Below are 57671 nucleotides of genomic sequence, written 5' to 3'. Positions count from 1 at the left end.
AGCGTGGGTCTACCTGGACTAGGCATCTGCCGGTCTCGACATCATAGCCCTTTTCGTCGACTCCCTCACCACGCCATTCGAGCTCGACGCCGACATCTTCGAAAACCCATTCGACGAATTGGCGGACAGGGGTCGTTTTGCCCGTCGCCAGCACGTAATCATCCGGTTGATCCTGCTGCATCATCATCCACATACCACGCACGTACTCACGCGCATGGCCCCAATCGCGTTGGGCATCGAGATTGCCGAGATAAAGCTTGTCCTGCTTGCCGAGGTAGATAGCAGCGGCGGCGCGGGTGATCTTGCGCGTCACAAAAGTTTCGCCGCGCAGTGGGCTTTCATGATTGAAGAGAATGCCGTTGGAAGCATGGATACCATAGGCCTCGCGATAGTTGACCACGATCCAGTAGGCGTAGAGCTTGGCGGCGGCGTAAGGGCTGCGCGGATAAAAGGGCGTTGTTTCGTTCTGCGGTACGGATTGCACGAGGCCGTAGAGCTCTGAAGTCGAGGCCTGATAGAAGCGGGTCTTGTCCTTCAGACCGAGGAGGCGGATCGCCTCAAGAAGTCGCAATGTTCCGATACCGTCGGCGTTTGCTGTGTATTCCGGTGTTTCGAACGACACCTGGACATGGCTCTGAGCGGCCAAGTTGTAAATCTCGTCTGGCTGGGATTCCTGAACTACTCGGATGAGATTAGTCGCATCAGTGAGGTCACCGTAATGCAAAATTAGGCGCGGATCGGGATCGTGCGGGTCTTGGTAGATGTCTTCGATGCGACCCGTGTTGAAGGAAGAGGAACGTCGCTTAATCCCATGAACGATGTAGCCTTTTTCCAGCAGAAGACGGGTAAGATAGGCACCATCCTGTCCCGTTATGCCCGTAACCAGAGCAACTTTCCTGTTCTCGCCCATTTTCTTCCTGCTCTATTATAGTTGAAGTTTCGAATCTGGGCTCGCCACACCGCCAGCAAACTGCGGCCCGCCCCATACCCTATGGTAGGATTTCGACAGATGCGGTGCGGAGCTCGTCATTGATAGTGTCAGCCAGCGAGCACACCTGCTCCTGCTTCGAGGCATAGCAAAACAGAGTCTCGCCGCTAACCTGCCTAAGTCGCACATGCGGGCTGCTTTGCGCTAACCAGGTAATCTTTGCCTGCTTCAGCGTCTTCTAATGGAAATTGTTTTGATCAGTGAAATCGATTGTTTGGATGAGGTGCATCCATAAAATGGATTGTTTGACAGGGCAGCGCGGCACCATCGGCGGCACAACCGTGAGTGCTAGGTTCGCTCCGCGCGAAGACAAAGTTCGTGTCAGTGGGCGGCTTCGGGCGAACCGCACATCTGAGACGGCGGCGAAAAGCGCGGGTAGGGCATTACGTATTGACCTCCATGAATTTCGGGCGGCGAGCCGGAACGGTGGCTGGGCTTCAACGATGGGGGACGAAGCGACCATCAAACTGTGTTTCATACTGTAGGTGATTCGCAGTGCGGCGGATTTGAACGGCTGCCTTTGCCAGCCCTCGCCATCGCATCCGGCGAAGGTCGTAGCTTCGTTTCCAGGTACCGAAGATCTTCTCGATCCGACTACAAATTCTGTGGATCGGTTGGTTCCAGGCGTCGAGCTTTCGGCCTCGTCGCGCCCCCACATAGCGGTTGCGATGATGCGCGGCCTTCCACCCTTGGCGCGCACCGCGTCGCCGAGATGATTGCCTCGGTAGGCGCTGTCGGCAAACCCTTCGCCGGGATTGTCGGGCAGAGCATCAGGAACGGCGTTGCCGTCCTCGTGTGGGCGCCGTGACAGCGATCTCCTCGACAAGGGCCGTATCGGCGTAGGCACCGAAATGGGCTTTGAAGCAATGAAACGCTGGTCGGCCCTTGTGCTTGACCCAATGGCCCTCTTCATCGTCTTCGCTGGCCGAGGCGATGATCGCCGCATCGACAAGCGTGCCGATCTTCACCTGGATCGCTGATCTGGCGGGTGATCTCGGCGAACAACAGGGTCATGAACCTCAAGGGCCTTTCGAAAACGGACGAAAGCGGGTTCGCACAGGTGTCGGCTCCGACACCCAGAACCAGCAGAACCGTCGGAACGATCCTCCATTGGTTGCAGACGCCAAAATTCCTCTCTCGGCCGTCGTCGCACAGCATCGCGTGCCAGTCGCTCAGTCCTGCCGGATCGAAAGCTATCCGGCAGGAGTTGCGCCACGTTGGCGCACTTGAAAGCGTCAGAGGGCGCCGTGTCGCATCTTTCGATGGGACCGGACGCCATGATGGCCATAAATGACGTGGATGGCCTGCGCCTGACATTCGACGGCTGGCGGGTCCTGCACATCCGTCCTTCAGGAAACGCCCCGCAAATGCCATGTTACGTTGAGGCAGTTAAAGAATTGGACTTGAAAAAGGGACTTTGTGGACTGCCTCGACCGGCTGTTTCGCTTAGCAAGCGCGGCCCCACGTCAGCAGAGGCTCATCGTCAAGGAACGCCTTAGTATCCAACACATGGATGGGCCACATCCACGCAATCAATTTTACACATGTCGCCCGGCGCATTAGAGAACGCTGAATTTAAACCGGAAGCGAGTGTACCGGCGTCAAGATTTGCGAGCGTCACAGAGATAAGGATAGGCAGTGCTGAGGGAGCTCTCTGCCCCACGCCGCAGCCTCTACCAAATCGCCCGGCGTAACGGTCGACTAGTATCGATTAAGAGATCCCAAGCCAGATGCAACCTCGTCTCTGAAACGAGATTTCCGAAAATGCAGGTCAGTGGATTGGTAAAGCGCAGGTTCGTCGTCTCTCAGAGGCGTACGGGGTTCGGTGATTGTCTGTGGTCGCTGGCGGCCGCTTGGCGCTACGCTCAGCGGTCGGGACGAACGCTAGCCGTCGACTGGCGCGGGTCCTGCTATCTCGACCAACCCTTCACAAATGCCTTTCCGGTGTTCTTCCAACCGATCAATGACATCGCTGGCGTACCGGCTATTTGCGACGACCGGATCAACGACTTTTCCTTCCCGGGTCCATTCTTCCCGGAGTGGTGGAATAGGCCAGCGATCGACTGCCTTTACCGCCCAGATGAGCAGATTTTCCAAGAGCGCGACGAGTTGGGCGAGCTCTTTCAGGCCGAACACGATGTCGAAGCGAACACAGTAGTGTGTGACGCTTGCTTGATGTGGCGCTGCGATGAGGATGCCGAGCGGCAGGTCTTCCAGAGTGTCAAGCCTCGGTCTGAAATTCAAACACGCATAGATGCCATTTACCAAGAACGTTTTGAGGGGCACAGCATCATCGGGGTTCATGTTCGACATGGTAACGGTGAAGACATCATGGACCATGCGCCCTACTGGGCCGATCCGGAGTTCGCCGTTCGACAAGTGTGCACTGCGGTTGATAAGGCTAAAGCGTTGCCGCACCCCAAGCCTGTGCGGCTGTTCTTGTGCACGGACAGCGCGCAAATCCTGGATCATCTGTCGGCCAAGTTTCCCGATCTTCTCACCGTCCCCAAGCATTTCCGATCCGATCAAGACGGCCCCTTACACACTGCAGCACTTGGGATGGACGGCGCAATTTCCGCCCTCGTTGAGATGTATCTTCTCGGGCGCTGCGATACTGTAGTTCGGTTTCCTCCGACGAGCGCCTTTACACGATATGCACGCCTTTTCGTACCGCGGGTAATTGAGTTCGATCTGAAGGACCCAAGTCGTTTGATTTTGATAGAAGGCAGCCAAAGAGTCTCTCATCTTGATTAAGACCGCTACCTGGGCAATTCGGCAAATGGAACGAACAGGCATAGAGACATCGACCGCAATCCACGAGAGGCGGGCCATGGCATACGCTAAATGTCCCGCAGCTGCTCAGCTTGATCCGCAGGCTTGAGGATCCGGACACACTGCAGCAGTTCTTGGCTCCATTCGGGACTGTTGCCGACGTCGATGAAACCAACGGCCTTAGGGCACGAATACAGAATGACGAGATCATTCATCTGCGGCCGTCCCGGCAACGCGCCAGAACTTCGCTGTTACTCGGAGCGCCGCAAGACCATCCTAGAGCGACGGCGGTCGTGACGCTGACGCTAAGGGCGCGGGCAATGACGTCCAGAGACGAAATCGAGGTTGTTTAATGAAAGTGGTTCCCGTCATCATCAGCGGTGGAGCCGGATCGCGGCTATGGCCCGCTTCGAGGCAATCGCACCCCAAACCTTTCCTTAAAGTAGCAGATGGACATTCTCTCATTCAGCACACTGTGCTGCGCGTCGGTTCGATAAAGGGCGTAGTGGAACTCGTCGCCGTGACATCTGGGGAACACCTCTTCCTTACCAAGGACGAGTTCGACGAACTAGATTCCGTGGTCCTGCCACGCACCTTTTTGCTCGAGCCTGAAGGCCGGGATACGGCCGCAGCCGTTGCGGCAGCCGCCATCCATGCCAAGGCAACGCAAGGCCCTGACGCGATTCTATGCGTCTTCCCAGCCGATCACATGGTTGGCAACCTGCCTGCATTTTTAGACGTCATGTGCCGGGCCATCGAACATGCGAAGCTCGGGCGGATCGCCACATTGGGCATCACCCCAACCAGACCGGACACGGCATTCGGCTATATCGAAGCGGATGGTGAGAAAGTCGTCCGTTTCGTTGAAAAACCGGATCTGGACACAGCCAAAGCCTATGTCGCGTCCAAGCGCTTCTTCTGGAACGCCGGCATTTTCTGCTTTAGCGCACAAACCATGCTCGACGAGATGGCATCGCATTGCCCCGCGGTGATCCAGGCCGCCTCCGACAGCTACGAGAACGGGCGCTTCAGTCAAGGCGAAGGCTTTGCCAAAATCGAACTCGCGCCTGAGCATTTCGGCTCCGCCCCGCGAATCTCGCTCGACCACGCTGTCATGGAGAAGACGAACAAACTTGCCGTGGTTGCCTGCGACATGGATTGGAACGACATCGGATCCTGGAACGCAATGGCCGATTTGATCGCCCCCGACGAAAGCGGGAACAGGATACGCGGCGATGTGCATATGGTCGACACGACCGGCAGCTATGTGAGCTCCGACAAGCGCGTCATCGGCACGGTCGGTGTCAGCGATCTGGTGATCGTCGATTCCCCGGACGCTTTGCTTGTCGCATCCCGCGACCGCGTTCAGGACGTCAAGAAGCTGTTCGAGGGCCTCAAGGCTTCAGGACATGAAGCTCACCTGGTCCATAGCACGGTACACCGGCCGTGGGGTACCTACACGGTTCTTGAGGAAGGCGAGCGCTTCAAGATCAAACGCATCGAGGTGAAGCCCGGTCGGCGGCTGAGCCTGCAGATGCACTATCATCGTTCGGAGCACTGGGTCGTGGTCAGCGGCTCCGCGAAAATCGTCAATGGCGAGCAGGAGTTGTTCCTGGCGACAAACCAATCAGCCTACATCCCCTGCGGCCATAAGCATCGGCTGGAGAACCCAGGCAGAATTGACCTGGTGATCATTGAAGTGCAGAGCGGCGATTATCTCGGCGAGGATGATATCGTTCGCTTCGACGACGTATATGGTCGAACGTAGATTTCACCCGCATGACGAGAACGGTCAACGTGTCGCTGACTAATTACCACTAGGAAGGCCGTCTGCCCACTCAGGACCGGATGCTTGTGGAATCGGGAATTGACCAAGGCAGCGGCGAATGACCGCAATCGGCATCAGGGTGGGACAAATCAACCGGAAAAGACCGGAGAGCATAGTAACGCAACACAGTCCCACTGTCGAATAGCCTTTGATATTTCTGACTTTCCAAGCACCCTCAGGGCCCACCAAAATTATATCAATGGCTTATGGCCGACTTCGCTCTGAAGTGGGCCAAATCGACCTCGCTATCCCCGCAGCACTCAGTTCGATTGTTTTCTCATGAAAACGAGCAAGGACCGGGGGAGGGCGATCTTGTGCTGGCTTCTATGTCCAATCTTGCTCCTGTTCGTCGTCAGGTTGTGTGCAGCCACATAGCGCGGCTATCGCGAGGCTGGAAGGCCTCCGATCGATAGGTGCGGCGAACGGCGGCAACGAGGTGCGAATAGGATGGCTGAGCGTATGATCGAGAATACCGCAGTTGCGGTCTAGCGCGAAATGCAGCGTCTGTGACTCATCGGTCATTGCAGCGGGAAATCATGACCCTAAGCCGCCCTTCATCAGCCCACCAGCGCCCAGAAGAAGGCGAAGATCCGTCACAATGCCTACCTGTACCAAGGCTTCAAGCAGTTCACCGCGAATGTGAAGACCGCCAGCCATTGCTTCTTCATTTTCGGCCATTCGCTCGCTACGAATGACGACCACATCCTTAACCGCATAGCGCGTGGCAAGTTTCTGGCATCTATGGTGAACCAGCATCCGCGGATAACCAGCGGATCATGAACCACGCGAACGAGCTAGCGGTGCAGCGCAACGAAAAACCGCCGCTTGATGTCGTCTTTTATGATGCTGCTACAGTTCATGTCTGGGGTTTAGGCTTAGAAGCGGAATGACTGCCAACCAGGTCATCGAGCCGGAAACTGACCGGCCGGTCGGCCCAAAAATGACATTCAGTTGCCTCCAGCCTTTCGACACGAGCCACTTCACGATCTCGCGATTGCCAGCTAGCGGCTTGTTGCTCGAGCTGCGCGATCCTAGTCTGTGGTCGCTATGCCTCAGCAAGAAGAGTCCGGTTCCTAGCCGGGCGGAGGCGCAACGAGATAGCCAGCTCAGGACAAGGAGAGCAAGCCATGGTCGCTTTTACCCTCAATGGCGAGGCGCGAACACTCGACGTCGATCCAGAGATGCCGCTGCTCTGGGCGATCCGTGACGGCATCGGACTCACAGGAACGAAATTCGGTTGCGGCCTTGCCCAGTGCGGCGCTTGCACGGTTCACGTTAACGGCATGCCGACGCGCTCGTGCCAGACCGCAGTCGGCGACATCGAAGGAGCCTCGATCACCACCATTGAGGGCGTGTCGGGCAAGATCGGCGAAACGGTCCAGGCCGTGTGGGCCGAGTTCGACGTACCTCAATGCGGCTATTGCCAGTCTGGCCAGATCATGTCGGCCGTGGCCCTCCTGACCGAGACGCCGAAGCCGACGGACGATGATATTGATTCGGCGATGAGCGACAATCTCTGCCGCTGCGCCACCTATCATCGCATCCGCGCGGCCATCCACGAGACCGCCAACCGGCTGGAGACTTGAGGCATGTTGCAGTTTCTCCCGAAGCATAATGCCGTGGGGCCCACGCGCCGCCAGTTCCTCCTCGGCACGGCCGTCACCACCGCGGGCCTCGCCGTGGGCTACCGGCTAATGATGGCCGCGCCCGCCAACGCACAAACGACGCCTGCAGCGGTCCAGGCGAACCCCTTCCAAACCTATGTCGAGATCACACCGGAGAACCGAATCGTCATCCACTCGTCGCAGTTCGAGATGGGACAAGGCTCCTATTTCGGCATCGCCACCCTGGTTATGGAAGAGCTCGACGGCGCCTGGGCGCAGGTCCACGTGGTCGGCGGATATGGCAATACCGCGCTCTACGGCAATCTCGCCTGGGGCGGGGCCGCGCAGGGAACCGGTGGCTCCACGTCGATGAGCTCGTCGTGGGAGCGCTACCGCAAGGCGGGTGCTGCCGCACGGGCCATGCTGGTGGCGGCCGCGGCGCAGCGGTGGGACGTGCCAGCCGGCGAGATCACAGTGGCTTCCGGGGTCGTGTCGCACGCCTCAGGGATGCAGGCGCGCTTCGGTGACCTGGCTGAAGCCGCAGCGGGAATGCCGGTTCCCGACGACGTGCCGCTAAAGCCGCGCGACAAGTGGGCCCAGATCGGATCGGACAGCCTCAAGCGCTACGATTCCGCCGGCAAGACCAATGGCGCGCAGACCTACACGATCGACCTCAAGATGGATGGACTCAATACGGCCGTTATGATCCATCCGCCGAAGTTCGGCGCTGAGATCGAGAGCTTCGACGCCTCCAAGGCCAAGGCACTCGACGGCATTGTCGATGTCGTCCAGACGCCGCGCGGCATTGCAGTGGTCGGCAGGGACATGTGGACGGCGCTCAAGGGCCGCGATCTCGTGGAGGTGACCTGGAACGAAGAGAAGGCCGAAAGGCGCGGCACGGCCGAGATCATGGCCGAATACACTAAGGCAGCAGACGATCCGGGCGCGGCCACCGCGCGCGACGACGGTAACACTCCCGCAGCGTTGGCCAGTGCTGAGAAAGTCATCCAAGGGCACTACGAATTCCCCTATCTTGTCCATGCTTCGATCGAGCCACTCAACGCGGCCGCCCGAATCAACGAAGACGGCACCATCGACGTCTGGGGCGGACACCAGATGCCCGACCTTTATCAGGCGGCTGCCGCTCAAGTAGGCGGCACCACGCCGGACAAGGTGAGGCTGCACGTGATGAAGACCGGCGGCAGCTTCGGCCGCCGAGCGGTCTCGGACGCAGATCTCATTATCGAAGCTGTTTCCACAGCGCGTGCACTGGGACCCGGCAAGCCAGTGAAGGTGCAGTGGACCCGCGAGAACGACATGCGGGGTGGGCGGTACCGGCCGGCCTATGTGCACGCAGTCAAGGCGGGGCTCGACAAGGAAGGCAATGTCGTCGCTCTCCATGACCACATCGTGGGCCAATCGATCGCGGGCGGTTCGCCCTTTGCGGCGATGATCGAGAACGGCATCGATCCGACCTCCGTGGAGGGCGCCACCAACCTGCCCTATGCGATCCCGAACCTGAAGGTCGAGCTGACCACCACGGACGTGAACATCCCAGTGCTGTGGTGGCGTTCGGTAGGCTCCACCCACACCGCTTACGCAATGGAAACCCTGATTGATGAGCTCGCCGCCGCTGCGAACCGTGATCCGGTCGACTTCCGCTTGTCGATGCTCGGTCACCATTCACGGCATGCCGGCGTGCTGAAATTGGCTGCTGAGAAGGCAGGCTGGGACAAGCCTCTGCCGGAAGGCCATTTCCGCGGCGTGGCCCTGCATGAAAGCCTCTCGACCTATGTCGCCGAGGTGGTGGAGATCACCTTCAACGATGGAAATGATTTCAAAGTCGACCGCGTCGTCTGCGCGGTAGATTGCGGCACCGCGATAAATCCTGACCAGATCCGCGCTCAGATGGAGGGCGGTATCGGCTTCGGGCTAGGCGCGATCCTCCAGGAGGAGCTGACCCTGACGGGCGGTGTCGTAGACCAAGAGAACTACGACACCTATATGCCGCTCAGGATCGAGCAGATGCCGCGCGTCGAGGTGCACATTGTGCCGTCCGACGAGCCGCCCACGGGCGTTGGCGAGCCGGGTGTGCCGCCGATCGGCCCGGCCGTCGCCAACGCGCTACGGGCGGCGACGGGCAAGACGATCCGCAAGCTGCCGATCATAAAGAACTTGTCAGCATAGCCGGGAATGACACCATGAAAACGGCCGGATGAAGATCGCGGTCGTAGGTCGTTTTTGAACGCCTCCTGACAGGCGATCACCTCCATTCGCAATTTCCGGCGGCTGCCCGGTCCAATATCCGGTTTAGAGACGGTAACCCGTGTTCTGAACGACCGCAGACGGTCGTTGGTGCTGGTAGCACTAAAGAACCGCTTTCGAGACGCAAACGCCGCACGCAAATGTCTCGAAAGGGTCACGCTAGAGACTTTGTACCACCTAGTTGCATGTCTGCTATCGCTTTCTGGGCGCGAGAAGCGGCCGGTCCTCTGACGGCCCCATAACAGGACATTGATGTCTTCGCGCTGAGCGTCAGCAGTTGGCGCTACCGCGACCCTTCTCAGGAAGGCTGCACACCGACGCGATCTTCCTTTCGCCTTGCGCAAACCTCCCTTCCGAGTGAGGCGTTCAGTGCGTCGGCTTGGTGGACTGAGGCACTTCTGAGTGGGACAACAACATTGAAAAACATTGGAAAAGATTTGAATGCTCTGAAGTCCCACTGATCTCTTACCAATTGATTTTTATGGCTTTCTGAATACCCTCCGGGCCCACCATTGGCTTTTGTGGCCGTTGATTTAATTGGATTTTTTGGCCATTTTTGTCCCACCTCTTTCAACCCCCTCAGAAAGTGGGACAATTTTGTTCTCTTTTCGATCGATAACCAGCAGGTATTTCGCCGCTCTCGCTACCTTCCGGCGACGCGCTTTCTTGATGTAGTGGTCGGGCTGCTGGTACGTAGTCCACCCATATATCGCCTTCAGCTGCTCGTGCGTCGCGCCGTTCTCAGCGGCGATCGTCGCGCCGGCCTTGCGAATTCCATGAGCACTGCAGTGCGGCAGCTCAGCTTGATCACACCACTGGCGCATCTTGTTGCCCAGACCGTTCTCCGAGAACGGGCGACCATACTCATTGACCAGGAAGGTCATCTGGTCGGAGGGCGTGTGCTCAAGTTCCGCCTCTAGTTCGGGCAGAAGCGGGAGCTCCACCAACACCGCATCCTTGTTACGACTGGTCTTCCCAGGCTTAATTCTGATCCACTTCTCCCACTGCTCGGTCTCCTCGTTGTAGACGAGCGTGATGTGCTGTCGACCGAAGATCGCGACGTCGGACAACCGCAGGCCAGTAAACATGAAGATCGAGAGCGCACGTCTGGCTGCGGTACCCAGCGGATGCCGCTTCTCATATTGAACGATCTCCGACACGTCCCATGGGTGCCAGCCGTCGCCGCTCTTTAGCCGTCTGATGCCGCGGGCGGGATTGGAGTCGACGCCCGGAATCTCTGTGTCCTTTGCCCACTCAAACATCGCGCTGATGGCTTTTACGATATTGTTTGCCGCGCCAAGGGCGTCGAGCCTGGTGTCCCTGATCTCCTTAACATGAGACCGTTTCATACCGGCGAATGGCAGAGATCCCTTGGTGGGATACTGAGGATCCGGGTCACCTTCGAGGGGATGAGGTAATTCGCATACGCGCTCCAGAATTGCTCGTCGGCGCGCCATAGTGTCTTGGGTGATTTCCGTGCCGCCCCGACGGTAATACTCCTGGCAAAGCCACAGCAACGTGCCTTTCTTCGCTGGCTCGGAAGGCTTGGGGAGGCGCCGGCAAATCTCGGGAAGAGTGCCGGGCCGAACATAAGTGACCTCGGCGCGCGCGCACCGCAGTTCCTCGAGGAACTCGTCGCTGCCGGTCGGTTCACGGAGCCGGACCTTCTTCCGACCCGGTGCGCGAAAATAGTACCGATCATTGCCGTGGCGATCAGTGTCCTTCACTACGCCCTTAAGAGCGACCTTCACGGGCTCATCCGTCATGTTCGTGGTTTTCGATCCCAAGGATTGTCTAGTGGCGGCGAATCTTCGTCAAGCTTTGGTGCTCCTCCGATTTGGCGGTGAGGGAGCTTTCGAAACGCCAATACAAGTTCCTCGACGTCCCAAACAATGCGCCCCTTGCTCGGCATTCGTGGCTGCGGCATCCGGCCGTCCTGGACCATTTCATCAAAGGTCGTTGAGCTTACGCCGATGAACGTCGCAGCCTGCTCGCGATTGATTCCTACCGGCGGGAGCGAGGGCGGCAAGACGCTCGGGGTGCGCAGCATCGGTTTAGTGCGTTGAAAGCGCGTCTTTGGCGCCTGCCTGTCTTTCTATGCACCTGTCCGAATATTGCAGACGCTCAATCATGTCCTGGCCCTGTGCTTGCAGGCTCACCCTAGGTCTCCAGACCTAGGATCGCTCAAGACACCGGACTCTTTTCCAGCCTTTGTGTACGATGATGGGTATCTTAATGCGCTCGAGGCCAAGAACTGAATGGGCGGCGACTTGCAAGGGCAAAATGACCGCGGAACCACGTATCTGAGTCAGAGGCGCAATCCAACTGAGGAACGCATGGTTGTGTTTTCAGACGGTTATGACTTTCATGCATGCGTAACAACCAACAAGAATACCAACAAAATATTTCTGTGGATCACTTTCATTCCTCATGGAATGCGCGACTGATTTGGTCCGACAGCGGCTTCACAAAATAAGAAAGCGCCGTACGCTCGCCCGTCTGGATCATCGCTTCGGCCGGCATGCCGGGCACGAGCGTCAGGTCCTTGAGCTTCGTCAGTTCCGCATGCGGAACCGACAGACGCACCAGGTAATACGAGACGCCGTTTTTTTCGTCCGTCGCCAGATCGGCTGCGATCCGGCTGACATATCCGTTCAATACCGGCGTGGTCCTCAGATTGAAGGCTGACATCCGCAGCACGGCCTTGTGACCAAGCTGGATTTGGTCGATGTCCTTCGGGGTGATTCGTGCTTCAAGCGCAAGATCGTCGCCTTCCGGCACGATTAGCATAATCGGATCGGCGGGCGTGATCACTCCTCCGACCGTATGAACTGCGAGTTGTTGAATGGCGCCTGACTGCGGCGCGACAATATCGATCCGTCGCAGTTCCTGTTCAGCCGCCACCTTGCGCTCAACATACTCCCCAACCTGCGCCTGAACCTCTCTGAGCTCCTGGCCGACTTCCGTCTTGAAATCCGGATCGATCTGCAGGATCTGCAGGCGCGTTTCGGCTATGCGGGCTGCCGTCTGTGCCTGATGTGCAATCTTCTCACCGCGTTCGCCGCCGAAAGTGGCAACCTGCGTCTTCAGGCTGTTCAAGCGTTGGTCCGAGACAATGCCTTGGTCGCGCAGCCCACTCAGGGCAGCAATTTCCTTTTGGAGAATCTCGGTGCTTTTCTCACAAGCGATTTCCTGCGCCTTGAGCCCCTCGATCTCGTGCTCATATTGAGTGATGCGTTCCGCTAGCTGCGCCTGCCTTCCGTCGCGGGATTGTCTGCGGAATTCGAACAGCCGCGTCTCGCCATGTACTGCCGAAGCTACGTCCGGAACATCTCTGCGGGCGAGCAGCCAGTCCGGGAAGGCGATCTCCGCCAGATCGTCACGCTCAGCTTCGAGTCGTGCCAGGTTGGCGGCCAGCTCATCGAGCCGCTTGGTGACTACAGCGAGAGTGGCGCGCGTCTGGGTGGCGTCGAGCCGCATGAGGATGTCGCCGGCTTTTACTTTATCACCTTCGCTCACCAGGATTTCTCCCACCACCCCGCCGGTCGGGTGCTGCACCTTCTTCACATAGGAATCGACGACAAAGTGTCCGGACGCGACAACCGCACCGGAGAGATTCGTGAAGGCCGCCCAGGCTCCGGCTCCTCCAACAAAGATCACGCTCGCCAGAAGGCCCGCCACCAGGTGCCGGCGAATGGAGCTGGAAACGTCATTATTCTGATGAATGCCGGCCACCGGGATCCTCCATGTCAGCGCGCTCTCCCACGTTATCCTGTGTAGACTCGATGGCCTTGACGCCAGCGCCTGGTGCCATCGCTGCCCTCTTCAAGACTTTGGAAAGCGCTTCATCACGCGCACCGAATGCTCGCTGCCGTCCACCTTCCATGACCAACACAAAATCCACGGCGCGGATGGCGCTCGGCCGATGGGCGACGACAACCGCAATGCCCTTGCGCCCGCGCACGGAGGCGATCGCCTTGACGACCGCAGCCTCGCCTTCCGCATCGAGATTGGCATTGGGTTCATCCAGCACAACAAGGAAAGGGTCTCGATAAAGAGCACGGGCAAGACCGATACGCTGGCGCTGCCCGGCGGAAAGTGCCGATCCGGCCTCACCAATCGGAGTTTCGTAGCCGTGCTCAAATCGGAGGATCAGTTCGTGCGTGCCCGCTGCTTTCGCCGCGGTGACAATAGCCTCAGGGTCAGGATTATCTTCAAAACGAGCGATGTTTTCGGCAATGGTGCCGTCGAACAGTTCAACACCTTGCGGCAAATAGCCGATATGACGGCCTAGCGCTTCCCGGTCCCATTGATCGAGGCTTGCGCTGTCGATGCGAACCTTTCCGGCGACCGGCGTCCATGCGCCGACGATGGCGCGCGAGAGTGTCGACTTGCCCGAACCCGATGCACCGATGATCCCGAGTGCGCTTCCCGCCTGAACGGCAAACGCAAGGCCGGTCACGGTCGGCTTCCTTTCGCCGGGCGGAACGATTGTCACGCCTTCGAGGCGGAGTTCGCGTTCAGGTGCAGGCATTGGCATAACAGAAGCGGTTTCAGGAACCGTTCCCAGGAGGTCCTCCAGCCGCGCCCAACCCTGGCGCGCCATGAGGAAGGGTTTCCAGCTTGAAATGGCCAGATCGACCGGAGCCAGCGCACGCCCCATCATGATCGAACTGGCAATCATGACCCCGGCCGTAGCCTCCTGCCTGATGACAAGGTACGCGCCGACGGCAAGAATGGCCGATTGCAGCAGCACGCGCAACGACTTTGCAATGCCACCCAGCCCACCTGCCACGTCCCCAGCTTTCCGGTTGGCGGCCAGATACTCGGCATTGGCCTTGTGCCATCGGGCAGCGATCCGCTTTCCGAGACCGAGAGCTTGCACGACCTCGGCATTGCAACGCGCTGCTTGCAGTAGGCCATTGCGTACCATGTCGTGGGCAATGGTCTCGCGTATCGGCCGTTGCGAGAGAGTGTTGGTAAGAAGTGTCAGAGATGTGAGACCGATCGCCCCGATAAGTGCCGTCATGCCGATCCAGAAATGAAAGAGGAAGCAAATGGCAAGATAAAGCAGCATCCATGGCAGATCGAAGAACGCTGTCGGACCGTTTCCACCTAAGAATCCGCGAATATTGTCGAGATCGCGAAGCGGCTGCAAGCCGTCGCCCGGCATGCGCGTTAAAAGCGGAAGGCGAACGATCGCATCGTGAACGCGTCCGGAAAACTGTTCATCGAAACGCTCGCCAATCCGCAGCAGCACGCGGGCGCGCAAAACGTCGAGCAGGCATTGGAACGCATAAAGCCCTGCAGCAAGCACGACGAGCCCCACTAGCGTCGATACGCTGCCACTTGCCAGAACGCGGTCGTAGACCTGAAGCATGAACAGCGGCGAGATCAGCGCAAGCACGTTGACCACGCCGCTGATCAACAGAATTCCCCAAATAGCGGAAGTCAGAGGGAAAGGTCTCAAAGCTGAATCCTTCAAGGAATGGTTACTCACGTAGGTCTCCGTGAGGATCTGGCGACCCAGCTCCCTATATTGCTCCCCGAGCGGCGACCGACTGCATCCGCTCGCTGATTCAGGATCAGTGCTCCCGCCGAATATGTTTGGTTTGGCATCTAATGGAGCGGGTCAACAACAACACCGTCCGGCTGAAGGTTTGGAAGGGCAACGTCATCGTGGCCGGCCGCAAGGGCCCGAACAGGCTTCCGCCTCCACGCCTTCAGGGAGATTTCGGTGTACGACCAGCGCGACGTGCAGGGCTTCGTCAAGCTGTACACGCTGCGACTGCTCCCGGGCGCCCCGGCCCATCGCAAGTAGCGGAAACGGAAAGCGCCCGCCCAGGGGGGCGGGGCGCTGTTCCGTATGGGTTTTCTGGATCAAACGAAGGTGAAGTCCGACGCGGTCAGGCCTAGGTCGGCCACGGTGACCACACCGCCCAGGTGGACGAACTCATGCGCGCTGTTGTCGGCGGTGACATAGGCCAGAGTTGCGACTCTGTCGGTGTAGCTGCTTTGGTAGACAATGATGTCGCCGGCGTGCTCGCCGGAGATCGCACTCGCGGCTTCAGAAGCAGAGTTGAAAGATTCGCCAGTGATCACCACGACGTGTTCGCCGTTCGCACCCGAGGCCGCACCACTGTAGAAGCTGCTCACCGGGTAGCCGGACTGTATGCTGGCGTTGTTGACGAAGTTCGCGCCGAAACCGTCGTTGTAGAGGCCCACCGCATCGAAGGCGAACTTGTCCTCCGCCGGGTTGAAATCGGTGATAGTGGAAATGTCCGGCTTCGACCCGACACTCGGGACGACCCCAGGCACCGGATTGTGGAACTGGAACACGAACGTGTCACTGTCGGTGCCCCCGGTCAACGTGTCCTGGCCGTCACCCACGTAGACGACATCCTGGCCGGGACCGCCGCTGAGCCTGTCATTGTCCTCACCGGAGATGCGCGCGTTGAAGCGGCCGTTGTCGCCGGAGAGATCGTCCCAGCCATCTCCGCCGAAGATGCGGTCGTTACCCTCGCCGCCGAGGGCTCGGTCACTGCCCGCGCCAGCCGAGATCTCGTCGTTGCCGCCACGACCGTCAATCCAGTCATTGCCCCCGAAACCCTCCATCCAATCTTCAAGCTTGGTGCCGAGGAGTGTTTCGGAACCCGGGCCACCCTCGATAATGTTTGCCATCGAAAATACTCCTAATGATGCACCCTGCCTGACGCGTTTCATATTCCTCATCGGATAATTAGAGAAATCGATTGCTTGGATAGACACACATTTACGAAATGGATGCACTCACGTTCACTTCCTTCTGCTGAGCAGTTGCGGGCTCGCAGGCGGCGGGGACGCTGGTCGCCGATGCAATCGATGAAGATTCGACACTCAAACCGGGACTAGACTAGGACGAACTTCGTAACGGGGCCGTCCTGGTTGGGCCCCAAACTTCTCTCTGTTTGCTCGACGCCGGCATACCCGCACCGTGAGCGCTGGACGAGGACAAGTTCCGCTGGCGGAGAACGGCGTGATCGGCTTGCCGCGCCGAAACTGATGGCGCTCGTCGAAGGCATGGACTGGACGCGCGTTCGAGCCGAACGGCGACGGCGTCCGGCCGGAAGGCGGTGGCGAAGTGACTCAGGCGCAAAAGGCGGGCTTCAGGCCGTGTAAAACAAGCTCCTGTCGGCGTCATGACGAGAAGCGCTTCGGCCCGTCCCCACGAAATCGATCCGCTCAAGGCGATGTTCGTCGCCATGGCGGCGGAGAAGGCCGAACTGCAACAACTCCGGAGCGAAACACTCAAGGCCGAGATCGTCCGGATGGCGACACTCAACGAGCGTGCCCAGGAGAGGATCGCCGACCTTCATGGGATCGTCAAGCAGCTGGAGCGCGCCGCTTCGGTCGCAGCTCCGAGAAGCTCGAACGTGCCCAGCAGGCCTTCGCCTTCGAAATCCAGACCGGGCTCGGCGCGATTGAGTCCGAGCTCGAGGCCGCAAGACCGACAGGCGAGCCGCGACGTGCTGCGCGACCGCGCAAGGCGTTCCCGGCGCATCTGGAGCGGGTCGAGATCGTCATCCAGCCCGAGCCATGGGGGAAGAAGCGCTCCCGCAGCCAATCGTCCAGTCCGTCAAACGCGGTCGGCCGCACAGGCTTGCGAAACGGAACAGTCCCGCCCTCGCTTAGATACCGAGGCACCGTGTTGCGAGCGCACCCGAATTCGTTCGCCCGTCGGTTCCCCAGCCAAGCTCATGCAGCGGCAGCATCGCTGCCACCTCTTCAGGCTGAAGGATCTGCTCTCCCTGCATCGTTCTCGACAATGCAGGAATCGCCCAATCCCAATCGCCATCCATGCCTCCTCTCATAACCGAGGGGTCGTCGGCCGACAACTGAGACGTCCGGTGCTCTTAGGCGGGGTAATCATACGAGATGCCTCCTGCAACATCATTTCCCGCATCCATAGGCTTGCCGGATCATTATTGTGAAGCGCAGGCCATTGGACGGCCTCCGTGAATGCGGCAGGAAGTGGCGGCGGAAGTTCGACAATCCGCAGGGGTGTTAATTTTGCGAAATGCTGCGCCAGCCGTAAGGGCATTGTCCCGATGCGGTTGGTGCCTGATAGAAGGGGCGGGATCATGCTAAAGCCCTGTACGACGACCTCGATACGTCTCTCGAAACCGTTCTCGAGCAAATACCATTCCTCGATGGAGGGCTGCCGGGTGTCCCCGAATTTAAGCACAACCTGCCCCATCGACAAGTATCGGTCGAATGTAAGTGGCTCTGACAGCTGCTTGTTCGTGCCGCAGCCTACGCATACGAGTATATCTTCGAACAGGGCTGCGCGAGGATGTTTCGACATGAACACTTCCGGCATAATCAGAAAATCAACGTCGCCGCGCCGGAGAAGCTCCTCGGGGTCGTCGGAAATAAGCAGACATTCGAAGCGGACGGCGGGAGCTTCCCGCGCAGCACGCTTTACGATCTTCTTAAAAAATACGAGCGTGAGGTAATCGGAAAGGATGATGCGGAAGCGACGATCCGATCGGGCCGGGTTAAAGGCGTCCCAGGAAATAATCGACAGCTGGATGTGCAGCAATGCCTCCCGGACTGCTGTGGCGAGCCCCTCCGCGCGCGGTGTCAAAATGAGTTCGCGGCCGTTCATCGTAAATAGCTCATCGCTGAAATAGGCGCGTAACCGACCGACGGCGGCGCTCATGGCCGGCTGACTCAGGTTAATACTGCGGGCCGCGGCGGTGACTTTACGCTCCCTGATCAAAGCATCCAGCACAACCAGGAGATTTAGATCGAGTCCCTTAAAACGCATGTATTGACCTATCCGACGCGTGGATGGGTATCGCCCAAAGAAACAATTTTACGAATGGTGAGTAGCGTCAACGCATCAGCCGACGACGAAATAGAGCAACCGATAGGAAGAACGGCAAAACCGTGTATATGCAAAGCGCGCCGATATGCAGGCCCATGCTGCCGGCCGGACGGCCAAGCATCGCCGGACGAATGAGGTCAATTGCATGTGCGAGCGGCAACAAGGAGGCGACGTCCTGAAAAGCGCCGGGCAATTGGTTGACCGGAAACATCGCGCCGCAAAGGAACAGCATGGGTGTTATAACAAGCGTATTATAAAATATGAAATATTCATAACTGGGCGCAAGCGCCGTGACGACCATCGCTAGACTCGCGAAGGCGAGGCCACTGAGAGCGATGACTGGCAGCAAGCAGAGGATGGATGGCCACGATGTGTAGCCGAGCGTGGTGGCAACAATGGTGATTGCTGTGCCCGCCATCAGGGCCTTGGTGGCTGCCCACGCCAATTCGCCGAGTACGATATCGCCGAGCGTCAGCTGAGTGCATAGCATTCCTTCCCAGGTGCGCTGGTTGTCCATGCGTCCGAAACTCCCGTAAACCGTTTCAGCGGTCGCCGATGCCATCGCGCTTGTGGCAACCATGCCAGCCGCGAGAAACGCAATGTACGAAGTGCCCTCAACAGGACCTATCATTGTTCCGATGCCAAAGCCGAGACCGAACAGATAGATCATCGGATCGGCGAGGTTGCCGAGAACCGATGCAAGCCCGATTTTCTTCCATCCAAGATAGTTGCGGCGCCAAACCGCGACCCAATTCCACGCATTGGCGGGCATGCCCGCCGCATAACGTTCGCCCATTGTTCAGTCCTCCATCTCGCGCCCGGTTAGCCGCAAGAACACATCCTCGAGATTGGGGGGACGCTGCAGAAGGCGCAGACCCGCGCGCCCGCGTAGCTGCCCCAGCACCTGCTCCGGATCGGGTGCATAGCAAAAAAGCGTCTCACCGCTCACCTCGATGCGCTGTGCGTACGGCCGGATCAGCGCACCCAGTTCATGCGGATTGCCGCCGTAGACCTCGACCACGTCACAGCCGATCTGCTCGTCAATGAGTGCGGACGGGCGGCCTTCGGCGATCTTGCGCCCCTCCTCCATAACGCACAGCCGATCGCACAGCCGCTCGGCCTCTTCCATGAAATGGGTAGTCAAAAGAATAGTCTTGCCCCGCGCCAGCAGCGATCGCAGCCGTTCCCAGATCAGGTGGCGGGCCTGCGGATCGAGGCCGGTGGTCGGCTCGTCCATCACCAGCAAGTGCGGGTCATTGATCAGCGCACGCGCGAGCGTCAGGCGCCGCTTCATGCCGCCGGACAGTTCGGCGACGCGCGCATCCGCTTTGTTCTCGAGGCGGGCGAACTCAAGCAGCGACGGTATGACCGCTTCGATCTGGCGTCTGCTCATCCGGAAGTAGCGCCCGAACACCAACAGGTTCTCGCGTACAGTGAACGCGGTATCAAGATTGTCGAACTGCGGGACCACGCCGATGCGCATACGTGCCAAACGCGCGCGCGCCGGCACTGGAGCGCCGAGCACAGTAATCTTCCCCGCATCAGGCGATGTCATGCCGAGGACCATACGCGCAATCGTGCTTTTGCCCGCACCGTTCGGTCCCAAGAGCCCGAAGCATTCCCCCGCCGTAACGCGGAACGACAGTCTGTCGACAACGAGCTTGTCATAAGTTTTGCTTACGTCAGTAAGATCGATCGTTACCGTGGACATGGGTTCATTTTACCGAGAGCGTCGCCACGACTGGCGGTTGCTGTTGCCTGCCGGACCTGAAACTGTGACTCGTCTTCGCCATACCAGCCGTCGATAACGAACTGATCGACATCACAAGGATTTAGCCCCTGTTCCGCCAAAGCGGCGACAATTGCGTCGAGATTATCGATGGTTTGGTAACGCGGATTGTTGTGCCGCTTTTCCTGCTCTACGCAGAAGACGAGCCGTCCATCCTCGACAAGGGCGATCGCCCCATCATGGGTCAGCTTGGTACCACAGATGCGCATAGTGTCTCCACGTTAACGGCGATAGATTCGATTCATCAGGAAGCGGAAAGCGGGTTCCGGAAACGGACGAGCAAGCAGTCTTCGTTGACCGACTCGCCCCGACACTCAAGACGCTCTACCTCGATCAACGTTTCGTTCAGCATGGCGATGACCGGCTCAGCACCAGCGGCGTGACCCCAGCGACGGCAATTAGCATCCCTTGCCGATCCGAAGATCAGATGCCCGCCTGGCGCAAGCACCCGCACCAGGTTTTTGACGGCCGCGCGCATCTCGGCTATGTCTTCGAGGTAGTATAGGACCTCCGCCACAACGATCAGGTCAAACAACTCGTCGGTCGAAAACTGTTGAACATCGGAGACTATCCAGTTGATGCGCGACGGCTCCTTTATCCGTTGACGTGCTCGAGCAATCGCTTGCGCCACGACATCGATGACGGTGAGCCCTTGGCAGTAGGGGGCTAGTTTTTCCGTGAATGCGCCGGCAGCGCACCCGACTTCGAGGGCATTTGTAATGGAGCCTTGGGCAAGCGCCAGCTGGAGCATTTGCGTGTGGCGCTCCCGCTCGAACGGATTGCGGTCGAGGCGCCACGGATCGTCTGCGGCCAATTCCCGATCGAGCAACTGATGATTCATGTTCTGGGTCAAACTCGTCCACCTCTCGTCCACCTAGGTAATTAGCGATCACTCGTCGCCGCAAATGTTGCCCGAAAGCGCTAATCCCGAAGAATCCCGCCCAAGATTGAGCCTGCGAAGCGGAGCTGCATGCGGTGAGAATTCTGCCCTGCTTGATCCAGTGATCGGAGTTTGGGTGGGGGCCTGTTTTCCCCCAGTGTTCGATGTAGCGACAGCAGAGCTTCGCGACAGCCAATCGCTATTGCTCAATGTACACAGCGCGTAGGCCTTCAAGGGAAGTAAGAGAAAGATGTTGATGAACGTGTGCAGGGAAAAGCCCAGAAATCGAAACTGTCGAGCACGAACTGCTACCACGCTGCATCGGACCATGGTCATGGACACAATCATCAGTCCTGTCCACCAAGGCACAGTGCCTGTCAGTGCGAAATGTGCGAGGCCCGTTAGTACCGATAGGGCGAGGAGTAGCGCCCCGAGATTCTGTCCGACCACGTCCAACGTGAGATAGCTATTGAGGCCGGGCAGCAAGCGCAGCCCAAGCAGCGTGTCCCGGAATGTGCTTCGTGCCCAACGGAGTTGTTGGCGCAGATACGGTCCGAGTCTGTTCGGAACGACTGTGGCCGCGATGGCGCTCGGAACGTACTCGGTTCGAAAGCCTGCTTTCAGCATGAGGATAGTGAGATGGCGATCCTCACCGAAGTCGCTTGGCTTGCCCCGAAAAAATTGCGACTCGTACTGGTCCAGTAACAAAAGGAGCGCAGACCGGCGGTACATGGCACATGGGCCGCAACAGCACATAACGGCACCGAAGCGAGCCTGTGCCGCGCGCTCCTCGTTGCAAGCCAGCCAGTACTCCATGTCTATCAGCCTGGTCAGCCAGCTCTCGCTCCGGTTACTGGCCGTCAACTGACCCATGACTGCGCCGACCGCTGGATCTCGCATCTTCGGTACAAGCTTGGTAATGACGTCGGACGCGAGTATCGTGTCTGAATCAACGTTAAGCACCAAATCCCCGGATGAGCGGCGTATCGCGGCGATCTGTGCCTTGCGCTTTCCAACATTCTCGGGAAGCAAAATGATGTCGAACCTAGGGTCGCGCGCGTAGGTTTCGTGGACAGTTCCTACGGCTTCGCGATTTCCAGAACCGTCATCAACCACATAGACCCGAAGTCTTCCGGCGTATTCTTGGTCTGCAATGGAAGCCAGGCACTCTGAAAGCGTGCGCGGATCCTCGTTGAAGCAGGGGACGATGACATCCACGCTGGGCAGTTGATCGGAGCCGACGAGATCCTCCAACGCCGATGAGTCGTTTGTCGGCAGAGCATAAATCCCCTGCATGCTCTTATAAGCAGTCGAGAGCAGTGCATATAGCGAAATGGCCACAGTGCTGGTTGTACCAAGAAGAGTCATGGGATCTCGTTTGTTCAGTGATGTTGAGGAAGTGAGCGGATTACAAATCCGCGCTCATGAAGTGCTGGAATCAGCCGGGACAGCGCCGTGACCGTCTGGTCGCGCAGACCGGCGTGAGCGCCCTGGCTCAACTCGCCGGGAGGGCATCCGTCGTGTAAGAGTACGATTGCGCCCGGCCGGACAGAGGCGAGCACGGTATCGATAATCGCGTCGACCCCAGGGCGAGACCAATCTCGAGGGTCGACGGACCAATGGAGGGCCGTCAGCCCGGCGATCTTTGACGCTGTGAAGACTTCTTCGCTCCAGGCGCCGTAGGGCGCGCGAATGTAGCGCACCGAGGCCTGAGGGCACGCCCTCATGATGGCGCCGTTCGCTTCATAGATCTCACGTTGCACTTCGCCGAAGCCGCATTTGTACAGATCCGGATGAGTCATCGTGTGGTTGCCTAGCTCGTGCCCTTCTGCAAACATTCGTTGGATTAGATCCGGGTGCTCTAAGGCGTAGGCGCCGATGACGAAGAAAGTCGCCGGCACCCGCTGCTCTGCCAACACATCCAGAATCTCCGGTGTGAAAAGTGGATTGGGACCGTCGTCGAACGTCAGATAAACGCTGCGACGGCTGGTGCCGTCGGAGCACTCACGGCGCACTTCGTAGCAATCGGGACGGCTCATAGCTCTGGTCCGTTCCGATCGATCATTGCGCCGGTGGGCCATTCGCTGATCGGTCGTCCAACTGGCAGAACAATGACGAGTGCGTCATCGATGCGTGTGGGCGGCAGGTCGAGGCGCGCCTCTGGTCGGGTGGAGCGCACGCGAATTCCCGACAAAACAGCCAAAGGGCTGTATCGCCGCCCGAACCTCTCAACATGATTCCGCAGCGCGTCCCGGACGGTTCCGAAAGCGAATGGAACGCCAAGCTCCTGCAGTGTTGGAAGCATGACATGGATCGAATGGGCGATTCCGAGGCCCTCAAGATCCGGACGTACCCCGTACAGGCCCAGCTCAGCCACCAATAGATCGACCGCGTCAACCTTGACGAAACGGCGCAGTATGCCCATATGGGCCGCTACACCGCTCGAATCATAGGCGATTACGCGGAGTTCAGGCCTGGCTCCGGCCCAGCTTCGACTACCTTCGAACGGTTCTGCGTTGCACGCCCCAGTCGGCCCATAGGTATTTCGAAAGAACTTGGCGAGCTCGACATGGTCGGAGAGCTGCAACTCATTTTCCCAGCACAACTTCCACTGCACCTGCGAGCGCATTCAGGATCTCTCTTTCTTATTAGTTTCTTGCGGGCCGCATTACCCGGCCAAAGCGGCGGCGTTGTTTGACTGCACTCAACCGTTGTCGTTAGCGAAGGTGAGCCAGCCGGTCGGGCTCGCAAATGAGCTCTCTCGATGTTCCCGCCCGTGTCGCGGCGCCGTCGATTTGAGCTTGACGTCGGTCATTTACGTTCCTCTAATGCATGGTTCGTAAATTCGTAAAATTGATTGTTTAGATGATACCCATCCACACGCTGGATAGATCAGGACATGCGTTTTAAGGGGCTGGATCTAAATCTCCTCGTTGTGCTGGACGCTCTGATCAGGGAACGTAAAGTCACCGCGGCGGCCCGGAGTATTAACCTGAGCCAGCCGGCCATGAGCGCCGCCGTCGCTCGGTTACGCGCCTATTTCAGCGATGAGCTATTTGCGATGAACGGCCGCGAGCTCATTTTGACACCGCGCGCGGAGGGGCTCGCCCCAGCAGTCCGGGACGCATTGCTGCACATCCAGCTATCGATTATTTCCTGGGACGCCTTTAACCCAGCCCAATCGGATCGTCTCTTCCGAATCATGCTTTCCGATTACCTCACGCTCGTATTTTTTAAGAAGATCGTAGAGCGTGCTGCGCGGGAAGCTCCCGCCGTCCGCTTCGAATGTCTGCCTATTTCCGACGACCCCGAGGAGCTTCTCCGGCGCGGCGACGTTCATTTTCTGATTATGCCGGAAGTGTTCATGTCGAAACATCCTCGCGCAGCCCTGTTCGAAGATATGCTCGTATGCGTAGGCTGCGGCACGAACAAGCAGCTGTCAGAGCCACTTACATTCGAGCGATACTTGTCCATGGGGCATGTTGTGCTCAGATTCAGGCACACCCGGCAGCCCACCATGGAGGAATGGTATTTGCTCGAGCACGGTTTCGAGAGACGTATCGAGGTCGTCGTACAGGGCTTTAGCATGATCCCGCCCGTTGTATCAGGCACCAACCGCATCGGGACCATGCCCTTACGGCTGGCGCAGCATTTCGCAAAAACAACACCCCTGCGGATTGTCGGACTTCCGCCGCCACTTCCTCATCCCGCATTCACGGAGGCCGTCCAATGGCCTGCGCTTCACAATACTGATCCGGCAAGCCTGTGGATGCGGGAAATGATGTTGCAGGAGGCATCTCGCCTGGCGCCTTTGCTTGAAATTATTGAGCGTCTCGGGCACGCCGGATCCGACCTTGCCGTTGTTGGTACCGAATTGACTGCCGCCTCCGATTTCGCGTGCGAAGTCCCAGAAGAGATTTAGCCCCACTTAAACACCGGCTGTAAGAATAATGTCATTAATCAGCATGTTAGGCGCGCGCCGGCGCGTGTTACCACTACCTTTTTGGGGGTGATCTCAGGCGAGTTGTTTGTCGAGGTGTGTCGCAGAGCGATGCCAGCTGCCTTCAAGACGTTGCCCACTTTTGCCGTGACGTGGTGGTGACGACGCGACCATCCCTTTCGATGGTGGCTCCTGGAGGCGGTCGCGGAGGAGCGGTTGCCATTCGGGGCAGAGCGGCGCAGTTCCTTGCTGAGTACGAGGGCCAGGAACGAGCAGAACACATGCCCGGTTGGTGCTGAGTTGACTGCCGCCTCCGATTTCGCGTGCGAAGTCCCAGAAGATGTTTAGCCCCACTCAAATGCCAACTTTGCCGGCCTTGCCGCGGCTTTTCACGCGCGGCCAGGCGAGGAGATGGCGGTCGACGAGGTCGATCCCAATGGACTGTGCCGGCCTCGCTCGGCTACTGGCGTGAGGCATCCTTGACGACACCGCCCTGCACCGACAAAGTCGAGATGTTGGCAATGAAGCCGGTCGAGGTCGACGCTGCGGATGTAGGGAATTTACCTCGCGCTTCCGCCTGAACGCGCGGCCGATCCGTTCACTCAATCGGCGCTTTCATCCTGGGCCGCGGCTGAGGCCTGTGGGGTGCGGCTACCCCGCGTGGATCGGATCATCAATCAACTTTCTCTCATTTATGAAAGGAAACTCCCCGCTTACGATAGAATCCATCAGCTTCATATATTTTCCGGCAGATGGATGTCGAACGGCAGAAATGTCTGTCCTGGTGTTTCAGCAGTGCCGGTCTCGATAGCCCGCGTCATCAGCGTTATCAGCTCCTGGGAAAGCCGGCGCATTGGCGTGGCGACCGCCATCGTGATGATGTTATCTGCGAGTGCCGCCCGAGATTCCGGCGTGATTTCATTCACGATCGCGACGAGATCGCGACTTTTACCCTCTTCCCGGACCGCGGAGATGGCGCCCTCCATGCCGCCGCCGGCGACATAGAAGCCGACGAGCTCGGGTTCCCGCTGCATGAGATCAAGCGTTGCCTCGTAGGTGACCTGCCGTTTCTCCAGGTTCACAAGCGGATCGAGTACCTCGAACGTCGGCGCGTTCTCACGGCAATAGGAGCGAAAGCCGACGTCACGGAGCTCGTGCCCCTGGAAACGATGGCTGCCGACAAACACCGCCACCTTGCCGGGCCGTTTTGCGACCTTGGACACCATCCAAGCGGCCGTGCGCCCCACCTTGCGGTTGTTGAGGCCGATATAGCCCTGTCGCACGCCGGCGGCGAAGTCGGAAAGCAGCGAGAAAACCGGAATGCCTTTGGCCTTGAGGTCCTCAACCGCTGCTGTAATTTTCGGGTGGTCCGGTGCCACCATCGCGATCGCATGGCAGCGTGCGCCCAAATCCTTGAGCGGTGCGATTAGGTCGCTCGGCATATGTGACGGGGCGAATTGGATGAGCGGAATGCCGTGGAAGGACTGGGCCAAATTGACCGACGCTTCGACCTCGCGCGCAAAGTGTTGGTAGAAATGCTGGGCCGGTTTTCTCAAGATGAAGCCCAGACGGTAGCACGGTAGGTCTCGCCGCAAGCGCTGCTTGATGAGCCCGGCAGCATGATAGCCGATCGCGTGGGCGGCGTCGTGGACCCGCCGCGCGGTCTCCTCGCGCACCGGATGGCGGGCGTTCAGAACCCGATCGACCGTTGCTACGCTGACTCGGGCTTCGCGGGCGAGATCGGCAATTGTGGGGCGCTTGGTCATGGGTCCTATTCTGATTGGTTTTTGACGCAGGCTGGCTCTCTGTCACCTAGCGCGATTCGACAATGGTTTCGGGTGGGCAAAGTGAAGACGCCCGCATACTGAATGATCGACAGCGTATCGGACTACTCCAGACGTAGACCGGCCGGGTATAACGGAAGGTTCATTCGCTTAGGGCGGCGATGATTTGCACTCACACATTTAGCGCTTCTGATACATGGTCCGTGAGGCGCCGTTTAGAGCCTGCGAGTCGATCGTTCAGGTCATGTGACCAGCTTGGCGAAACCGGTCGCGGTGCGTCGCCCTTACTCGGCGGAGGGTAGCCGGTTTGATGCCTCGGCAAGCTGATGACCGCAGAAGGCGGCTTTCATCTGCGCTCGGTCCAATTCTCCTTCCCAGCGGGCAACGACGAGGGATGCCACTGCGTTGCCGACGCAATTCGTCAGCGCCCGGCATTCGGACATGAAGCGGTCGATGCCGAGTATCAGTGCCATCCCAGCAACGGGAACACTCGGAACTACGGCGAGCGTAGCAGCCAGGGTGATGAAGCCCGCACCTGTCACACCTGCAGCGCCCTTGGAGGAAAGCATCGCAACGAGCAGCAGCAGCACCTGATCGCCGATTGACAGATCCGTGTTCGTCGCCTGCGCGATGAAGAGGGCCGCCAGGGTCATGTAGATATTCGTGCCGTCCAGATTGAACGAATATCCGGCCGGGATGACGAGACCCACAACCGAACGCCTGGCGCCCGCCTTCTCCATCTTCTGCATGAGCGAGGGGAGCGCGGCCTCCGAGGAGGACGTTGCGAGGACAAGCAGCAGCTCTTCCTTGATGTAGCGAATAAGAGAACAGATCGAAAAGCCGTTGTAGCGGCAGACCGCGCCGAGAACCCCGAACACGAAGAGGAAGGCGGTGAAATAAAACGTCGCGACCAGCATCGCGAGGTTGACGACCGAACCGATGCCATATCTACCGATGGTGAAGGCCATTGCGCCGAAAGCGCCGATCGGCGCGGCTTTCATCAGAATGCCGACGAGCTTGAAGACAGGCGCGATGAGCGCCTGAAGGAAGGAAACGACAGGCTTGCCCGTCTCTCCGGCCATCGCGAGCGCCATGCCGAACAGAACCGAGAAGAACAGCACCTGCAGGATGTCGCCTTCCGCGAAGGCACCGACAATCGTTGGCGGGATGATGTTCATCAGGAAGCCGGTGACCGACTGCTCGTGGGCCTTTGCGGCATAGGTATTCACGGCCTGGACATCGAGCGAGGCCGGATCGATGTTGAGGCCGGCGCCAGGCTGGACGACATTGGCGACGATGAGGCCGACGATCAGCGCCAGCGTCGAGAAGGTGAGGAAATAGACCATTGCCTTGCCGGCGACCCGGCCGACCTTGTGAAGATCGTTCATGCCGGCAATGCCGGTCGCAATTGTCAGGAAGATGACAGGCGCGATGATCATCTTGACCAGCTTGATGAAGGCATCACCCAGCGGCTTCAGGCTCTCGCCGGTCCCCGGATAGAAATAGCCAATTGCGACGCCTAGGGCGATGGCGGCAAGCACCTGCGCGTAAAGCTTGGCATAGAAGGGTTTGCGGGGCGCGGGACTCGCGCCGCGGACTTGTGCAGCTGACACTGTTTCTCTCTCCCTGACCGGATCGAGGTGGCGTGACTTCTCCCGGGCTTCTCCCTATCGCGGCGCTCCGGTCGAACGCTGCACCAACGCCGCCGCAATACCCATGCCAAATGGATCCGCATGACCTGAACTGACGTTGGGCTCGCCAATGATGGGATGAATGCGGTGGCACAAGACGGGAATGACAAGGCCGCCGTCCAGCACGCGCTTGATGTTCTCCGGCAGATTGCCGGTCGATCTCTCTGGCTTGCGGTTTTGCTGCACATCGTGGCGGGCTCCTCGGTTTGCCGACTTTGGGAAGGGCCGCATCGCTGGCACCAGGGCGCAGAATTGCCGTGTTCTTTGCCGCGCTCCCGCTGCAGCGACAGCTTGAAAGCGACGTCGAGACGTAGGGATTGACGCCGCTGGTGCTGACCGCGACGATGCGGTTCAGAAGTTCCGAGCACCGCCGAGAAAGCCGCGCTCGACCGCCACCTTCGCGCCTTCACACGCGACGCCGCCGCCTTATCTGCGTCATCAATATCGAGGAAATGGCGGTTGCCGCGACCGACCAGTGTCGTCGGCAGTGATTATCGCTCCCGCCCCTGGTTCGCAGGCGCTGGTGACTGGCACGGCCCGGCAACTCGGCGCGGTCAGCCGCTCGGGCACCGCATCGCCGGCGCCGTATTTCTGTCGTTCAACATCGCCGACAAAAATTAGAACTGATGAATTCTATCATAGGCCGCGAGGTTTCCTTTCACGAATGAAAGAAAGCTCGATTGACTATCCCGCCTCGCTCCAGTCTTTTGAAAATCAACGTGTGGTTGCCCCCGTGCAAGCCGAGAACGTGGCCAAGCTTCGTGGAGGGAGAGCCAAGCGATGCGTCAGGGGTCGACCCGCTTTGCACTCGACCACACGGCGGTGGCACGAGTTCACGTCAGAGCATTTTCGCGCTTGCCCGCGACGTCGCGGGCGCACATGCCGCCGGCATGCATTTCATGGCGCGAGATCGAGGATCATATGCACCACAACATTCCCAAATCAGAACAAAATGCCAGCGAGTGCCGCATTTCGCTTCCGGATGCGAAAAGGGCTTACCCAAAGTCCGAGATGAACACCGCGGTCCCTTTTGTGCCATCGCACGAGCACGCGCTTACAGGCATCTTCGAAATATCGAAAGTACTCACCGACCCCGCCCGGCTCGAAGTCACGTTGGCCAAGGTCGTCGATCTCCTGCCCTCGTTTGTGCAGATGCGGCACGGCATCATCGCTCTCTTCGACGCTGAGGGCGTACTGGACATCACCGTAGTCACCGGCTGCGACGAGAACAGCGATGAGCGCTCCCGGATGCGCCTGCCGCGCAAGGCAATCGATCTGATTGTGACGACGGACACGCCGCTCGTCGCCGAGAACATAGCGGTGCATTCGGCCTTCACTGCCGCTGACATAGAGGTGCTTGGGGCCTCCGACACCGTGTCCTTCATCGGCGTTCCCATTCGTGTTGATGGGAACGCCGTAGGCACGCTGACTATCGACCGCGCCTTGGACAGCAGGTCAACGTATCGGCTCGATTATGATGTCCGGCTGCTCACCATGATAGCCAACATGGTGGGACAGACAGTCAAGTTGCACCGCTTCTCCGCGGGCGACCGCGAACGACCGACGGAGGTGGAAGATGGGCTGCAAACGCAATTCTCTGATGTCAAGCACCCTGCACCGCAGCGCAAGAAGGTTCACGTCAAGGGAATGATTGGCGATAGTCCGGCGCTAAGCGCGCTGCTCGAGAAGATCGCAGTTGTAGCTAAGGCAAAGACCACGGTTCTGTTGCGAGGCGAATCCGGTACCGGGAAGGAGCTGGTCGCCAAGGCAATTCACGAGTTGTCGCCGCGCGCCAAGCGGCCCTTCATCAAACTCAATTGTGCAGCGCTGCCAGAGACAGTCCTGGAATCCGAATTGTTCGGTCATGAGAAGGGTGCCTTCACAAGCGCGTTCAATTCCCGCAAGGGTCGCTTTGAGCTCGCCGACAAGGGGACGTTGTTTCTGGATGAGATCGGCGAGATCTCGGCCTCCTTCCAGGCAAAGCTACTGCGCGTGCTGCAGGAGCAGGAGTTTGAGCGCGTCGGCAGCAACCAGACCATCAAGGTCGACGTTCGCGTGATTGCCGCCACGAACAGGAACCTTGAAGAGGCGGTTGCAAGGAATGAGTTCCGCGCCGACCTATATTATCGCATCAACGTGGTTCCCTTGCTGGTGCCGGCGTTACGCCAAAGGCGCAGCGATATTCCGCTCCTCGCAGCTGAGTTTCTCAAGAATTTCAACGATGAGAACGGCCGTACGCTGACCTTCGACCCGCGTGCGATTGAAGTACTGATGAAATGTGAATTTCCCGGCAACATTCGCGAGCTTGAAAATTGCGTGCACCGGACCGCGATCCTGGCGGAGGGACGATCAATCGGGAGAAACGACTTTGCGTGCTCCCACGACCAATGCTTTGCCGAGGCGCTGCGGAAGAGCAGATCGGGCAAGGCCGCGCTGCAACCAGCGCCAATCCTGCCAGAGGCAGTGAATCCGGCCACGCCGCCGGATGCGGCCGCTCGTTCGGCCGCCACCACAGTCCCGCCTGCCGGAGCAACCCACTCATTGGGCGCGAGGACCACCGACGCCGAGCGCGTCATTGCTGCCATGGAAAGATGTGGCTGGGTGCAGGCAAAGGCGGCGCGCCTGCTTGGACTGACCCCGCGCCAGATTGGCTACGTGCTGAGGAAATACGGCATCGAGGTCAAGCGTCTGTGAAAGCATGACTCAGGCGGATTAGCTGAGACCGCTTAGCGGCTTGGCCCGCGCAGGGATGCAGATCCGCGTCCGCGTCAAGTCGATCCGACCGAGGACAGCCTGGCCGAATTCCCGTGGCAGCCGGCGTTGCGACCATCTTGTGAAAGGCGACGCTGCCATCGTCAATCCGTCCGCCATGTTGCTCTCGTTGCGAGCTCATACGGATGCCCCTGTGCGACTGAAACGGAGATAAAATATGTCCGATGCAAAACTGCAAGCTGTGCTTTCGTCTCTTCCGCAAGGGACGCGACAGTTAGATGCTCTGCCGTCCAACGGACCAGCGCCGGACAGAAGTTTTGTCAAGCTGAATACGAATGAGAACCCGTTTCCGTTGCCGCCAATCATAATGCAAAGTGCAGTGGCGGCCCTCCAGCGCCAGTATCTGTATCCGGACGACGATAACATCAGCTTGAGGGAAGCAGCGTCCAATACCTATGGCGTATCCACGGATCAGGTCATCGCAGGCAATGGGTCGTCTGAACTGCTCGGACTCATCTACAGAGCTTTCCTCGCCCCTGGCGACAAGGTGGCGATGATATCGCCAGGGTTTTCGTTCAACCGCAAACTTGCCATGTTGCATGGTGCTGAGTTTCTCGAGATCGGATGTCAAACTCGTTCGCTGCCAATGGAGCAATTGCTTTCCGGTCCGGCAAAAGACGCCAAGTTCATTCTGGTGGCCAATCCAAACAATCCGACCGGAACATTCCTCTCGATAAGCAATATCGAACGCCTCGTGGCACAATCGGATCGCCTGGTCGTCCTTGATGAGGCCTACGTCGACTTTGCACCCGATCACGGGCTGCGCCTCATCAACCGTTATTCGAACCTTCTGATCTTGAGAACATTTTCGAAGAGCTATGCCGCCGCCGGCATTCGCGTCGGTTTCGGTTTCGGTCACCCTGAGATTATTGGCAGGCTGCGCAACATCCAGAACGTCTTCAACATGAACGTGATCGGGCATGCGGTTGGTATCAGCGTGCTTGCGCATCGCGGCGCCTACGCAGAGAACCACAAGCACATCAGACATGAACGACAGCGAGTGACAGCCGCACTGTCGCAACTTGGATTTTCCGTAACGCCCTCCCACGCAAATTTCTTGCTAGCCCGTGTGCCAGCGGGACAGGACGGCTCATGGTGGCAAGCAGCCTTGGAAAGGCAAAAGATACTCGTTGCCTACTTTCCGGACAATGGTTTGGAACATTGCATCCGCGTCAGCATCGGCACAAAAGAGCAATTGGATGCATTTCTTGCTGCCGCTCGCGATATAGTTGGAAGCTTAAACATACCAAGCACCACGGGCAGGGGAGCGCCAGGCTCTTCTCGTTCGGTACGCTGACGCTAATCCGATATCACACATTGCTATCTTTAGACTTGCTTGGTCACCCAAGCACGACAACATTTTTCTTTAAAATCGGGGACAATATCGAGTCACAAACGTCTTTCCTTCAAACCTAGCCTTCGGCATCTTCGATCATCTGGACGAGGACGGCCGCGATATCGCCCGGCAGTACGAAGATCGCCTGATATTAGCAGAGGCGTGCGATCAGCTAGGGTTCTATGCCTATCATCTCGCAGAGCACCACTGTACCCCCCATGGGAGAGGTCCATCGCCGAATCTGTTCTTATCGAGCGTCGCCCAGCGCACCCGGCGCCTGCGTCTCGGACCCTTGGTGATGCTGCTTGCGCTTTATCATCCGCTGCGTGCGTTCGAAGAGATCTGTATGCTGGACCAGTTGAGCGGTGGCAGGCTCGAACTGGGCATAGGGCGCGGTGCTCTCCCGATCGAATTGGGTTACTTCGGGATTGGTGCGGACGCGGTGCCGGGCCGCTATGCGGAAGCCAGCGAAATTCTTGTTGAAATACTTGTTAATGCCATGAAGGTTGGCACGCTGTGCTATCAAGGCCGCCATTTTGAGCTCAATGACGTTCCTTTGACGCTAAGACCTCATCAGCGTCCACATCCGCCGACATGGGTCGCCGCCAATCGACCCGAGTCCGCAGCCTGGGCCGCTGCGAATGGAGCAAACATCGCGTGTGTAGGGCCTTCCTCTTCTGTTCGCAAAACTACAGATGCCTTCCGCGCCTATCGAGAGGACAACACTGACACGGGCGATCGAGCGCTATTTATTGGATTGCTCCGAATGGTGGTGATTGGGCGTTCTGAAACAGACGCGTATTCGATCGCGGCACCTGCTTACGAACGATGGCTCAAGAGCTTCCAATTCCTTTACGACCTTAATGCCATCCCGACTCCACCAAACCTGCCGCTGACCTTCAATGAGGCAGTAGAGCGTGAATTGTGCGTGGTAGGATCAGCAGAATCTGTGCGAAAAGCTCTGTTAGATCAGTTGGAAGAGGCAGGTGCCAACTACCTGCTTTGTCAACTGGCATTTGGAAATTTGCCGCTAGATGCTTCCCTGTACACCGCGACGACCATTCAATCCGAAATCATGGCTCGACTTGTCTGACCGTGAAATTCGCGGTCTGATCTGAAGGTTAAATCGTTGTAACAGCGCTCCCTCACATCCACGTGCTCGAGCGTGCACGTGGTGGGGCGGGCAATCGGGAGGGAGGCCAAACTGACCACGAGCCGGCGGCACAGATTACCAGGGGTTTGTGCGTTGGCTGGCGTCTGGGCCATCGTGTGAACCTGCACGATCCTAAGAAGATGATGGCCGAGCGCGTCACGATGCCGGCACGCGTCTGCTCGTCGCGCTCGCGCTAGTCGTTGCCCATAGCCCGCCGCAGAGGTTCTTCTCGACCGGGGCGGCGCCGGTGCGGCGCCCAGATCCAGCTTCATCAGTGGCTCGGCGGTAGCAAAGCCGTCACTCGCTACGGCGCTGTTGAGGGCGCGCTCGCGAGCGGCTTTGCTACGCCGAGCGACACCACCTGGAGCGAGTTCGCCCGATGTCGCGGGGTGCACCGCGGTCGGATAACGACGCTGGAGGAAATCGTTCGCAGCCGGTCTTCACGATCCGCGCGAGTGCTTTGCATGAATGCTGCCTGCTTCCTCGTCTGCGGCGGCCTGAGTGTCCGCCGGCACGCCCGAAGTCAATGCCAGTACCACAAGGCCGCCAAGACGTCAGGTCTGGGAGCCGGCTTGTACGGTCATATCGTGTTCGGGCATATCGTCAAAGGAGGCGTAGTTGAGATTGTAGAGTTTGGAATACAGGCCCCCCATGGCTATTAGCTGATCGTGGTTGCCAGTCGCAATAACTTGGCCATTCTGAAGCACGATGATGCGGTCGGCACCCCGGGTCGTGGCAAGACGGTGGGCGATGACGAGGCCAGTGCGGCCTTCAAGCAGCTTTATCAGAGCCTTCTGAATTTGCATTTCCGTGTAGCTGTCGATGTTGGCGGTAGCTTCGTCGAGCACGAGGATCTTGGCGTCGGCGACGAGGGCGCGGGCGAAACTGATAAGCTGGCGCTGGCCGAGAGATAAGTTGTCGCCGCGTTCGCCAAGTTGGGTCTCATACCCATCGGCGAGGCTCATGATGAAGTCGTGGGCGCCGACCGCCTTGGCCGCCTCAATCACCTTGTCTCGCGTGGCCTCTGTCTTGTGGTATCGAATGTTCTCGAAGACCGTCCCGGTGAACAGGAATGGCTCCTGCAGCACCATGGCGACCTGGCGGCCGAGCGATTCCTGGGTGAGATCGCGCACATCATATCCGCCGACCAGCACTTGGCCCTGCTGAACATCATAGAAGCGGTGGACCAGGGCCATCGCACTCGATTTGCCAGAACCGCTCGGCCCGACCAGTGCGACCGTCTCGCCGGGATTGACCCGGAAGGAGACATTTTTCAGCACCGAACGGTTCGGATTGTAGCCGAAGGTGACGTCCCTGAACTCGACCGAGCCGTCCATTTCGGGCGAAAGCACCTCGGCATTGGGTTTGTCCTGAACATCGATCTTGACGTCGAGCACATCGGTCAGGCGCTTGCCTGAGGCCATGGCGCGCTGCATGACCGAATATTGCAGGGTGAGTGAGCGGATCGGGTCAAAGAAGCGCTGGATGTAAAATAGGTAGGCAACCAATACGCCCACATCTATGCGGCCATTCATGACCATCGAGCCGCCGACCACAATAACGGCGGCCATGGCGAGGCCGGTGAGGCCATCGACGATAGGCACCATGACCAGTGCATATTTGGCAGCGATCAGGTGGGTCCTGAGGTTGGCATGGGCCTTGTCGTCAAAAAGGATGAAATTCACCTGCTGGCGGTCCATTGACTGGACGGTGCGCACGCCGTGAATGGCTTCGGCCAGCGCGCCGTTGACGACGGAATTAGTCTCGTGTGCGGCCATGAAGGCGTCGCGGGCACGCGGCAGCCAGACAATGCGGACGATCACCAGGACCGGCAGAACCGAGAGCGTCAGGAGGCCGAGGCGGAAGTCGAGCCACAGCATTACGAAAACGATGCCGAAGAGAAGCGCAACATCGCCTACGGAATATACCGAGGTTTCGAGGAATTCCTGTATGGAGTTGACGTCGCCTTGCAGGCGCGACATGAGGCGTCCGACCTCGGTCTTGTCCATGAAGGAGAGCGAAACCTTCTGCAGATGGCCAAACATGGCGCGGCGGATGTCGAACAGGACAGTTTCGGCCACTTTCCCAACCACGGTTTCCTGCATGTAGCCGGCAGCGAAATTGACCAAAATCGCCAAAACGAACGCGCCGACGGCCGCGAGCTGGGCTGAGCGATCGGTCCTTGCCGGGTTCATGCCCTGGTCGAGCGCGTAGCGGATGATCAACGGGATGAGAAGCTGCGTCCCGGTGAAGATCAGCATTGCTGCAATCGTGATGACTACCCTGGCCCGATAGGGACGGACGAAAGCCCAGATGCGCCGGAGGATGCTCTTGTCGAAAGCCCGGCCGAACATCTCCTCCTCGATGCGGTGCGAGCCGACAACCGCGCGCGGAGGGCGTCTGCCGTCGTCACGTTCGGCTTCGACTTCGCCGGCGCGGCCCTGCGCCATCAGCGGGCGCCCCCATACTGGGTCATATTGTCATCACCCGGGCGCGTCTGGAGATCGTAAAGGGCCCTGTAGCGTCCCCGCTTCGCCAAAAGCTCTTGATGCGTGCCGCGTTCTACGATTTCGCCGTTATCGACAAAAAGGATCTGATCGGCATGCACAAGCGCACTCAGCCGGTGCGCGATGATGATCGTCACCCGATCCTTGGCGAAGCGCCGCATCGCCGCGCGGATGCGCTGCTCGGTGCCGGCATCGATCGCGGCCGTTGAGTCGTCGAAAACGACGACGGAGGGGCGCAGCATCATGGTGCGAGCAATCGTGAGACGCTGGCGCTGGCCGCCAGAGAGAGAGACGCCGCGTTCGCCCACGACCGTCTCGTAGCCTGCTGGGAGCCCGAGGATGTAGTTGTGGAGCTGGGCGAATTCGCCAGCGCGTTCGATTCGCTGTCTCTTCGCCCAGGGATCGCCATAAGCGATGTTGTTCTCGATCGTAGTGGTGAATAGGAATGCATCCTGCTGTACGACGGCGACCGCCTTGCGAAGCGTCGCGAGGGTGACATTGCGTACGTCCTGGCCGTCCAGCGTGATGGCGCCACCGGTCACGTCGTAAAAGCGGGGGACCAGATGAGCCATCGTCGATTTGCCCGAACCCGGCGGACCGACGATCGCGATCGTCTCGCCTCTACGGGCCTCAAAGCTGAGGTTCTTCAAAATGGCGCGGTTTTCGGCGCTGGGGTACGCAAACGAGACATTGTGGAAGCGCAGAGTGCCGTCGCTTATCTCGAGCGGTCTGGCCTCGAGAGCATCCCTGATTGTGATCTCCTGGTCGAGGAGACCGAAAAGCCGCGAACCGCAGCTAGAAGCGCGGGCAAAGGCATTGACCATGAGGCCGATCTGGCGGACTGGCATTTGCAGGATTGTCATGAAGGTCAGGAAGGTCGCCACCGTTCCGACGCTGATCTCGCCAGCGACGAGCTTGCTGCCACCGATCCAGAGCACCAATCCCATTGCGAAAAAGAAGGACAAGGTCATCGCCGACGTGCTGGGCACGTAGATGTCAACGCGGTCGTGGGCGAGGTCGAGCGCGTTCTTGGAAGCGCCGTCGAACTTCAGCATCTCGTAGGCTTGAGCCGCAAAAGCGCGGACCACGCGGATGCCTGCGAGATTTTCCTCCATCACGCGGCTTAGTACCGAAAGCCGCTCATGCAGGTCGAGCCAGGTGGCGCGCAGCCTAAGCTGTGTGGCCGATGAGCGCCAGGCGACAAAAGGCACGAAGCTCAGCGCGACCAGGCCGAGCATGGGATCGGTCGAGATCATCATGTAGGCGCCGATCCCGATCAGCATGGTGAGCAGGAGCACGCGAACGAGCGCGGTGGAAAAATACATCCGCACGCCTTGGAGATCGAGCATTCCGATGGTGATCAGATCGCCTGAATGGACCCGGTCGTGAAAGGAAAAGCTGAGACGCTGGATCTTGTCGTAGTAGGCGAGCCGCAGTTCGTACGCGACATGATGCCCGACGGCTTCGGCAAAATAGTTCTGCGCCATCGTGAAAAGGCCGCGTAGCGCGCTGACGGCGAGCAGCAGGAGAGCCGGGGTCCAGAGCGCTTGTCCTGCCGCGGTCCCCGCGACACCGCCCCCGATGGCTGTCTGGGTCTGGTCGACGGCCCGGCCGAGAAGCTGGGGAATGAGCAACTGGAGGATTGCCGCCATGATCGTCGAGCCCATAGCGAAGGCGACCTGCCAGGGATGCCGCAAATTCATACGCGTGATGCGCAACAGCGTACTCAAATCCCTGCCCCAGCGCGCCGCTTCCACATGGGTCAACGAATTCAGAGCGTTCGTTGCGCTGCCGATAGCATCACTGCTCACGGGTGTATTCCCGACTGCATTTTGCGCCTTCGAGGCAAGCCGAAGGACCAATCATCAAAGGGGCCCGCCATTGTTAATCCTGTCCACCACCTGCAGCAGTGCCCGTTCCTATAAGCCGAGCCGCGGCTTCACTTACTGGCATGTCGATCACCGTGATTCCGCTTGCCGCAAGGAAACGCGCTTCGTTTCTGGTCAGCGTTTCCGCGTCCATTACCGCGCAATGTGGACCTCGGGAGCGCTTCATGATCTGCCTGGCGTAGGTGCGCAGCATCTGATCGTTGAAGCGGCAGCCAACGAAGAAAAATCCACGGGTGATGCGCCCTTCCTTCACCACGTCTGGGATCGGTGTCTGGATATCGATTTCGGTCAGGACTTCGACATAGTCGGAATCTGCGACGAGAAAGTTTTGCGCCGGCCTAATACTCCCGTGAGGTGTATAGAGAACCGTCTTTGCCCCCGATCGGGGGTCGAGTTCCCTCCCGGACAGATCGTAGGTTTTCGTCCAAATGTCCCGGATTTCGTTCGCCCGCGTGACGCCTTGTATCTCAACGACGTCCGTTCGGCCGGTCTCTACGAGAGCCGTGCGCATCGCGCCGTCGTACCAGCTGTCGACGATGAGGGAGAGCGGCAGCCTTGCGAGCCAGGCGTGGAGGAGGGTCGGCGCCACCGGCGCTGCGAATATGTCGGTCATCCAAGCTTGAAGCGTCCGGCGATGCCGGCGCTGTTCGATGAACTGCGCAACCGACCACATATTGGTGCGGATCCTGGAAGGGGCTGGCGCCCGTGCATTGAGTGCCGCGGCAACGACCTCGGGCGTATGCGGCACAGGCGGTTCCGCACAGTTGAACCCAAGAAGACCCGGACCGAGATAGGGGATCACCTGATCGGCGGCGAGCGCTTCCTTCGCCAGGTCAAGCAGCTTTTCGGCAAAACTGTCCCGCACGATGACCAGGTGGCCCGATGTCAGGATCGTGTTCATGCTCGTTTCCTCGCGACGCACCTTATGAACGGGCAGCATCAGTCCTCTTCGGAAACCTTCCTTGCCTCGACGGTGATCGGCAGACGCGTATCCCGTGGAAGATCGGGTAGGAGGAGCCGCCACCCGTTCCTGAGCGTCACAGTTCCGCCCCACAACTCTTCCTTCTCAAGCTTGATGATCGGCTCTTCGAGGTCCTTTTTGGGGACATACGCCGACAAGCCAGCATCGGTCCTGCGGATCATGACTTTCATCTGGCCGTCCCTTCATTGGTATTGTTTTCAGCACTGCAGGGCGCCTCGGCTTTGTCGAGGCTCATCAGTTCACGCGCTCGCATGCCGACGACGGTGCCACGGTCGATCCATTCGACCGCATAGATGAAGAACTGCTGGAGAAAGGTGCCAATGTCGCGCACATATCCCTCGTCGCCCTTCCGCACGAGATTTTCGCCGATCTCCCTGCCAGGATAGGTGCCGTCATTCTTTATGTGGCGAGTGGCACGTACCCGCTCTCCCGGTATGAATCGTGGAGGCCTGCGGATTTCGACCTCCTCTTCGCGTCCGAGCGACATGTCCGTTCCCTGATTTCTCTTGAGGCTGCAGATTGTGAACAAAGGCGTTCCAGGCGTCCTGCGAAGGCATCCCCGACCATGTCGGCAGCCCAATGTTCGTCACGCAGGAACGCAGGTCTTCGGCACCGGGCATACCGAGGCACATTGCTGCGCATCGAAGACCCCCTCGCACTCGGTGCACTTTTGCGGCTCGATCACATAGCTCTCGCCTTTGAACTTGATCGCGCCGGAGGGACACTCGAATTCGCAGGCGCCGCATTGGGTGCATTGGGACGCGATGATCTTGAAAGCCATTTTAACTCCTGGTCCGAATGGATGAGACGCGCTCAGGCCGTCGCCGCGAGTGCGGGGGTCCCAGACGCGGCCGCGTAAATCGCGCTGATTGCGGTCTCGATATAGTCGTGGGCATATGCGTCGGTGGCTTGGATTCCAGCGTCGGCGAGCTGATCCTGCGGGCAGTTTCCGATCTTGGCGCACAGCACGACATCTATGCCCTCAAGCGCAGCGATGACGCCATCGAGGGCGGCTTCTCCGCCCCAGCCGCCGAGACAATACTGCTCGACCTTGCGATGCCCGACAAAACTGATCCCTCTCGGCGAGGCTTGATAAACCTGGAATTCCTTCGCATGGCCGAAATGTTCATTGACGCGGCCGCCGCCCTTGGTCGCCACCGCGAAGAGAAGGGACTTGCGGGGGCTCGCTGCCTTGACCAATCCGATCGCTTCTCTCCTAGCCGCCACGTGATCACGGCGCTCCTCCGCGACCAGCTCCCGATAGGCCTTGCGATTGCTGGCATCGTAGGTGACCTCGCCGGGAATTCGGTCGACTGTGAATTCCTGGCCACGATCCTCTCCGAGCAGGCCGACGGCATCTGCCCGGCACTGCCGGCAGTGGCGCATCAACTGGGCGCCGCCTTCGACACGATCCTGAAGAGCCTTCATCTCCATTGCGTTTGGGCCGCGTTGCCCGCTCAGTCCGTAGTGCGTGCCGTGCGCCGGGTCCGAAATCAGCGGCATGAGGTTGTGCAGGAACGCGCCTCGCTCCTTGACCCATCTATTCACCTCGATCAGATGCTCATCGTTCACGCCGGGGATCATCACCGAATTGATTTTGGTGAGGATGCCGCGCGCGGTCAGCATCTCCAGGCCCAACATCTGCCGCTCGTGCAGGATCCGGGCGGCTTCGATGCCGACGTAGCGGCGATGGTCGTAAAAGATCCAAGGATAGATCTTTGCACCGACCTCAGGGTCGACCATGTTGATGGTGATCGTCACGTGATCGACATTCATGTCGGTAAGCTCATCGACATGGTCCGGCAGCGCGAGCCCATTCGTGGAGATGCAAAACTTGATGTCTGGGATTTCCCTGGCGACTCGTTCGAACGTTGCCTTCGTCTTCTTCCAGTCGTAACAGGCATCGCCAGGTCCGGCGATGCCGAGCACGGAAAGCTGCGGCACCTCGTTGGCGACCGCGATCACCTTGCGTAGCGCCTGGTCGGGCGTCAGCTTTTCGGAGACCACCCCAGGCCGGCTTTCGTTGGCGCAGTTATATTTGCGATTGCAGTAGTTGCACTGGATATTGCAGCCGGGCGCGACCGCGACGTGCATGCGCGCGAAATAGTGATGCGCCTCTTCTGAAAAGCAGGGGTGATCCTTGATCTTCTCCCAGATAGCCGGATCCGTGTCGTCCGGCTTTATCGACGAGCCGCAGGACGAAGACGCGCAGCCACCGGCTTTCACGGTGGCAAGCAACTGGTCACCGAATGTCGTGCTGAGGCTCTCAAGCGAAATTGCCGGTGCGGACATCGAACGGCTCCGTTGCTGGGTGAATGTCGCAGTTCAAACCGCAAGAGCTATGCCAGCTCAAAGAGCGGTTTTGGTTCACGAATTGGCTTTCGTGTCGGATTCCGTCGGATTACTCCGACACACCTTTGTCGGGCTTCCGACAGTGGACAAGCAAATCGGGTCGCGAAGGCTACCAGCCTTGGGCGCGAAGGGTGTGAGGGAGACTACTCCGGGCTTACGTTTGACGTCATCAAGACGTCTAGAATTTCTTCACCTCGATGCCATATCGGCGCAGCGCGTAGCCGATTTGCCGCGGCGTGAGGCCGAGGATACGAGCCGCCCTGGCCTGAACCCAACCGGCCTTGTCCATCGCGTCGATCAGCCGGTCGCGTTCCGTCAGACGCGGGGGACAAGCGGGATCGTTTGGATCGCCGGCCGCAAGGGGAGATACGTTGCCTGCGGAGGCACCGATGCGACTGGCCGGCAGCCGCAATCCGACCGGCACTGCGTTGACCCGTGCGAGATCGTCGATGGTATTGCCGCCATTCGAGCGGTCGACTCGCTTCCAGAGGAGCCAGGAAAGGCACTGGCTCTTCTTACAGGCGAAATCGGATGGCGTGATCGTCCTTGAACGCGCAAGTGTGGCCGTCCTTTGGACGCAGTTCTCCAGCTCGCGGACGTTACCAGGGAAGTAGCATTGCGAGATCAGGTCAAGCGCCGACGGCGCGAAGGCGAGTGCGCGATCGTTCTCCTTGTTGAATCGATTGAGGAAGGCGTTCGCAAGGCGTGGAATATCGCCGGGTCGCTCTCTGAGCGGAGGCAGGATAATTGGCACCACATTGATGCGGTAATAAAGGTCGGCCCTGAACTCCCCTTTTATGACGGCCGTCTCGAGGTCCTTGTTGGTGGCGCATATGAGGCGCACGTCGACCTGTAGCGTTTTGGTGCCGCCGACTCGCTCCAACTCGCCTTCCTGCAAGACACGCAACAGCTTGGCTTGAAAGGCCGGCGAAATCTCGCCGATTTCATCAAGTAGCAGCGTTCCCTCATTTGCCAATTCAAAACGACCGGCGCGCTGGGAGATAGCACCCGTGAAAGCGCCCTTTTCATGCCCAAACAGTTCTGACTCCAGAACGCTTTCAGACAGTGCGGCGCAGTTCAATTTGACGAAAGACTTCTTCCTCCGACGTGAGAGCTTATGGATGGCTTGCGCAAAGAATTCCTTGCCGGTGCCGCTTTCACCCCGCAGTAGCACGGTGGAATTGGTCCCTGCTACGACCGAGACGGTTTCGAGCACCTGCTTGAGTGCGGGGCTTTCCCCGATGATCCCGTCGATTTTGACATCCGCATGCCGGGCAGGGTCGTAGGTCCTCCCCTCGTTGGGCGATTTCTCCGGTCTCCATTGCTCATGGACAGACCGCTGACGATCTGTACTCAGGATGCGATGGAGACGGATCGTCCGGCCGACAAGGTTGGCGACCATCGTCAGGAAGTATGTGTCCTCGTCGTCGCGAAAGTCGGTGGCGCCGTCTCCGGCGCGGTCGATCGACAATGTCCCAAGGATTTTATGATCAGCCTTTAGCGGGATACCGATAAAGGCAATTGGGATGGTGCCGCTGCTCGAAGATGTTTGAAGGTCAGCCTGAAATAGTTGGGACTTGCGGACGTCCGGTATGAAGAGCGGCGTCCCCGTAGCGACGATTTGATCTGTTATGGCCTGTGGTATGACGCGGCGAGTGCCTGATTGAGGTGCGTGGGTATTGCCGGCAGTTGCGGCAATCTCCGGCTCTCCTTCAGCGTCCAGGACGACGATTGCTCCGTGACGCATCTGCAGAAACGAAGGCAGGATGTTCACGACATTGGCGAGCGTAATCTCCAGCTCGCTGGGGGCGGTCAGCACCTTCGATATCTCGTAGAGTCCCCTGAGCGCGATATCTGCTTGGGGCATGCTTTTGATGGGCGGTTCAGGGCGGGTATCCCGAGGTGCTACCTCGTCGACCCGATCTTGCGGTACGTGAGCCATGGAAACACCTCAGCGGTTGTCGTCCAGAGTGCTCCTCCTTTTGTGTCTGAGTCTGAATTCTGAAAGCACAGTATTCACGAGCTTCTCTTCGTAGCGCGGCAATTCAAGCAAAGATAGACTTGGCGTTGGTCGCGACCTCAGGTGTACCAAGATTGACCCTCTTGATACGGTGCGTGCGTCCTCATCCGAATTTGAAGAGGACTCCGAAACCGCCGCGTGGATAGTTCCACTCGATCTCGCCACTGGTCTCACACAAAATCCGGCAGGTGCCGCACTCCATGCAGCCGTCGGCAGTGATCTCCACTTGACCTTTGTCGTTCAACTCATAACATTTCGCCGGGCAGATGTGGGTCAGCGCGAGCAAGTTCGCGCTTGGCCTCTCGTGCGGTCGCACTTTGATATGCGGACGGCCGGAATCCACCAAGTAGCGGTTCTGGTAAAGCTTGTCCTCGACACGTGACTTCGTCACTGCGATCGTCATTTCGTCTCCCCTCAGCGCCACGCCAATGCGAGGCGGACCGCGTCGCTGACCAGCCCCCAGCGCGAGCGCGCCTTGATGAAGGCCGCCGTGGTCGCCTTTTCCTTCTCGATCTTCGGCGTGCCGTCGACACGCATGAAGTTCTGCGCGGCTTGCGACATCAACCGCGGATAAGTCGTGAAGTAATTGCAGGAATTGGTGTGGAGCAAGGCCGGCATGTCTTTGTATTTCCTTAGGTCCTTGACCACGAAGGACTTGTCCAGCATGGCTTTGTAAAGGGCGAGATTCCGTTTGGTCATAGGACCGTTGCGGCTCCTGACCTCGATGATTGCCTCAGCCGCGATGCGGCCGGAGGTCATGGCGAGGTTCGAACCCTCGCGGTGAATGGCGTTGTTCAGTTGCGCGGCATCGCCGACCACGACCCAACCGTCGCCAAAGAGCTGCGGAATAGCCTTGTAGCCGCCTTCGGGAATGAGATGCGCGGAATATTCTTTCACTTCCGAGCCGGCGATCAGCGGCCGGATCGAAGGATGGCTTTTTAGGGCGTCGAGGAGGACGTAAGGGCTCTCGACCATCGCGGCGAAATCGGAGACGAGGCAGCCAATGCCCAGTGAGATCGACTCCTTGTTGGTGTAGAGGAAGCCGAGCCCGGCCATGCTGCGGGAGGTCGTGCCCACCGCCTCGATCACGCAGCCTTCATCGCCTTTGAGGCCGAACCGCTGCTCAATGACCTCTTCGGGGAGGAAATGCATTTCCTTGACGGCGAGCGCCACGGTTTGCGGCTTCGGCATCTCGCGCAGGCCGGCCCGGGTGCCAAGCAGTCCGCAGACACCTTCTGCGAGGACGACCACGTCCGCGTAGATGGCTCCGCCGGCCCGGTCTGTGCGGACGCCGATCACCCTGTCCTTGGCGTCACGGATGAGTTCCGTCACGGTGGTCTCGCACAGAACCGTCGCGCCGGCCTCGCGCACCTTACGCGAAAACCATTTATCGAACTGGGCACGGATGATCGTGTAGCGGTTGGGCTTCGCCTCATTGAAGTCGTCCGACCGATAGTGAATCCCGGTATGGGATGTGTCGTCCATCACCCAAAGCCGCTGTTCAACCAAATGCCGCTCGAGAGGCGCATCGTCCCGGAAATCCGGGATGATCTTCTCCAGCATGTTCGCGTACATGATGGCACCCTGGACATTCTTGGAGCCCGGATATTCACCCCGCTCCAACTGCAGCACCTTCAGGCCGTGGCTGGCCATGGTGTAAGCAGCTGCGTTTCCGGACATGCCGGCCCCAATAACAATGGCGTCGAATTGTTCCTCAATCATGTCCATCCCTTAGCTCGCAAGCTTGTCGCGACTGTGGGGCGACAGCCGCCGGGTGAAGGCTTCCGTCAGTGCGGGCAGGAAGCGGATCGCGTCGGTGACGATCCCGAGGTGAGCGAAATCGAAAATCGGCGCGTTCGGGTCGGTGTTGATGGCCACGATGAGATCCGCCCCCTCCACGCCAACCCGATGCTGGACGGCGCCGGAAATCCCGGCCGCTATGTAAAGCTTCGGCCGGATGGTCTTGCCAGTTTGGCCGATCTGCCGATCAGCTGGCATCCAGCTCTTCTGGACCAACGGGCGCGAACAGCCATGCTCGGCGCCGATTGCCCGCGCGAGATTCTTCACAAGCTGCAGGTTCTCCGCCGCGCCTAGACCGAGGCCTCCCGCAACCACGACGTCGGCATAGGCAAGATTTGCCTTTGCCGACTGACTATCCGGCAGGAAGCCGAGGATTTTGGTAACGATCTCGTCCTCGGCTACCGAGAGCTTGTGCCGGATGACACGCCCGACCGGTTTGTCCGCCCGCTGCGGCATGGGCATTACCCTCGGTCGCACTGTCGCCATCTGGGGGCGGAAATTGAGCGTATAGATCGTGCACAACAAGGAACCGCCGAAAGTCGGACGGGTGGCGGCGAGCGATCCGTCGGTATCCACATCAAGTTCGGTGCAGTCGGCCGTGAGCCCTGTCTGCAAGGTCGTCGCCACGGAGCCGGCAAGATCCCTGCCGAGTGTGGTGGCGCCGAGAAGAAGGATCTCGGGTTTGTGGGCATCGACCAGATCCGTCATCGCCTTGGTGAATGGCTCGTTCCGATAGTCGGCGAGCAGCGGCGCCTCGACGATGTAGACAAGGTCGGCGCCATAAGCGAACGCTTCGGCAACGGCATTCCCGATGGCCTCTCCCGGCGGTCCAAGCACGACGCCCGCAAGCTGGACCTGAAGCTTGTCTGCTAACTTGCGGCCTTCGCCGAGCAGTTCGAATGATACGGGATGGACCTGGCCGCGTTCGAGCTCGATGAAAACCCAAACGTGCCGGTAGTCTTTGAAATGCGCGGGCAGCTCCTTCTTTATGCCGGCACGGCCGGCTGCAGGGCGAGGGGTTTCTCGGTTCGCGGTCGACATCGTCTGCTCCTTGCCCTCTCACGCGCCGCCGTTGAAGGCGAGCTCATGTTCCAATGCCGGCTGGCGGGTGAAGATTGCCGTGATGAGTTCGTCAGCGACATCGCGCAAGGCCATATCGGCGGTGTCGATTTTTGCCGCCTTTTCCGCCCGCGCAGGAGGCGCGAAAACGCGCTTGACGACCGTCGGTGAACCGCGCAGGCCGCATTTGGTGAGATCCTCAATGCCGGCATCGGCCGCACTCCATTTCAAGACCTGGCTGCGCGCGGCGCACAGGGCGTCCTGGATCGAGCCCCGGCGGATCTCGTTTGTGCCTTCCAGCATAGTGATGAGGCAAGGGAGCCTGCTCTTCAGCATCTGTGTGCCGCCTTCGGAGCGGCGCTCGACCTTGATCTCGCGTGCAGCAAGGTCAATAGAGGCGATCTTCGCGACATAGGTCAGTTGCAGGAGTCCGAGGCGCTTGGCGATGCCGGGCCCGACCTGGGCGGTGTCGCCATCGATCGTCTGCTTGCCGGTGAAGACGAGGTCTGGCGTGCCGAACGTCTCGCCAACTTTTGCGATTGCCTGGGAAAGGGCGAACGAGGTCGCCAGCGTGTCGGAGCCGGCAAAATAGCGGTCGGTCAAGAGCACCGCTCGGTCGGCGCCGTAACCGAGCGCCTTGCGCAGCGCGTCCTCTGCCATGGGCGGACCCATAGTGAGCACGGTGACTTCGCCACCATAGGCGTCGCGCAGTCTGAGAGCTTCTTCGAGGGCGAACAGGTCGTAAGGGTTGATGATAGTCGGAACACCCTGGCGCATGATCGTGTTCGTCACCGGATGGACCCTTATCTGTGCCGAGTCCGGCACCTGCTTGATGCAGATTACGATGTGCATTGGCGGTTTCTCTAGGCTCCTGTCCGGATGCGGGCTTGGCGGTTATCTCTTTGGTGCGCATCATTCGTGCCAACTGTTTGCGCTGCCCACTATTCCTAGAACTTCGCTTGGTTGCTTCTGAGGGCGCCGTGGTGATGACCGGATTTGTCGGCTTCTCGACATTGTCGCGTCACAACCCGTGTCGCGGTCATTCCTGTCCGAACCGCTTCAGTACGGAGTCGAACGGGACAAAGGTGCGGCCCGGCGTGGCAGGTCTGTTCGGATCGTGGTCTTTGAGCACCTTGAAGACCCGATGGGTGAGCGGCGAGGAAACCGCGAAGTCCTCGTAAGCGCGTTCGAGCGTCGCGCGCACCCGCGCGGCAATCACCTGGTCGGGCAGACCGGAGAAATCTTCTTCGGCAAGGTATTGGCCCACGCGCTTCATGATATGGAGCCGCGAGACATTCAGCACCTTCGGATCATAGGAGACGCCAAGGACTGCGAAGAACTCCTCCGCAGCCGACAGGCGCTTCAGTCGTGCGAGGATGTCGGTGACATCGATGGGGCGGCTGTCAGCGGAACAATTCATTGCATTCTCCCTGGTCGGAAAACCGTGGTGTCGGTGCGCTCGCGCACGGCTGACCTGGACCCGCACAGCTCCGCGAGGGATGCCTCGCTGCACATTCCATCGTAGAGCTCGACCAGTTGAGTTGCAGTGACGGTCGATTTGGTCTCGGTCGCCTCGCGCCGGACGCGGGCCACCATCGCGGCTGCCAGATCCGGGTCGAGATCGCGACCGCTTTCGCTCAGCACATGGGCAATCGCAGTGGCGCCGGAATGCTTGCCGATGACGATACGCCGGCAGCGGCCCACGAGAGCCGGATCGAGCCCCTGATAAGTACGCGAGTCCTTCAGCAGCCCTGCGACGTGAATGCCGGATTCGTGGGTGAAAACATCGGCGCCGACGACCGGCTTAATGGCCGCGGTCTGTCGGCGGGCGGCCCAAGCCACCTGGGCGGCGAGGTCGGGCAATGCGGTCAGCTCGATGCCGGTATCCGCGCCGTCGAGGACCGCCATCGCGGCGGCCACCTCTTCCAGCGCGGCATTGCCCGCACGCTCGCCGAGCCCTAGGACGGTGACGGAGGCATGGCGCGCGCCTGCGCGGATCGCGGCCAGCGTGTTGGCGGCAGCAAGTCCGAGATCGTTGTGCGCATGAAATTCAAGGTCGATTGGAGACTGCGCCACGAGCTGGGCGACAAGTTCGAAGGTCGAAAACGGGTCGAGAACGCCGACTGTGTCGGCTAGCCTGACGCGGCTTGCGCCGGCGCGTGCAGCCGTCTCGATGACGCGGGCGAGATGATCCCGATTGGCCCGCGAGGCATCCTCGCAGCCCACCGCGACGAAGAAGCCGGCGGCGGCTGCGCGCCTGACCATATGCTCGATGACATGGAGCGCTCCCGCCTTATCGAGGCCGAGCTTGGCGGCAAGTTGGATGTCCGACGCAGGCAGCGATAGATTGACGGCGTGGACGCCGCTCTCGATCGCTGCATCGAAATCCAACGACGTCATCCGGCACCAGGCCATGAGCCGAACCGGGAGACGTCGCTCGACCGCGGCGCGAATTGTTTCGATCTCGCCGGCGCCCATGACCGGCGTGCCGATCTCGATCTCTGTGACGCCGGCCGCCGCAAGAGACTCGGCGATCTCCAGCTTTTCCGTCGTGGTAAAGGCGACGCCGGGCGCCTGCTCGCCATCGCGCAAGGTCGTATCGTTGAGAAAGACATGACGGGTCATGAACGGTAGCCTGTTCTGCTGCCGCTCAGGCATAGGCTGGATTGAACGTCTTTGGAGCTTTGCTTACCCGGCCCAGAACTGGGAAAGCCACGCAGCTTCTCCACGATTGCCGGTATGACCTCGAGTACCCGGTCGACGTCCGCTTCGCCGTTGTCCCGCGCCAAGGAGAAGCGGACTGCCGCGTGTGGCGTTTTCATCGCGCTCAGGACATGGCTCGGTTCGAGCGAGCCGGAGGTGCAGGCGGAGCCGGAGGAACACGCGATGCCCACGCGGCTGAGGAGGAGTGGAATTCCGTCACTTTCGACATGTTCGAAGGAGATGTTTGCGGTGTTGGGCAACCGTTCCAGAGGATCACCGGTGACACAGGTGCTTGGGATGCGCTGGAGAATCCCGTCCTCCAGGCGATCGCGGAGCGACTTTACCCGTGTGGTCTCGTCATCCATGAATTTAAAGGCGAGTTCGGCCGCCGTGCCGAGCCCGACTATGCCGGGCGTATTCTCTGTGCCAGCACGCCGGTTGTTTTCTTGGTGGCCCCCCTTGATCAGCGAGTGGAAGTTGACGCCACGTTTTACGAAAAGCGCGCCGATCCCTTTCGGCCCGTGCAGCTTGTGGCCGGAGAGCGACAGCATGTCGATTGCGGTCGACTTCAGGTCCATCGGAAGTTTGCCGACCGCCTGCACAGCATCGGTATGGAAAAGGGCGCCCACTTCCTTGGCCAACTCGGCAAGCCTGGCCACGGGGAAGATCACACCAGTCTCGTTGTTCGCCCACATTATCGAGACGATTGCCACCTGTGGGGTGAGGGCGGCCATATAGGCGTCGAGGTCGAGCCGGCCTCGGCAATCCACCGGGATCCTGTGCACCTTGACGCGGCGGGTCTTCTCAAGATGCGCGCAGAGCGTCAGTACGGCGGGATGCTCGACCGCGGACGTCACGATCTCGGTTCGGTTGGGCGCCGCCTCGAGCGCCGAAAGAAGCGCTGCATTGTCGCTTTCTGTCCCACCCGAGGTGAAGGTGATCTCATCGTCGAACTCCGCGCCGATCAGAGCTTGCAACTGCCTCCGCGCCTTTCTCACCGCCGCACTGACTGAGGCGCCAAGAGCGTGCGCCGACGAAGGGTTGCCGAATTGATCCGTAAAGAACGGCAACATCGATTGCACGACCGCAGGATCGACCCGTGTGGTTGCGTTGTTGTCGAGGTAGACAGGCTTCATAGGCGCGATCCTCAGTTTACCGGAATGACGCGAGCGCGAGACCGCCTCATTGAGCCTCTGGCGCATGCCGTTGATGATGATGGGCCCGAACTGGCAGCCGGCGCAGACGCCCGACAGTTTGACGCAGACCGGATCTCCGTCGATATGGACAAGTTCGCAGTCGCCCTGTCGGCCCGCAGGTAAGGACGCCCGAACGCGACAACGTTATCGATAAGCCGAATTTGGCGCAGCGGCGCGATTTGGCCGCCAGCAGCTCGTGTGCCACCAAGAACCGAACTGTTTCGGGAGGCGACGTTCTTTGCATCCTACCGGAACCGATTGCCGGTCCCAAGATCGGCTTCGACCTTGCCTTGTTCTTGAGGACAGGGACATCTGTTGTGCCGGCCATATAAGCCTCCTCTGCCGCAAATGAGTCCGTCGGCGGCAATCGCTCCATGGACCCGCGAGGCGCTTCGGGCGATCAACTGAAGGACTTGCCGCAGCCGCACTTCTCGCGCGCGTTGGGGTTATCGAAGACAAAGCCGGAAGATTCGAGCCCGGTGAGGAAGTCGACGGTCATGCCGGCGACATGGGCTTGGGAGCCCGCGTCCACGAACAGCTTGATCCCATCTGTCTCGGTGATCGCGTCGCCCTCGCGCGACACGCTCTCCAGGCCCATTAAGTATTTGAAGCCGGCGCAGCCGCCGGCCTGGACCATGATGCGAAAGCCTTCCGCCGGTTCGCTGGCGCGGGAAAGAGCAGTCTTGATGGCGGCAACAGCGTTGTCGGTGAGCGTAATCATGGGTCCATTCTCCTCAGTCCGGGACCTGCTTGCGCATCACGTTGCATGCACCGTGCCAAAGCGAAAAAATGTTTCAACACAGCGCGGCATCTCTGACCCTGCCGTGGTTCTTGTGAGTCCATGCTGCGAAGGTGTCGGCCAACCGACACGTACTGTCGGGTTTGTCGGGTCCGCCACGCGGGATGTTGGGCCTGAGTTGTTGGCTGAACTCACATTAAACCAACGACCATTACAGAAGACTCCTTCTGAGCTTGCTTGGGCGCAATTGGCACGGTTTTTGAAGCTCCACTGGCGAGGCGGCAAGAGACTGCCGATCCACAATCGTGTCGTGGGTGCCCTCGCGATCGATGCGGCGAAGCAAGGGAGCAACATGTCAGGACTGGGTCAGACACGCTTTGTTTGGCGAAGCAGCGCCGCCCGTGGCATCCGAATGACCGATTGGCCGATTGCGACAACACCCACAATCGCTCACCACCGCCCGGTGGCCACCGACCGGCTCGATGAGATTCCATCGGCATGTGCCTGCTCGTGTCACTCGGGTCTCGCCGCTCCGATAGCACCCCCGGTTTTCGCGCGGGTGCGACGACGTGCGCACGCTGTCCAGCGACACTTTGTTCACGGGCCAGCAGCAGATCAGGGTCGAGCATTACGGCGCGCCCTATCGGCTGAAGATTCACCGGCAGGGCAGCTGATCCTCACACGTAGGTGGAAGCAGGGGTAAGACATGGACCAGCGCGAGAAACCGTCGCCGGACGAAATCCAGCGGGCGTGCGAAGACAATCCGAAAATCCGGGAGCATGATCTCGCCGCTCGATTGGGCATTTCGGAAGCCGAATTGGTCGCGGCGCATTGTGGTCACGGCGCGGTGCGCATCGAGCCGCGCGTCGATGACCTGCTGACCGGCCTCGAAGCGGTCGGCGAGGTGATGGCGCTCACCCGCAATGAAAGTGCCGTGCACGAAAAGATCGGCGTCTACGACAAAGTGGTCACCGGCAACCAGCATGCCATGGTGCTCGGCGACGAAATCGACCTGCGCATCTTCCCGAAAGCGTGGGCGTATGGCTTCGCCGTCGAGAAGCGCGAGGGAGCCGAGATCCGCCGCAGCCTGCAATTCTTTGATGCCACCGGCGAGGCGATGCACAAAGTACATCTCAGGCCCGCCTCGAACCTGCACGCCTATCAGAATCTGGCGGCAAAGCTCGCATCCTCCGACCAGGAGCCGATCATATCGGTCAAGGCGAGCGGGGCGGGCGATAACGCAGTGAGTCCGGACCAAGCCGCCACGGTCGACGACCTACGCGAGCACTGGAGCCGGCTGAGCGACGTGCATCAGTTCTACGATATGTTGAAGACACTGAAGCTCAGCCGCTGCCAGGCGATGCGTATGGCCGGCGAGGATTACGCCTGGCAGCTCGACAATGATGCCGTTGGCGCCCTGTTCCAACAGGCGGCCGAAGACGAGATGCCGATCATGTGCTTTGTCGGCAATCGTGGTTGCATCCAGATCCATTCCGGCCCGATCAAGTCGGTCAAGCAGATAGGGCCGCGGATCAATGTGCTCGACGAGACCTTCCATCTGCATCTTAGGACCCATCAAATCCGCGAGGTCTGGGCCGTGCGCAAGCCGACGAGGGACGGTCACGTCACGTCCATTGAAGCCTATGGCGCCGACGGCAAGATGATCATCCAGTTCTTCGGCGCGCGCAAGGAAGGCGAACGCGAGCGCAGCGACTGGCGGTTTCTGGCCGAGAGTCTGCCACGCGTTCCCGGTCCGACCGACAGGGATGTGTAGAGTGCCGACAGGCCCTCGGATTGAACCGGCCGCCATAGGACTCGGCACCACGTTCCGACAGCGGCTCGCGAGGAAATATAGGTCCATGTGCGATAGAGCTTGCCGTCGCAGCGCATACGGACGGTCAGGTGTGCACGCCGGAATTGACCTCATCGATAAAGTCAGGCTCGTCGCCGGCCGGATCGCTGCGCACGAGTGCATCGCTCGTCTGACCGGAAATCCTTGCAGCGGCTACAACAACGCATATGCCATCAGCGCCGAACCGAAGCGGAAGCGCGGCCGGGTCTTGTCGGACCGCACCCGAACCTTGCGCTGGATCGCGTCGTTGCTCAATCCGGGCCGTGCGAGCGATCTCCTCGCTCGTCGACCGGAAGGCTGTGCAGCAGCAGCCAAGCCGAACAGCCCGATGTCGCGGACTCGACAAAACCGACCACGGATGTCGGTTGTCGGACGTTGTCCTAAGAATGATGGACAGGTGATCATCAGCGGCGGGCCTAGTGCAGGCTGGCATTGCTTGGTGCAGCGCCATGGGTACGCCTATCCGGCACGCGACTTGCTTCGACAATTTGATCAGCAGGGCATCAGCAGTGCGTCACGGAGCTCAGAGGTGATTGACCAGCCTCTCAACCCTAACTGGGATAAGCGGCGGCTTCATGACCGCAGCGCGGCGGAGATGCCCCTTCTGATCGACTTCGCAACCGATCTCATCCGCGCTGGTGCAGGTGGGCTGTATCAGGCGACAGAATCTAGAAGGCGCCCGACAAGAGACGTGCCCATGCTGGAAATCGACTTTATGAACAGCGGTGCAAGCTCAATCGAGCCATGAACGCCAATGTAGAGAAAACAAAATGGCGACCAACCCCGTTCCAGATCATGTCCCGCCCGAAATGGTGAGGGACTTCAGCCTGTTTACATCGCCAGGGATGCCACCAACACCCAACGGGGATCCACACGCAGCTGTCGCTTGCGTACATGACGGGCCTCCGATCTTTTACTCCCGCTACAACACGCAAGATGGCCGGGGTACCTGGGTCATCACCCGTGCCGCGGACCAGCGGAAGGTGCTGCAGGACGCAGAGACTTTTTCCAGCCATCGCAGCATCTTCTCCTCCATACTGGGTGAAAACTGGCCGACGATCCCGCTTGAGCTCGATCCACCGGCCCATGGCGTCTTTCGCTCACTGCTCAATCCGCTGCTTTCGCCAAAGCGGGTGTTGGCTTTGGAACCGGCTGTCCGCGAACGGGCGGTCGAGCTGATCGAAAGGATCGCCGCGTCGGGCACAAGCTGCGACGCGATGAAGGATTTTGCCTTTCCTTTCGCGGTGAGCACCTTTCTTCGCTTTCTGGGGTTGCCCGATGACCGACTCGATACATTCGTCGGCTGGGGGAAAGATCTGCTCCACGGCGACGATAAGGAACGACCTGTGGCTGCCCGGACGATCGTGGCATTCATCGACGAACTTGCAGCCATGCGCCGCCAGGAGGCGGTTGACGATTTCATGACCTTTATCGTGCAGGCACAGGTTGAGGGCCGCCGGCTGACGGACACCCAAGTCCGCGGCATCGGCGTGCTTGTCTTCGTCGCTGGGCTCGACACGGTCGCAGCAGCTATAGGCTTTGACTTGGCGTACCTCGCGCGCAACCTCAAAGATCAGCAATTGCTGCGGAGCGAACCGGACCGCATCCCGCTCGCAACCGAAGAATTGCTGCGGGCCTATCCGCCCATTCAGTTGATCCGCGTGGCTACGAAAGATATCGACTTCGAAGGCGCGCCGATCCGGAGGGGGGACTATGTTTCCTGCGCCACGATGATTGCCAATCGTGACCCGGCGGAATTCGAATGCCCCAACACGATCGATTTGGAGCGGGAGGACAACCGCCACGCAGCGTTTGGCTATGGTCCCCACCGTTGCCTTGGCTCACACCTTGCCCGGCGGGAGATTGTCGTTGGCCTGGAGGAGTGGCTGGCGCGCATCCCGGCTTTCAGGATCAAGCCGGGTACGGCACCCATAACCTCTGGCGGCCATGTATTCGGGATCGAAAATTTGATCCTGGACTGGTCTTAGGCCCGCCCCGAGTCGGGGCACAGACAATGGAGGCAGCGCCATGCGCATCATCGTCCAAAAGGCCAAATGCCAGGGTCACGCGCGATGTGCGGCGCAAGCGCCGGACATCTTCAAGCTTGATGACGAGGGTTACATCCTGCCTGGTGACATTGAAGTTGCGGAAGGGGAGGAGCTGCCTGCATCGCGAGGCGCGCGATCCTGTCCTGAACGTGCGCTGGAACTCGACCGTACACCGGCTGCGCGGGTTGAATAGGACGTCATTCAAGTCGGGAGTCAGGCGGGCTTGAATGGGGTCGACCACGTGGCCGCACTGGAAAGAACAGCACGCGACCTCTGTCCCAGCACGGTCCACGTCCAACTCCGCGGGGGCATTTCCAGCGCCAGTGTTCCCCTGAGGCGCAAACGGCAGGGCGGGGGTTCGCGAAACACCTCTTCCAATCACAGAATTTGCGACAGAGCCGATCGACGAAAACTACCGAACTACTCGACCGCGAGGCGATCCGCGACTGCCTCTACCCGAAGAACTGCCCGACCCATGTTGCGGCCGGCCGGGTCACTGCATGACTTGATAGGACAAACCAGGAGAACGGCACCATATTTGCCCAACACTATGCCCGGCTCAGCACCGGCCGATGGCCGCAGATCGAGCTGGAGAGGAGGTTCGACCAGCATGTGCTTGCCTGTGTGCTTTCACGTGCGCTCGAGGAGATCGAGGCCGGCGAGGCGACGGCGACGGAGGCAACCGGCCTTGCGCGCGCCGAGCTGCGCGATGTCCTGGCCCGCTGTTTCCCTGCTTTTCCTATCAACGCGTTTGCCTTGGAAGAGGTGCGCGAGCCCGAGCCGGATCTGGAGGAAGAACTTCTGCGCGGACTGCTGCTGGCGCATGCCCGGCCGCGCGATCCGGCAAGCGCCCGCTTCGCCAAGATCATCGCCCGGCGTGCCATGCGCAATGACCATCTCTGGCAGGACCTTGGCCTTTTTAGTCGAAGCGACCTCGGCCGCCTGCTCGCCGCGCATTTTCCGACGCTGGCGGCCGGCAACACCCAAAATATGAAATGGAAGAAATACTTTTACCGCAAGCTCTGCGAGGCCGAAGGTTTTTCGCTGTGCAGCGCGCCCAGTTGCCGGGTATGCAATGATTTCGAAAGCTGCTTCGGCCCGGAGGAAGGCGAAAGCCGCTTCACACGGATCAAGAACGGCGTCGCCTCGGATTGAGAGCCGCTTTCGTCAGTCGTACAGCGCCAGCGCTCGCGCCGCCCCATCTGTCTCCTGTCGAATGTCGACGGACGCCTTCGGGGATTTGAATGCTGTGCCTGCTGTCCGATTGCTCGCGATGCTCGCTTCGGCGGGCGCCGTCATCATGGCGGTGCACGACCCGACCCGCACCATCCCCGCCGAGCAACTGTGTTCTCCGGACCGTTGCTCCTCATCTGCCTGGCCGGGCTCTATTCGGAGCGGGCCGGCGTCTTCGACACCGGGCTCGAGCGCAAGATGCTGGCCGGCACCTTTGCGGCGCCTCGGTGGCCGCGGTTACAGGCTCGGCCTGGACGCCGCCGTAAAAACCGCCGTGGATTTTTGCGCTAGTGCACGGGTTCGCGATGGAATGGGAACTCTCGACGCACTGAAGAAGGAGCTTGAGGCCGTCGAGTCCGAGATTATCAATCTCGGCGGTGGCAGCGACCACCCTTGTCGCCAATGGAGCAACGAAAGACCTCGATTCCTTTCGGATCGATTGCGCGGGCGTGGGCCGGCAAGTTTCCACTGGGATCCATCTTACGGAGCGCGCGGTCATCGACGATCGCGCGTCGCGCATACTCTTTGGCCTCGAACTCGTTATTGGGCGCAATATGCTTGCCTATCACTTGCGGACCCACTCCCACGATTTCTGTGGCAAAGGTCTCGATTACGTAGTGGAAACCGTCAGGGCGATCTCCAAAAAGCTCTTTGTGGTTGATCATCTGTGTTCCTCGAAATTTGATGGGCATAAAACAGATATATGGAATTCAGCACTGGCCGCCACAAGGGCGCAAACCCGATTGCGAATTGTCGGAAAGTCGCGAACATTTCTGCTATACTGTTTGTAAGAGCAAAAGTCCGCGCGGCTACCGTTAAGGACCATACTGGCACCACTACCAAGGGCGACACCCCGGACACCGGACGGGCGCTATCAGACAGCCAGGTCGAACGGAAAATCTAGCCGCACGCTCCCCGATGGAAATGATCGGACGCCCGGCTCGGTTAGCGCCGATGCTCTCACCAGCATGAAAGACCTGCCAAAAAGACGGTGCTCTGTCAGTCCCTAGATTGCGGAACGACAACACCGACCATGCAGCGATTGAAGGCAAGTCGCCCATGGTGCGGGAGCTTCGGCTCCCTAACCGCTTTGATCGCAAGATCAGGAATCGGAGTTATGGCGCGGGCAATGGAAGCCTCCGCGCCGGTCTATAAACCTAAGCTCTTCACCACTTTTGAACGCAGACGTTCGATCGATTCCCCTGTCCTAAGTGTCATCATTTCGTGCTGACTTTTAGGACAGGGGGAAAGTCTCGCTACGACCGAAACACCCGGCTCATCCTGGCGCTCGCCGCGATCGAACCTTGCCCTTCAGCGGCAAGCGCGAGCCTGACGTTGCCCCCATTTTCTATCCAGTTTTGAGTTCGTTTCCGGCGTGGGTTGTGCCCTGCTGGGCGGGTGAAGCGACGGGCGCTGGCGCGGAGCCTTTGGCATCGCGCAGCGCGAGCGACCGTCGCAGATTGAAGGTGGTGGCGAACTCGGCCGGTGTCTGCCAGGCGATTTGGGAATGCGGCCGCGCGGTGTTGTACAACACGACGAGAGAACGCCCACGGGACCGAGGAACGCAAGTTTCTTTATCCATGGCATCCCTGGGCCGGGCGTTGTGTTCACGTTCATGAG

General features: G+C 59.5%; 50 protein-coding genes and 6 pseudogenes (1 of these 56 running past the window's edge). 18 read left to right on the top strand and 38 right to left on the bottom strand.

Translation table 11 applies throughout. From position 1 onward, the window contains the following. Positions 1-910: the 5' portion of a GDP-mannose 4,6-dehydratase gene (gene gmd, locus NKH49_RS28050; protein WP_352805878.1), read on the bottom strand. Its footprint begins 161 nt before the window's first position; the window shows 910 of its 1071 coding nt (coding positions 1-910); the start codon lies at positions 908-910; the stop codon falls past the left edge of the window. Positions 911-1921: 1011 nt separating this feature from the next. Here gmd and NKH49_RS28045 point away from each other — a divergent pair. Beyond that, positions 1922-2218, top strand: coding sequence for a hypothetical protein (locus NKH49_RS28045; RefSeq protein WP_352928843.1), 297 nt, complete (start codon positions 1922-1924; stop codon positions 2216-2218). Between the two features lie 534 nt (positions 2219-2752). Further along, positions 2753-3742, top strand: a complete 990-nt coding sequence (locus NKH49_RS28040) for a nodulation protein NodZ (protein WP_352928841.1) — start codon at positions 2753-2755, stop codon at positions 3740-3742. Positions 3743-3828: 86 nt separating this feature from the next. Here the strand turns inward: NKH49_RS28040 and NKH49_RS28035 are convergent, their stop codons facing one another. Then, positions 3829-3975, bottom strand: a complete 147-nt coding sequence (locus tag NKH49_RS28035; RefSeq protein ID WP_023718698.1) for a hypothetical protein — start codon at positions 3973-3975, stop codon at positions 3829-3831. A 137-nt stretch (positions 3976-4112) separates the two neighbouring features. Here NKH49_RS28035 and NKH49_RS28030 point away from each other — a divergent pair, with 137 nt between their 5' ends. The 4 genes from NKH49_RS28030 (at position 4113) to NKH49_RS28015 (ending at position 9379) form a co-directional block, all read left to right on the top strand. Further along, on the top strand, positions 4113-5528 hold the full coding sequence (locus tag NKH49_RS28030; RefSeq protein WP_352479100.1) for a mannose-1-phosphate guanylyltransferase/mannose-6-phosphate isomerase: 1416 nt from the start codon (positions 4113-4115) through the stop codon (positions 5526-5528). A 648-nt stretch (positions 5529-6176) separates the two neighbouring features. Continuing rightward, positions 6177-6368, top strand: a complete 192-nt coding sequence (locus NKH49_RS28025) for a hypothetical protein (RefSeq protein WP_352517228.1) — start codon at positions 6177-6179, stop codon at positions 6366-6368. A 347-nt stretch (positions 6369-6715) separates the two neighbouring features. Further along, complete coding sequence (locus NKH49_RS28020) at positions 6716-7174, top strand: (2Fe-2S)-binding protein (protein ID WP_352928839.1); 459 nt, start codon at positions 6716-6718, stop codon at positions 7172-7174. Positions 7175-7177: 3 nt separating this feature from the next. Continuing rightward, the gene (locus tag NKH49_RS28015; protein ID WP_352517222.1) at positions 7178-9379 is read left to right on the top strand and encodes a xanthine dehydrogenase family protein molybdopterin-binding subunit; all 2202 of its coding nucleotides are present in this window, start codon (positions 7178-7180) and stop codon (positions 9377-9379) included. Between the two features lie 611 nt (positions 9380-9990). Here the strand turns inward: NKH49_RS28015 and NKH49_RS28010 are convergent. The 5 genes from NKH49_RS28010 to NKH49_RS27990 form a co-directional block, all read right to left on the bottom strand. Further along, positions 9991-11223, bottom strand: coding sequence for a tyrosine-type recombinase/integrase (locus NKH49_RS28010; RefSeq protein ID WP_023678275.1), 1233 nt, complete (start codon positions 11221-11223; stop codon positions 9991-9993). 655 nt (positions 11224-11878) lie between these two features. Next, positions 11879-13192, bottom strand: coding sequence for an HlyD family type I secretion periplasmic adaptor subunit (locus NKH49_RS28005; protein WP_023678274.1), 1314 nt, complete (start codon positions 13190-13192; stop codon positions 11879-11881). Further along, positions 13170-14942: a type I secretion system permease/ATPase gene (locus tag NKH49_RS28000; protein ID WP_245274754.1), complete on the bottom strand. Its 1773-nt coding sequence runs from the start codon at positions 14940-14942 to the stop codon at positions 13170-13172. Before NKH49_RS28000 ends, NKH49_RS28005 begins: the two co-directional genes overlap by 23 nt. A gap of 395 nt (positions 14943-15337) precedes the next feature. Next, positions 15338-16138 (bottom strand): calcium-binding protein, encoded by an 801-nt coding sequence (locus NKH49_RS27995; protein ID WP_023678272.1) that lies wholly within the window; start codon positions 16136-16138, stop codon positions 15338-15340. Between the two features lie 464 nt (positions 16139-16602). Beyond that, on the bottom strand, positions 16603-16812 hold the full coding sequence (locus NKH49_RS27990) for a hypothetical protein (RefSeq protein WP_023678271.1): 210 nt from the start codon (positions 16810-16812) through the stop codon (positions 16603-16605). Between the two features lie 80 nt (positions 16813-16892). On the opposite strand from NKH49_RS27990, the pseudogene NKH49_RS27985 reads away from it, so the two are divergent. Beyond that, positions 16893-16955 (top strand): annotated as a pseudogene (locus NKH49_RS27985) (hypothetical protein); the annotation flags it as partial. A 77-nt stretch (positions 16956-17032) separates the two neighbouring features. On the opposite strand, the pseudogene NKH49_RS27980 reads toward NKH49_RS27985, so the two are convergent. From NKH49_RS27980 to NKH49_RS27940, 9 genes and pseudogenes are all read right to left on the bottom strand, one after another. Next, positions 17033-17295, bottom strand: a pseudogene (locus NKH49_RS27980) (hypothetical protein); the annotation flags it as partial. An 8-nt stretch (positions 17296-17303) separates the two neighbouring features. Further along, positions 17304-18266, bottom strand: a complete 963-nt coding sequence (locus tag NKH49_RS27975; RefSeq protein WP_023678269.1) for a LysR family transcriptional regulator — start codon at positions 18264-18266, stop codon at positions 17304-17306. A 67-nt stretch (positions 18267-18333) separates the two neighbouring features. Continuing rightward, positions 18334-19122, bottom strand: coding sequence for an ABC transporter permease (locus NKH49_RS27970; RefSeq protein ID WP_023678268.1), 789 nt, complete (start codon positions 19120-19122; stop codon positions 18334-18336). A 3-nt stretch (positions 19123-19125) separates the two neighbouring features. Continuing rightward, complete coding sequence (nodI, locus tag NKH49_RS27965; RefSeq protein WP_023678267.1) at positions 19126-20037, bottom strand: nodulation factor ABC transporter ATP-binding protein NodI; 912 nt, start codon at positions 20035-20037, stop codon at positions 19126-19128. 38 nt (positions 20038-20075) lie between these two features. Then, positions 20076-20324 (bottom strand): annotated as a pseudogene (locus tag NKH49_RS27960) (carbamoyltransferase N-terminal domain-containing protein); the annotation flags it as partial. A 35-nt stretch (positions 20325-20359) separates the two neighbouring features. After that, the gene (gene nodS, locus NKH49_RS27955) at positions 20360-20956 is read right to left on the bottom strand and encodes a nodulation methyltransferase NodS (RefSeq protein ID WP_031212099.1); all 597 of its coding nucleotides are present in this window, start codon (positions 20954-20956) and stop codon (positions 20360-20362) included. A 48-nt stretch (positions 20957-21004) separates the two neighbouring features. After that, positions 21005-22363 (bottom strand): chitooligosaccharide synthase NodC, encoded by a 1359-nt coding sequence (gene nodC, locus NKH49_RS27950; protein WP_352756525.1) that lies wholly within the window; start codon positions 22361-22363, stop codon positions 21005-21007. Positions 22364-22377: 14 nt separating this feature from the next. Continuing rightward, on the bottom strand, positions 22378-23034 hold the full coding sequence (gene nodB / locus NKH49_RS27945; RefSeq protein ID WP_352928837.1) for a chitooligosaccharide deacetylase NodB: 657 nt from the start codon (positions 23032-23034) through the stop codon (positions 22378-22380). Continuing rightward, complete coding sequence (locus NKH49_RS27940; RefSeq protein WP_023678262.1) at positions 23031-23624, bottom strand: NodA family N-acyltransferase; 594 nt, start codon at positions 23622-23624, stop codon at positions 23031-23033. The genes nodB and NKH49_RS27940 overlap by 4 nt, the downstream gene beginning before the upstream one ends. A gap of 270 nt (positions 23625-23894) precedes the next feature. Between NKH49_RS27940 and NKH49_RS27935 the strand changes: the two genes are divergently transcribed. Further along, complete coding sequence (locus NKH49_RS27935; protein WP_352586917.1) at positions 23895-24917, top strand: LysR family transcriptional regulator; 1023 nt, start codon at positions 23895-23897, stop codon at positions 24915-24917. Between the two features lie 93 nt (positions 24918-25010). Here the strand turns inward: NKH49_RS27935 and NKH49_RS34995 are convergent. The 4 genes and pseudogenes from NKH49_RS34995 to NKH49_RS27920 all read right to left on the bottom strand — a co-directional run. Continuing rightward, a pseudogene (locus NKH49_RS34995) lies at positions 25011-25255 on the bottom strand (IS1634 family transposase); the annotation flags it as partial. Between the two features lie 414 nt (positions 25256-25669). After that, positions 25670-26701, bottom strand: a complete 1032-nt coding sequence (locus tag NKH49_RS27930; protein WP_352853879.1) for a LacI family DNA-binding transcriptional regulator — start codon at positions 26699-26701, stop codon at positions 25670-25672. A 302-nt stretch (positions 26702-27003) separates the two neighbouring features. Next, a complete protein-coding gene (locus tag NKH49_RS27925) occupies positions 27004-28332 on the bottom strand; it encodes a dicarboxylate/amino acid:cation symporter (RefSeq protein WP_352853877.1) in 1329 nt (442 codons plus the stop codon). A 54-nt stretch (positions 28333-28386) separates the two neighbouring features. Beyond that, positions 28387-28596, bottom strand: coding sequence for a hypothetical protein (locus NKH49_RS27920; RefSeq protein ID WP_156937379.1), 210 nt, complete (start codon positions 28594-28596; stop codon positions 28387-28389). A 735-nt stretch (positions 28597-29331) separates the two neighbouring features. Here NKH49_RS27920 and nifA (NKH49_RS27915) point away from each other — a divergent pair. The 3 genes from nifA (NKH49_RS27915) (at position 29332) to NKH49_RS27905 (ending at position 33611) form a co-directional block, all read left to right on the top strand. After that, positions 29332-31104, top strand: coding sequence for a nif-specific transcriptional activator NifA (gene nifA / locus NKH49_RS27915; RefSeq protein WP_352615324.1), 1773 nt, complete (start codon positions 29332-29334; stop codon positions 31102-31104). Between the two features lie 235 nt (positions 31105-31339). Beyond that, positions 31340-32479: a histidinol-phosphate transaminase gene (hisC, locus tag NKH49_RS27910; RefSeq protein WP_352853874.1), complete on the top strand. Its 1140-nt coding sequence runs from the start codon at positions 31340-31342 to the stop codon at positions 32477-32479. Between the two features lie 127 nt (positions 32480-32606). Next, the gene (locus tag NKH49_RS27905; RefSeq protein ID WP_352928849.1) at positions 32607-33611 is read left to right on the top strand and encodes an LLM class flavin-dependent oxidoreductase; all 1005 of its coding nucleotides are present in this window, start codon (positions 32607-32609) and stop codon (positions 33609-33611) included. A gap of 614 nt (positions 33612-34225) precedes the next feature. Here NKH49_RS27905 and NKH49_RS27900 read toward each other — a convergent pair. From NKH49_RS27900 to NKH49_RS27825, 16 genes are all read right to left on the bottom strand, one after another. Next, positions 34226-36121, bottom strand: coding sequence for an ABC transporter ATP-binding protein (locus NKH49_RS27900; protein ID WP_352928835.1), 1896 nt, complete (start codon positions 36119-36121; stop codon positions 34226-34228). Further along, entirely contained in the window at positions 36121-37989 is a 1869-nt protein-coding gene (locus tag NKH49_RS27895; RefSeq protein ID WP_352825246.1) for an ABC transporter ATP-binding protein, read from the bottom strand. Before NKH49_RS27895 ends, NKH49_RS27900 begins: the two co-directional genes overlap by 1 nt. A gap of 73 nt (positions 37990-38062) precedes the next feature. Next, positions 38063-38968: an SIR2 family NAD-dependent protein deacylase gene (locus NKH49_RS27890; RefSeq protein WP_352924232.1), complete on the bottom strand. Its 906-nt coding sequence runs from the start codon at positions 38966-38968 to the stop codon at positions 38063-38065. 38 nt (positions 38969-39006) lie between these two features. Then, positions 39007-39219, bottom strand: coding sequence for a putative nitrogen fixation protein NifT (gene nifT / locus NKH49_RS27885; protein ID WP_023678250.1), 213 nt, complete (start codon positions 39217-39219; stop codon positions 39007-39009). Next, the gene (locus NKH49_RS27880; RefSeq protein WP_352639920.1) at positions 39216-39536 is read right to left on the bottom strand and encodes a nitrogen fixation protein NifZ; all 321 of its coding nucleotides are present in this window, start codon (positions 39534-39536) and stop codon (positions 39216-39218) included. Before NKH49_RS27880 ends, nifT begins: the two co-directional genes overlap by 4 nt. Before the next feature lie 99 nt (positions 39537-39635). Then, positions 39636-39830 (bottom strand): 4Fe-4S dicluster domain-containing protein, encoded by a 195-nt coding sequence (locus NKH49_RS34990; protein WP_023678248.1) that lies wholly within the window; start codon positions 39828-39830, stop codon positions 39636-39638. 32 nt (positions 39831-39862) lie between these two features. Then, on the bottom strand, positions 39863-41341 hold the full coding sequence (gene nifB, locus NKH49_RS27870; RefSeq protein ID WP_352928832.1) for a nitrogenase cofactor biosynthesis protein NifB: 1479 nt from the start codon (positions 41339-41341) through the stop codon (positions 39863-39865). A 238-nt stretch (positions 41342-41579) separates the two neighbouring features. Further along, positions 41580-43343 (bottom strand): nif-specific transcriptional activator NifA, encoded by a 1764-nt coding sequence (gene nifA / locus NKH49_RS27865; protein WP_352928830.1) that lies wholly within the window; start codon positions 43341-43343, stop codon positions 41580-41582. Between the two features lie 181 nt (positions 43344-43524). After that, complete coding sequence (locus NKH49_RS27860) at positions 43525-43824, bottom strand: ferredoxin family protein (protein ID WP_352639916.1); 300 nt, start codon at positions 43822-43824, stop codon at positions 43525-43527. A gap of 11 nt (positions 43825-43835) precedes the next feature. Beyond that, on the bottom strand, positions 43836-45143 hold the full coding sequence (locus NKH49_RS27855; protein WP_352928847.1) for an FAD-binding protein: 1308 nt from the start codon (positions 45141-45143) through the stop codon (positions 43836-43838). A 9-nt stretch (positions 45144-45152) separates the two neighbouring features. Further along, a complete protein-coding gene (locus tag NKH49_RS27850; protein WP_352924238.1) occupies positions 45153-46262 on the bottom strand; it encodes an electron transfer flavoprotein subunit alpha/FixB family protein in 1110 nt (369 codons plus the stop codon). A gap of 18 nt (positions 46263-46280) precedes the next feature. Continuing rightward, complete coding sequence (locus NKH49_RS27845; RefSeq protein WP_352924240.1) at positions 46281-47132, bottom strand: electron transfer flavoprotein subunit beta/FixA family protein; 852 nt, start codon at positions 47130-47132, stop codon at positions 46281-46283. A 187-nt stretch (positions 47133-47319) separates the two neighbouring features. Then, on the bottom strand, positions 47320-47700 hold the full coding sequence (gene nifW, locus NKH49_RS27840) for a nitrogenase stabilizing/protective protein NifW (protein ID WP_352577709.1): 381 nt from the start codon (positions 47698-47700) through the stop codon (positions 47320-47322). Further along, complete coding sequence (nifV, locus tag NKH49_RS27835; protein WP_352928827.1) at positions 47697-48905, bottom strand: homocitrate synthase; 1209 nt, start codon at positions 48903-48905, stop codon at positions 47697-47699. Before nifV ends, nifW begins: the two co-directional genes overlap by 4 nt. Continuing rightward, a complete protein-coding gene (gene nifS, locus NKH49_RS27830) occupies positions 48902-50119 on the bottom strand; it encodes a cysteine desulfurase NifS (protein WP_352928825.1) in 1218 nt (405 codons plus the stop codon). The genes nifV and nifS overlap by 4 nt, the downstream gene beginning before the upstream one ends. Before the next feature lie 460 nt (positions 50120-50579). Then, a complete protein-coding gene (locus tag NKH49_RS27825; protein ID WP_352820997.1) occupies positions 50580-50900 on the bottom strand; it encodes a HesB/IscA family protein in 321 nt (106 codons plus the stop codon). 587 nt (positions 50901-51487) lie between these two features. Between NKH49_RS27825 and hemP the strand changes: the two genes are divergently transcribed. The 7 genes and pseudogenes from hemP to NKH49_RS27785 all read left to right on the top strand — a co-directional run. Next, on the top strand, positions 51488-51592 hold the full coding sequence (gene hemP / locus NKH49_RS27820) for a hemin uptake protein HemP (RefSeq protein ID WP_023678236.1): 105 nt from the start codon (positions 51488-51490) through the stop codon (positions 51590-51592). A gap of 32 nt (positions 51593-51624) precedes the next feature. Next, positions 51625-52692, top strand: coding sequence for a hemin-degrading factor (locus NKH49_RS27815; RefSeq protein ID WP_023678235.1), 1068 nt, complete (start codon positions 51625-51627; stop codon positions 52690-52692). Positions 52693-52822: 130 nt separating this feature from the next. Continuing rightward, complete coding sequence (locus tag NKH49_RS27805) at positions 52823-53518, top strand: hypothetical protein (protein WP_352928823.1); 696 nt, start codon at positions 52823-52825, stop codon at positions 53516-53518. 22 nt (positions 53519-53540) lie between these two features. After that, positions 53541-54758 (top strand): cytochrome P450, encoded by a 1218-nt coding sequence (locus tag NKH49_RS27800; RefSeq protein ID WP_023678232.1) that lies wholly within the window; start codon positions 53541-53543, stop codon positions 54756-54758. A 40-nt stretch (positions 54759-54798) separates the two neighbouring features. Then, positions 54799-55011 carry a ferredoxin gene (locus NKH49_RS27795; protein ID WP_023678231.1) on the top strand — a complete coding sequence of 71 codons (213 nt, stop codon included), beginning with the start codon at positions 54799-54801 and terminating at the stop codon, positions 55009-55011. A gap of 341 nt (positions 55012-55352) precedes the next feature. After that, positions 55353-55973 (top strand): nitrogen fixation protein NifQ, encoded by a 621-nt coding sequence (locus tag NKH49_RS27790; RefSeq protein WP_352821090.1) that lies wholly within the window; start codon positions 55353-55355, stop codon positions 55971-55973. A gap of 189 nt (positions 55974-56162) precedes the next feature. Then, positions 56163-56270: pseudogene (locus tag NKH49_RS27785) on the top strand (ABC transporter permease); the annotation flags it as partial. Positions 56271-56416: 146 nt separating this feature from the next. Here the strand turns inward: NKH49_RS27785 and NKH49_RS27780 are convergent. After that, a complete protein-coding gene (locus NKH49_RS27780) occupies positions 56417-56716 on the bottom strand; it encodes a hypothetical protein (RefSeq protein ID WP_352639898.1) in 300 nt (99 codons plus the stop codon). A 683-nt stretch (positions 56717-57399) separates the two neighbouring features. Beyond that, positions 57400-57671: pseudogene (locus NKH49_RS27775) on the bottom strand (IS3 family transposase); the annotation flags it as partial.

The organism is Mesorhizobium sp. M1088, from assembly GCF_040318575.1.
Lineage (GTDB): Bacteria > Pseudomonadota > Alphaproteobacteria > Rhizobiales > Rhizobiaceae > Mesorhizobium.
Note: the sequence above shows the minus strand (reverse complement) of the source record. Positions and strands in the feature narration are given on the sequence as shown.

Bases quoted from the DNA above. Each gene is read 5' to 3' on its own strand.
- NKH49_RS28045 (WP_352928843.1), top strand. From the start codon at position 1,922: ATGATCGCCGCATCGACAAGCGTGCCGATCTTCACCTGGATCGCTGAT.
- NKH49_RS28040 (WP_352928841.1), top strand. From the start codon at position 2,753: ATGCAGGTCAGTGGATTGGTAAAGCGCAGGTTCGTCGTCTCTCAGAGG.
- NKH49_RS28035 (WP_023718698.1), bottom strand. From the start codon at position 3,975: ATGAATGATCTCGTCATTCTGTATTCGTGCCCTAAGGCCGTTGGTTTC.
- NKH49_RS28030 (WP_352479100.1), top strand. From the start codon at position 4,113: ATGAAAGTGGTTCCCGTCATCATCAGCGGTGGAGCCGGATCGCGGCTA.
- NKH49_RS28020 (WP_352928839.1), top strand. From the start codon at position 6,716: ATGGTCGCTTTTACCCTCAATGGCGAGGCGCGAACACTCGACGTCGAT.
- NKH49_RS28015 (WP_352517222.1), top strand. From the start codon at position 7,178: ATGTTGCAGTTTCTCCCGAAGCATAATGCCGTGGGGCCCACGCGCCGC.
- NKH49_RS28010 (WP_023678275.1), bottom strand. From the start codon at position 11,223: ATGACGGATGAGCCCGTGAAGGTCGCTCTTAAGGGCGTAGTGAAGGAC.
- NKH49_RS27995 (WP_023678272.1), bottom strand. From the start codon at position 16,138: ATGGCAAACATTATCGAGGGTGGCCCGGGTTCCGAAACACTCCTCGGC.
- NKH49_RS27990 (WP_023678271.1), bottom strand. From the start codon at position 16,812: ATGAAGGTCGGCGATCCTCTCCTGGGCACGCTCGTTGAGTGTCGCCAT.
- NKH49_RS27975 (WP_023678269.1), bottom strand. From the start codon at position 18,266: ATGCGTTTTAAGGGACTCGATCTAAATCTCCTGGTTGTGCTGGATGCT.
- NKH49_RS27970 (WP_023678268.1), bottom strand. From the start codon at position 19,122: ATGGGCGAACGTTATGCGGCGGGCATGCCCGCCAATGCGTGGAATTGG.
- nodI (WP_023678267.1), bottom strand. From the start codon at position 20,037: ATGTCCACGGTAACGATCGATCTTACTGACGTAAGCAAAACTTATGAC.
- nodS (WP_031212099.1), bottom strand. From the start codon at position 20,956: ATGAATCATCAGTTGCTCGATCGGGAATTGGCCGCAGACGATCCGTGG.
- nodC (WP_352756525.1), bottom strand. From the start codon at position 22,363: ATGACTCTTCTTGGTACAACCAGCACTGTGGCCATTTCGCTATATGCA.
- nodB (WP_352928837.1), bottom strand. From the start codon at position 23,034: ATGAGCCGTCCCGATTGCTACGAAGTGCGCCGTGAGTGCTCCGACGGC.
- NKH49_RS27940 (WP_023678262.1), bottom strand. From the start codon at position 23,624: ATGCGCTCGCAGGTGCAGTGGAAGTTGTGCTGGGAAAATGAGTTGCAG.
- NKH49_RS27935 (WP_352586917.1), top strand. From the start codon at position 23,895: ATGCGTTTTAAGGGGCTGGATCTAAATCTCCTCGTTGTGCTGGACGCT.
- NKH49_RS27930 (WP_352853879.1), bottom strand. From the start codon at position 26,701: ATGACCAAGCGCCCCACAATTGCCGATCTCGCCCGCGAAGCCCGAGTC.
- nifA (WP_352615324.1), top strand. From the start codon at position 29,332: ATGCACCACAACATTCCCAAATCAGAACAAAATGCCAGCGAGTGCCGC.
- hisC (WP_352853874.1), top strand. From the start codon at position 31,340: ATGTCCGATGCAAAACTGCAAGCTGTGCTTTCGTCTCTTCCGCAAGGG.
- NKH49_RS27900 (WP_352928835.1), bottom strand. From the start codon at position 36,121: ATGGCGCAGGGCCGCGCCGGCGAAGTCGAAGCCGAACGTGACGACGGC.
- NKH49_RS27890 (WP_352924232.1), bottom strand. From the start codon at position 38,968: ATGAACACGATCCTGACATCGGGCCACCTGGTCATCGTGCGGGACAGT.
- nifT (WP_023678250.1), bottom strand. From the start codon at position 39,219: ATGAAAGTCATGATCCGCAGGACCGATGCTGGCTTGTCGGCGTATGTC.
- NKH49_RS27880 (WP_352639920.1), bottom strand. From the start codon at position 39,536: ATGTCGCTCGGACGCGAAGAGGAGGTCGAAATCCGCAGGCCTCCACGA.
- NKH49_RS34990 (WP_023678248.1), bottom strand. From the start codon at position 39,830: ATGGCTTTCAAGATCATCGCGTCCCAATGCACCCAATGCGGCGCCTGC.
- nifB (WP_352928832.1), bottom strand. From the start codon at position 41,341: ATGTCCGCACCGGCAATTTCGCTTGAGAGCCTCAGCACGACATTCGGT.
- nifA (WP_352928830.1), bottom strand. From the start codon at position 43,343: ATGGCTCACGTACCGCAAGATCGGGTCGACGAGGTAGCACCTCGGGAT.
- NKH49_RS27860 (WP_352639916.1), bottom strand. From the start codon at position 43,824: ATGACGATCGCAGTGACGAAGTCACGTGTCGAGGACAAGCTTTACCAG.
- NKH49_RS27855 (WP_352928847.1), bottom strand. From the start codon at position 45,143: ATGATTGAGGAACAATTCGACGCCATTGTTATTGGGGCCGGCATGTCC.
- NKH49_RS27850 (WP_352924238.1), bottom strand. From the start codon at position 46,262: ATGTCGACCGCGAACCGAGAAACCCCTCGCCCTGCAGCCGGCCGTGCC.
- NKH49_RS27845 (WP_352924240.1), bottom strand. From the start codon at position 47,132: ATGCACATCGTAATCTGCATCAAGCAGGTGCCGGACTCGGCACAGATA.
- nifW (WP_352577709.1), bottom strand. From the start codon at position 47,700: ATGAATTGTTCCGCTGACAGCCGCCCCATCGATGTCACCGACATCCTC.
- nifV (WP_352928827.1), bottom strand. From the start codon at position 48,905: ATGACCCGTCATGTCTTTCTCAACGATACGACCTTGCGCGATGGCGAG.
- nifS (WP_352928825.1), bottom strand. From the start codon at position 50,119: ATGAAGCCTGTCTACCTCGACAACAACGCAACCACACGGGTCGATCCT.
- NKH49_RS27825 (WP_352820997.1), bottom strand. From the start codon at position 50,900: ATGATTACGCTCACCGACAACGCTGTTGCCGCCATCAAGACTGCTCTT.
- NKH49_RS27815 (WP_023678235.1), top strand. From the start codon at position 51,625: ATGGACCAGCGCGAGAAACCGTCGCCGGACGAAATCCAGCGGGCGTGC.
- NKH49_RS27800 (WP_023678232.1), top strand. From the start codon at position 53,541: ATGGCGACCAACCCCGTTCCAGATCATGTCCCGCCCGAAATGGTGAGG.
- NKH49_RS27795 (WP_023678231.1), top strand. From the start codon at position 54,799: ATGCGCATCATCGTCCAAAAGGCCAAATGCCAGGGTCACGCGCGATGT.
- NKH49_RS27780 (WP_352639898.1), bottom strand. From the start codon at position 56,716: ATGATCAACCACAAAGAGCTTTTTGGAGATCGCCCTGACGGTTTCCAC.